Here is a 56,818-nt window from a genome sequence, read left to right as displayed (position 1 = left end):
TGGCCGCGCTCCGCGAGGAGCCCGACGGGCACGACCAGGCCGTGCGGCTGCACGAGCGAGTGGCCGCCGAGAGCGGACTGCCGCTCGTCGGGTTCTACCTGCACGCGGAGGCGGGCGGCTACCCGTACCCGCCCGAGTTGATCCGCGACCTGCTGGCGCTCCCCGCGATGCTGGGCGTGAAGACGGCGACGCTCGACAGCGCCATCGGATGCCAGGAGGCGATCTGGGCGGGCCGCGGCACCGGCAAGCTGTCCATCACCGGAGAGGACCGCATGTACGGGCCCTCGTTCATGTGGGGTGCCGACACCGCGCTCGTCGGCATCGCCGCGGCACAGACCGAGCTGAGCGCACGCGTGCTGCGGGCCTGGACGGGACATGACCACGCGGCGTTCGTCGAAGCCTCCAATCGGCTCGACCGGTTCGCGGCGGCGACGTTCTACGCGCCGATCGAGGGATACGTGCAGCGCATGCTGTGGGCGGCCGTCTGGGAGGGGCTCATCCCCGAGGCCGCGGCGCACGACCCGTACGGCCCCGCGCTGCCGCCCTCGGAACGCGACCGGGTGATCGCCTGCCTGGAGGACCTGCGCGCCACCGCGGCGCACTGACCAGCCGGATCCGGCGCGGGAACGGGCGGCGGGAGGCGCAGTGGGCGCCCTGCCGCCCGTCTCCGGCCGGACGCTATGCCGCCGGAACCGTGTCGATCGTGCCCGCGGAGCCCGGCGAACGGGCCCGCCTCTTACGCGAGCCGGGCGTGCACGCGGCGCACCGCGCGGGCGATCGCCTCCACGTGGTCGGCCGTGTAGCCCTCGTTCCAGTGCAGGATGACCAGCGTCCGGTCGATGAGCCGCTCCGCGCTCGGGCAGAGCCCGGCCGGATACGACCGGCCCTCCAGCGGGAAGCGCGAGGAGCCGTAGACGGGCTCGGCCGCGAGCGCCGGATTGGCGTACAGAGGGCGCTCCAGATATCCGGCGACCGCCGGGACACCCTCCGCGGCGAGCTCCTCCGCCCAGACGCGGTTGCCCGGGTCGTCCGGCACCGTGAACGGGAACAGCCACCACGCGTGCCCCTCCGGATCGGGAAGGCCGATTCCGGTCAGGTCCCGGAGCGAGGACAGGAGCTGCCCGGCCCGTTCGGCGCGGCGGGCGACGACCCCGGCGGCCTTGGCGAGCTGGGCGCGCGCCACCGCGGCCACGAGCTCGGTCATGCGGTAGTTGAGGCCGAGCGACAGGTGCAGCCGGCCGATCGTCCGGTCCCAGCCCTTGTCCATGAACAGCCGCATGCGCCGGGCCAGCTCGTCGTCATCGGTGCAGCACAGACCGCCGTCGCCTGCGGTGATGTGCTTGTACTGCTGGAAGCTGAAGCAGGCGATGTCGCCGACCGTGCCGAGCAGGCCGCCCCCGGGGGTGGTGCCGAGCCAGGCCTGCGCACAGTCCTCGATGAGGAGCAGGCCGTGCCGGTCGGCGACCGCGCGGAGCCCGGCGAGGTCGGCGGGCGCGCCGAAGAGGTGCACCGCGATGATCGCCCGGGTGCGCGGCGTGACCGCCGCCTCGGCCGCGGCGGGGTCCAGGTTGCCGGTGGCCGGATCGACGTCGGCGAAGACGGGCACGCCGTTCTGCGCGAGGATCGGCGCGACGGTTCCGAAGTCGGAGATGGGGGTGGTGATGACCTCGTCCCCGGGGTCGAGGCGGACCGCCGCGACGGCCAGGTGCAGCGCCGCCGTGCCCGAACTCGACGCGATCGCCGCGCGGCGGCCGTACAGCGCGGCCATCTCGGCTTCGAGGGCGCGCGCCTCGGTGCCGAAGGTGCTGCACAGCACGGCGCTGTCGAGGACGCGCAGCACCGCCCGCCGCTCCTCGGCTCCGATCGTCCGGCCGCTCGGACCCAGCGCATCGGGGAACCGCTCGCCGTCCGTGCCCATGCCTCTCCCCGTCCTCGCGTCCCACCTATTTTCGGTCTGGGCCGAAAGTTATTTCACCCTAGGATGTCCGTCAAGAGGCCGAGCCAGGAAGTAACGAAGCCCGACGGGGGTGCACTAACCTGAACGGTTGAGGGCTGGACCTAAATAGAGGAGCCGAGAGTGCCCATCACCATCGGGGTCGTGGGTCCCGAAGACCTGGTCCACCGCGCCGTCGCGGTGGGCTCCGAGATGGGCGGCGCCGTCATGACCGGCCTCCCCTACCGGCACGAGGGCGAGGCCGTGGAGGTCGTCGCGACCGCCCCCGAGGAGGTCGACGCGTTCCTGTTCACCGGCGTGGTCCCTTACACCCTGGCCACCGCCGCGGGCGTGGTGACGCGGCCCTCGATGTACGTCTCCTATGACGGCGCGACACTGCTTCGGGCACTGGTGGAGCTCCTGCGCCTGGGCCACGACGTGACGCGCGTGTCGGTCGACACCCTCCGCCGCGCCGAAGTGCTGGAGACCCTCACCGAGGCCAAGCTGCCGACCGACCAGGTCCAGGTGCTGCCCTACAAGGCAGGCCTCACGTCCGAGGACATCGTCGCGTTCCACCGCAACGCGCGCGACCGGCACGGCACCCGGGTGGCCATCACCTGCCTGGGCTCCGCCTACAACGTGCTGGAGCCCCTGATGCACACGGTGCGGCTGGCCCCGTCGCGCTTCTCGATCCGCTCCACCATCCAGGCCCTCATCCTGACCGCGGTCGGGCAGCAGGTCGGCGACGCCCAGGTCGCGCTGGGCCTGATCGAGCTTCCCGGCCCGGACGACACCCTGGCGGCCGACGTGGTGACGCTGGGCGGCAGCCTCGCGCCGCTGCCCGGCGGGCGCCACCTGATGGTGACCACGCGCGGCCTCCTGGAGCAGGCCACCGAGCAGTTCACCCGGCTGCCGCTGCTCGACCGGCTCGCCGCCCGGCACCCGAGCGTGCACATCGGCTTCGGCATCGGCCGCACGGCGGCGGAGGCGGAGTCCCTGGCCAAGCGGGCCCTCGGCAGGGCCGCGGCGATCGGCGCCTCGGTGGGCGTGGTCGCGATGGCCGACGACGTCGACATCGTGATCGAGCCCGCCGACGGCGACGAGCCCCCGGCCGAACGCGGCGTCGAGAGCCTGCCGCTGCTGGCCCGCCGCGTCGGCCTCAACGCCCAGACGCTGGCCCGGCTTCGCGAGCTGGTCGCAGACCGGCCGGACGGCCTGACCGCGCACGACGTCGCCGAGCACCTGGACGTGCAGCAGCGCACGGCGCGGCGCGTGCTCAAGCGCCTGGAACGAGCCGGGATCGCCACGCCGATCGGCAGCCAGCAGCAGGGCCGCACGGGCCGCCCGCCGACCGTTTACCGCGTGAACCTCTAACACCGGCTCACCGGTTTCCTTTTACTCCGGCGCCCGGCCCTTAGTGCCCGCCCCCGCGCAGGCCGTCGCCCGGTGCGTCGCGAACAGCCGCTGCTGACGCGGGCGCGGACCGGGAGCCATGCCGGTCAACCGGCCCCGGTCGGTGGAGCAGGCATGCAACCGCCAGGTCGCCACAACGGCCGAGTCCAGGATGACCTCGAAGGCCGGCCCGGACAGTGAAGGAGCTCAACGCGGAGTGGTACGAGGGTTGCGATCGCTAGTTGTTTCAGTCATAGTTGAAATAACTAGCCGCCTCAATCCGGAGCAAGCTGTGGAACACGTGACTTTCAACAGCCTCGGCACCCGCTGTGCGGGCGATCTCTACCTGCCCGAGACGAGCGGCCCGGTCCCCGGGCTGGTGCTGGGGCACAGCGGGGTGATGGTCAAAGAGGCGCTGGCGTTCTTCGCGCCGTACTTCACCAAGGCCGGCTTCGCGGTGCTGGCCATCGACTACCGCACGGTCGGCTCCAGCGAAGGCGAGCCGCGCGGCCTGGACCACCCGGAGCGGCAGGTGGAGGACTTCCGCAGCGCGGTTTCCTACCTGCAGACCCGTCCCGAAGTGCAGCCGGAGCGAATCGGCGTGTGGGGGGTGAGCGTCGGCGGCTCGGTGGCCACCCAGGCAGCGGTGCTCGATCGGCGCATCAAGTGCGTCGTCGTGCAGAGCCCCAGCGTGTGGAACGGATGGCGGTACCTGGAACGCCTCCGGGGCCGTGCTGGTGTCCACGCGCTTCGCGACCAACTGCAGCGGGACTGGCAGCGGCGTTACGAAGGCGGGCAGAGCGCTCGCGTGCCGCACCTGACGCTGGAGGGCGACAGTGTGAAGGACACGCCGGACATGTCGACCCGCCTGTTCCCCGCCTACCGCAATGAGAAGACCCTCGACTCTGCCGAGCACCTGCTCACCTTCGCGCCGGAGAACCTCATCCACCGGCTCGCGCCGACACCCCTGCTGATGATCGCCAACGGCGGCTGGGACCCGTACCACATGCTCGAAGAGGCGCAAAGCGCCTTCGCCAGAGCGGGCGAGCCCAAGCGGCTCGCGGTGCTGCCCTACGACGTGCTCGGCCTCTACACCGGCCCGGGCCTGGAGGAGGCGATGGCGCTCGCGATCGACTGGTTCGACCTCTACCTGCGCAAGACCAGGCTCCCGGGCATCACCCCGACACCCACCTATGAGTCGGTGGCCGCCATGACAGAGTGACCGCCACACGATCAACAACGGAGGTTCGACGATGAGCGCTGAGGAACAGCAGGACCGGTTGCTCCGCTGGGTGGAGCGGGTGGCCGCCTTCTGCGTCGAGGAGTGGGGGCTGCCGCCCATCACCGGACGCATCCTCGGCTGGCTCATGATCTGCGATCCGGCGGAGCAGTCCGCCGGGCAGATCGCGGAGGTCATCCAGGCGAGCCGCGCCTCCCTCACCTCGAACATGCGGTTTCTCACGGCCATCGGCCTGGTCAAGAAGGTGAGAAGGCCGGGCGATCGCGTCTCCTACTACCGCATCGAAGACGACGCCTGGCAGAAGGTCATCCAGCGCAAGCTCGAAAGCCTGAGCGCGTTCGGTGAGATCGCCGACGAAGGGATCGACATCGCGGGCGGCGAGAGGCACCGCACCGAGCGCATCAAGGCCGCCCACGAATCCCTGACGTGGCTGCAGAACCTCGCGGCTCGTCATCCGCTACGCCGTTAAGGAAGCCCCATGCAACGCTGGCAACCCAAGCTCGGGCTGATCCAGGAAACACTGCTGCTTACCCTCCACGCCAGAGCCCTGGACGCCGGACTGCCCAGCCCGATCCTCGGCGACACGCTCTCCGCCGACCTGGCCGGCAAGATCGACTACGACTTCGACAAGCTGAAGGTCAAGCCCAGCCTCGTCCTCACCACCGCACTACGCGCCAAGAAGCTCGACGACGTCGTCCGCTCCTTCATCGAAGCCCACCCCGGATGCGTGGTGCTCGACCTGGGCTGCGGCCTGGACACCAGGATGCTGCGCTGTGATCCCCCGCCCGGCGTCGACTGGTACGACATCGACTTCCCCGAAGTGGTCCACCTCAGGGCCGACTGCCTGCCCGGCCGCTCCCACCTGGTCGGAGCCGACCTCACCACCTCCGACTGGCTCACCGCCATCCCCCGCGACCGGCCAGCGATGATCGTCGCCGAGGGGCTGCTCCCCTTCATGCCCGGCGACTCCTTCCAGGCGATGACCCGCGCGCTGGCCGGCCATTTCCCTTCGGGCGAGCTCGCGCTCAATGGCTACACCCGCTTCGCCGCCTGGGCCATGAAGTACCACCCGACCATCAAGGCCCTCGGCATCAAAGCCGCCCAGGGCTTCGACGACCCACACGAACCAGAGTCCTGGGACGCCGGCCTCGAACTGATCGAAGAGCAGATCCTCACCCGCGCACCCGAAGTAGCCCGATTCCCGCAACCCCTACGCGCGCTCACCCGTCTCACCGCCCGCAGCACGGCCCTGTCTCGGCAAGGAGCCCGCATTCTCCGCTACCGATTCTGAGCGGCGACGGTGGTGACAAGCGACGCGTTGAGACCGGCTGCGATGGCGTCCTCGCGGCGTAGGCCGCGAGGACGAGTACTGCCGCCCCGCGCACCACAAGGCCGACACTGCCGAGCTTGCACCCACCCAGACGCTGGGCGGTGAGGCGCCGTCGCCGCCACTGCCGAGGAGGCCGGCGCGGAACGGCTTCTGGAGGTCGCCGAAGCCGTCATCGCCTTGGTCACCCCCTCGGTGCCCTACCGGCCAAGCTCTTCGCCAGCGAGTTCTACGCAGCCTCGCCAGCGGTCAAGCCGTGGCCATCGCTGTCCAGCAAGGCGAGGTCGCACTCGAATTCGCCGGTCTGGCCGGCTCGTCTAGAGCCAGCCAGCGTCGCGGGAGATGCGGATGGCGTCGATGCGGTTGCGGGCTCCGACCTTGCCGATCGCGTTCGAGAGGTAGTTGCGCACGGTGGCCTGCGACAGCGACAGCTCGCTGGCGATCTGGGTCACCGGCACGCCGGTCGCGGCGACGCGCAGAACCTCGGTCTCGCGGACGGTGAGGGGGCTGCTGCCGGTTTCGAGGGCGGCGGCGACGAGGTCGGGGTCAATGACCCGTTCGCCCCGGGCGATGCGGCGGATGCCGTCGGTGAGGGTCTGGGCGGGGGCGTCTTTGACGATGAAGCCCTGGACGTGGACCTTCAGCGCCCTCAGGAGGTTGCCGGGCTGGCTGAGCCCGGTGAGCACGAGGGTGCGGCAGCCGGGCAGCTTGTCATGGAGATGCTCAGCCGCCGTCAGCCCGTCCAGTCCGGGCATGTCGATGTCCAGCACCGCGACGTCGGGCCGCACGCGCAGTGCGGTGGCGACGACCGTGTCCCCGCGCTCCAGTTCGGCGACGACCTCCATGTCGTCCTCCAGCGTCAGCAGCGCGACGAGCGCACTGCGGATCATGTGCATGTCCTCGGCGATCAGGACGCGGATCACGTGGCCTCCTCGGGGACCTCGACGCGGAACCGGAACCGTCCGTCGCGGACCGTGGCCGACACTGTTCCCGAGACCGCCCGGGCCCGTTCGGCGACACCGCACAGGCCCGAGCCGTGCTCGGCGGTCCCGCGGACACCGTCGTTGATGATCTCCAGCCGTACCGTGCCCTGATGGCGCGACAAGCTGATGGCGCAGGAATGGGCCTGGCTGTGCCTCAGCAGGTTGGTGGTTCCTTCGCGGATCGCCCAGGCCAGTGCGCTCTGGACGGGAACCGGAAGAGCCGGCAGTTCGGCCACGTCCAGGCGGGTGTGGACTCCCGCGGCTCCGAGCAGGGCGGCCGCCCCGTCGAGCTCAGTGCTCAACGACACGGCGTGCTCGTCACGGGCGATGGCGCGCGTGTCGCGCAGCGCCTCCCGGGCCACCTCGGTCAGGCTTTCGATCTCGGCGCCGGCCGCGGCGGGGTCCTTGGCGAGCAGCCGCAGCGCCAGGTCGCCCTTCAGGGAGATCGCCGACAGGCTCTGGCCGAGCAGGTCGTGCAGGTCGCGCGAGAGCCGCACGCGTTCCTCCCCGACGGCGCTGGCGGCCAGCTCAGTCCTGGTGGCGTACAGCTCGTTCACCAGCTGCACCAGCCGCGTCCCGCCGATCAGCGCACCCGCGTACAGGGCGGGCATGACGACGCTGTAGACGCCGATGACGACGGCCAGCGTGGTCGTGGACCCGGGCAGGGACATCGCGCCCAGCACGCCGACCAGCTCGGTGATGAGCAGCTGCACGCCTGCCACTGCCTATTTGGCCCAGCCGCGCAGCAACATCGCCGAGGCGATGACGAACATGCCCAGCGCCTCCCAGTCCTGCCCGAACCACAGCAGCGGGACGTTGGCCAGAAGGGCAAGCGCGGTGAGGGTCCAGGGCCATCCCCTCGGCAGCTCTCCGCGAGCGGCGTGCAGGCTGTGCCGCAGCTGCAGGGCTCCGATGGTGGACGCCAGCGGGACGGCGAGGAGCGGGCTGTGCCGTGTGCCCTCGCTCAGGCCGACCGTCGTGTAGAACGGCGCCTGGGCGGTCCACAGCACGATGAGCGCGACCAGGGGCCAGTGGGGGCGCCGCATCACCCAAGCCGGCGGGATCATTCCGCTCACGCGGCCACCTCGATCGTCTCGGCCGAGTCGTCGGTGCGCAGTTCCAACTGGACCCGGCCACCGTGGGAGGAGACCGTGATCACGCACGCGCGGGCCGTGCGGTCGCGCAGCAGGCGGGTGACCGTGGAGCGCAGGGCCGCTCGCGGCCGATCGCCGATCGTCGCCTGGATCGGGCCCTGCGGCAGGTCCAGGCGAGTCGTGATGCCCGCGACCGACAGCAGCGCGGCGGCGGTCTCCAGTTCGGCGCGTAGCGAGGGCCGCCGATAGCCCCGCACGCGCTGTCTGGCCTCGGCGAGGGTGGCCCTGGCGTCCTCGGAGAGCCGGGTCATCTCTGCCTCGAGACGGTCTTGATCACTCTGCGCGAGCAGTTCGCGGCTCCGTTCTCCCCGGGCGGCGATCGCCGCCAGCGCGGAACCGAGCGTGGAGCGCAGGTCGTCGTCGATCCGGCGGCGTTCCTGCGCGACCGCCTGCTGGGCCAGCGCCTCACGGGCCGACTGCAGGCGGATGAGCGCCGCGGCCAGCCAGACCAGCAGGAGCAATGCCGTACTGCCGCACATCAGGGTGAACCACACCCATGGCGCCTCCGTCAACGCCAGCCCCATCGCGTAGCCCACAGGGGCTGACGCCAGGACCAGCGCGACACTCACCGCGTAAGACCAGCGGCTGGGCAGTACCAGTACCGCCGATACGATCAACGCCACATAGGCCCGCACCCACGTGGCCCCGGCCAGCGGTGTCGCACCGAGAATCACGACCGCCATGGCCGCCAGCGTCCAGAGCCCGGCCGGCGGTCGGGCGCCATGGGCCGCGTGCCAAAGATGACGCAGGTGAAGCGGTAGATAGACCGCGCTCGCGGCCAGGCTCCAGAGCGCTGCGCGGGTGCCGCCCGGATAGCCGAAGGCGAGAGCCACCTGCAACGTGGGGAACAAAGCGCTGCAGGCGACCGCGCCGCCCGGCGCCAGTCGGACGACGCGGTCGAGATGCCAGCGCTGCTCGTACCCGTCCACCACCTGGCCTCCCGTCGCGGACGACCAGGGTAGGGGCTGCGGCAGGACGGCGACGTCCGCTGATGACCAGAGCCGGGCGGATATGAGCGGAAAGCTCATCAGGCGACGGACGCCTCGTATCGCAGCACGACACTGTCGGAGCCGTCGAGCCTGCGGACTTCCGCGAGGCCCAACCGGCCCGACGCGCCGGTGAAGAGGGGCGTGCCCGCACCCAGCGCCGCGGGGGCCGACGACCAGGTGCAGTTCGTCTACCAAGCCAGCCTGAAGGAGCGCGTTCCAGGTGATCCGGCTGCCGAAGGTCACCAGGTCGCCTTCGGTCTGCTGCTTGAGCTCCTTGACCCGGGACTCCGCCTCTCCACGCCCGATCACCGTGGTCTGCTCCGACCAGGGTGCGATGTCGTCACCCGTCAGAGAATCGGAGATCACGTTCACCTTGATGCGCCCGTAGATTCCGCCGAACTCCTGGTTCACCGTCGAGGCCTCGGGGTTGTCCACCTGGGCGGGCCAGAACCCCATGAACATCCGGTACGAGTCGGCGCCGAGCAGTAGGGCCTCGGCCACCCGCAGACGTTCCAGGTTTTAGGCGTCGAACGCGGCGTCCATCTCCAGTACGAGCGGGTTGCCGTCGTTGTCGGCGTAAAAGCCGTCGAGAGACATGATGTTGCAGACCACCAGCCTGGCCATGGGGGTACTCCTTGCAATGAGGTTTCCTGGTCCCCGTACCTTCGCCGCAATCACGGCCGGTCAGTAGATGCAAATGTCACCAGGAGCACCGTGAATCTCGCTGACCAAGCTCGCCGGGGGCTGCGGTCTCCCAGGCCCGCGCCGTCTCTGACGTCTCCAGCCGAGGTGAGCGGTCAGTCTCCAACTCGCCGTGGCACGTGCGCCAACTCGTCCCAGCCTGGCTCGTTACCCGCAGCAAGGGCGCGGTGGCTGGTGTCCGGGTCGGGGTGCCGCGACCATCTGGCCGGAATGGAACGCTTAGCCGCCTGCCGCAGGTCAGGGATGTGCTGCAGCCGATCAGGTTCTCCGCGAGATGACCATGATGTATTCGCAGGGGGCGTTCGTTCGGTTGGCGAAGCCGTGCTCTGCGTCGGCTTGGACGAACAGGGAGTCGCCTGTGTTCAGGGTCTCGCTGATCCCCCCGATCGCGACGGTCAGGGTGCCTTCGAGCACCACGATCTGTTTCTCCGTACCAGGCGGATACGCGGGCAGCAGCCCGGTCGAGACCTGCGCCGGAAGATAGTGGACGATCACCTCGGCTCCTCCCGCGCCCGGGGCCGCCGACACTATGTGCCGCTCGAAGCCGGTCTCCGGGTCACGGAAAACAGGACGGTCCTTCTTACGCAAGGCGATGGCCACACCTGACACCGCAGCGGTCGGTGCACCGATCAGGTCCGACAGCGACACGTCGAGCGCGTGGGCGATCCTGGACGCCACGCCGATCGTCGGGCTCTTCTCACCGCGCTCGACCTTGGACAGCATCGCCCGGCTGACCGACGACTGTGCGGACAACTGCTCCAGCGTCAGGCCCGCCTCCTCGCGACGGCGCCGCACGTTACCGCCGAACGCGCCGGCCAGGTCATCACCGTGCTGTGATTCGGCCGCGTCTCTGTCCTGCTCGACCACTGTGCTCCTCAATCGACGAGTACCTCGCCGCCGCAGTGTATGGTTTCTTCTAAAGAAGACATGAGTCTTCTATCGGAGACGCACGTCGTGCGCCCTACATGACAGAGGTTCCATGCGTTTGATCTCGAGTGGCCGGCACCACGCCACCTTCGCATTCGGCGACCTGCAGGTGGTCTCGTTGCGAGACGGGTACATCGACATGCCACCGACACGGCTCCGCGACGAGGAGGGGCGCCCGCTCGATGAGCTGCCGGCCGCCGTCCCCCTGGCCGACGACAACCTGCGGCTGTCGGTCAACGCCTTCTTCGTCACCGACGGCACGCGATCGATTCTCATCGACACCGGTGCGTCCGACGTCTGGCACGACCCCACCATGGGATTGATCTACGACGCGCTCGACGAAGCGGGAATCGATCGTGCGCAGATCACCGACGTGGCCATCACCCACAAGCACGAAGACCATGTGAGCGGCCTGATCACACCGAACGGTTCGGGGGCGTTCACCGCACTCGAGCGTGTATGGATCGGCGCGGGCGACGCCTCGGTATTCACGGGGCGGCTCGAGCCGATCCGTGACAGGGTCGTGCCAGTGGCGGAGAAGGTCGCGATCAACGAATGGGCCACTGCGGTCCCGACACCGGGCCACACACCCGGTCACACCGTCTACGACATCAGGAGCGGCACCGGTCACCTTCTCGTCTGGGGCGACACCGTTCACGTTCCCACGCTTCAATTCGAGCAGCCGAACGTCTCCTGGGAGCTCGACGGCGACCAGTCCCAGGCCCGCGCCGCGCGAGGGGCGCTCCTCGATCAACTGACCCGACCACACCACTTCGTGGCCGGCGCCCACCTCGACTCCCCCGGCATCGCCCGCGTAACCCCCTCCGGCGACGGTTATGCGCTGGAATACCTCGCACCACCGATCGGCTGATCGAGCCTGCCGGCTCCCGGCCGCACTCGCGATGGCGGGGTCCGATTCATGTCCGAGCAGACCGGGCCGGGAGCCGACGCCGTGGTCGCCGACCTCAAACGCCGACCGCCCCGCAAGGTCAGGCTGGGCGGGCCGAAGTTGCTGCTCGGCGTGCCATTGATGGTCTTCCAGGAAATCGCGGCAGCTGATCCGGTGATGTGGGGCGCGGTCGCAGGTGGTGACGGTGCCGCCGGGCTGGACGGTGGAGGTTGCCGCCTCGCGGGTCATGGCCAGGTAACGCACGGCTCGTTGGTCATGGGACAGGCGGGGCGGCACGCAGCAGCACGTCCCGCCATGCGCGGATGAGCGCGAAGCCGAAGTCGGTGAACGCCGTGCCGTATCAGCGGGCCTTCCCGGGCGATCAGACGGTGCGACATAGCAGCGCTGAACGCCTCCAGACGATCCAGGTGACCTGCCAATCGCGCCGGGCCAAAGCAGGACGTGGGGCCACCCCGGGCGCCCGACCTGTTGGGCATGCCGCCAAACAGACGACAATTCAACCCGGCTGGTGGACCTGAGGGAACATGCAGCGACCACGCAACCCACCTTCAACCACACAGAGTGTCCCGGGGGGTCAGAAGCCGCCCCAGCGAACATACCCAGAAAGTGAGTCGTCCGCCCGAAGCACCGAGGCCGCTGAGCCTTGCGAGGTCAGCACAAGCTTCCAGTCGCCATCCCACCTCACGGTCGTAGTCATGGCTGTATGTCCGCCGCGCGCCGGGTCGCGCGACACCGTTCCGATCACTGCATTCTGCGTGGTGTACGAGACGATCCGGAAGCCCGCAATCTGCGCCGCCTCCGCAGCCGGCACGACCTGGTGAGACCCCCGCGTCTGCGCATAGGTCGCCTTGCCCGCGTCCGAAGCAACCTGCTGTCCCAGGACCTTCTGCCAACCAGCCGCCCGCTCGAGCCGCACCCTGATTTGGACCGCGGCCATCAGTGCCCCACTGGGCGTGTGCGTGTAGCAACGCGCGACTTCTCCTTGGACGGTCATTGGCCCGGCTGACGGGGAGAACGGCACTGCAACGCCCTTGAAACGCTTCCAGAAAACCCCCGCGGGCGCCTTTCGGGGGACGCTCCGTTCGATGTCATTTTCATTGAGAGAACATGCGCGGATATTTGCACCACTCTTGGGCGGACGTATGGGGCTCGTCGTCACAGCCGCCGTCTCCTCATTCCCCTTCTCACCACAACCGGCAGCGACCAAGACGCCAAGGCCGACGACGGTCGCCAGACAAGTCTTCCTGAACATGTGAGCGTCCATTTCGCAACGTGGACCGGAATTGTCGAATCGACATGCTAGAGCACTGGACCCGGCGCCGAGGGCGGCGGTGGCGAGGCGGGAGGGCCTCGTTGCAGTGTCTGGTTAGGCCAGGCCGCCGACCGGGATCCGATATCGACACGTAAGGCGCTGGTCTTTGCCGGGCGAGGCGACGCCCACGTGCGCGTTCCTACCACTCCTGCCTGTACTGGCGGGTAGGTACTCGTTAGGCATGACGAAACGCCTGGGAGATGTTGAGGCCGGCAGAACCCCCACCGGGCCGCGCCCTCGCTGATCAGGCAGGCGCGAGTAGGGTTCGGGCAGCTCGCGGCGGCGCTGTTCCAGGCGGCGCTCGCGAATCCACGCGGCGACCGTGCGGCCTCGCTCCCGGAACAGTTCCCCTGGCGTCCTCGCAGAGAGGCCACACCCTCAGCCATTTGCTTCTTGGGGGCGGCGTCGCGTGGGCGGCCGGTGGCCGCAGGTGGCATTGACCTGAGTCCCGGGAGCGCGGAGCAGGGCGGGTGATATCAGGGCAAAGGTACGGTTGCGCCGTGACATCGGTGACTCTCGTGCCCCAGACGCGGACCATGAGCGGCGAGGAGCTCTCGGCTGGCGATGCCTGGACCACCCTGCGCGAGTACGGCGTGTGGCGCCTGGCCCGAGACTCCTGGATCCGGTTCAGGTACGGGGATGGCATGAGCCATTCCAGGGCGCTGGCCTTCCAGATGTGCCTGTCGATCGTTCCCGGTGCCATCGCCCTGGTCGGGCTGAGCTCGGTCGCCCACCAGGAGCAGTTGGGCCAAGTGATCGAGCTGACGCTGAGCCGACTGGCCCCCGGCGGGGACACCGATGCCGTCCGGGAGGTGCTCGGCGAGCAGTGGCGGAGCCGCGACGCGCTGGCCCTGTGGCTGGGGCTCGCCACCGCGCTAGCGTCCCTGACCAGCACGATGGCTCAGATCGAGCGCGGCGCGAACCGGATCTACGGCATGAAACGCGACCGTCCGTTCCACCGCAAGTACGGCAGAGCGGCGATGCTGGCCGTCACGGCGGGCGCGTTCATGGTCTCCGGCTTCACGGTCATGGCCGGCGGCGACGCCATCGGAGGCGCTCTCGCCGAGGTCTATGGCTGGGGTGACGGTCTGCGCACCTCATTCGACCTGGGGCGCTGGCCGCTGGGCTTCCTGCTCGCGCTGGCCTCCACCTCGGTGCTGTTCCGCGCCTCTCCCCGCCGCAGGCAACCCGGCCACACGTGGTTGGCCTTCGGCGCGCTTGTCACCTTGGCGCTCTGGACCCTGTTCACGTTCTGCTTGGCGTTCTACACCGGCCAGCACACCACGTTCGGCAGCACCTATGGTCCGCTCACCGCGGTGATGGCGCTGCTGCTGTGGTCGTTCCTCAGTTCGATCGCGCTGTTCTTCGGCCTGGCGTCCGCCGCCCAACTGGAGGCCTACCGCGGGCGCTGCCCCGTCCCCGCCACACCGGACCCTGGCCCGACCGCCGAAGAGGAACGCGAGCCACTGGTGGGCGCCGTCGGCTCGGCACTCATCACCTCGATCCGCGGCCTCAGCGACCTGCTCAGGCGACTCCGGCTCCGCAAAGACCAGAACCCCTGAGGGTCCTCTGGGCCGGTTTGCTCCCCGCACCGCATCAGTTGCGACGTCATGGTGCGGCGCGCAACTGCGAGCCGTGCTCGTTGCGGGGTGGAGTGCCGAGCTGTGGAGAAAGTGGTGATGCCGTTCGTCGATACGCCGCTGACCGTTCCGAGGGGGCGCGCGGAGCCAGGGCCTTTGGGGGGCGGCGGGTCGCCGGTGTGGGCGGCCAGCGTGCGGCGGTCAATGTGCCCTTTCGACCATGGGAGCGCAGCACGCCATCACCACGCCAGGTCGTGGTGCGTGGGATCCTGCGGCACGTAGAGAGCGGTCGCGCTGTGTACGTCGCCGCCGCCGAACATGGTGTTCTCGAACGTCATCGTGCGCCTTCCGCGGAAAGTGGAAGAGGGATCCAGTCTCAGAGTCGGGCGCTCCTGCGGCGGGCCACGCCGGAGGAGGCCAGGCGGGTCATCGGGGACGCGCCGAGGTGAGGTTCTGTCTCCGGGCTCTCCCCAGGCGATCGGGTGGTTCGGGCGCAGGCCTTTCAGCTCCGGCGGCGCGCTCGGGGCGGTGGCCGTCGCCGGCCTGACGACGGCCAACGCGCTGGCCCGGCGTCCACCGCGCACCGGCGCGGAGCTGAGCAGCCGGGTTCGGCTGCCGCCGCCGTTCCAGGTGCCGCTGCCGCTGCCGCCAGTGCTGAAGCCGGTCGCCACGACTGGCGGCATCGATCGGTACGAGATCACCCAGCGCGAGGTGACCGCGGAAGTCCTGCCCGGCGTGCGGACGCCGCTGTGGACCTACGAGGGCACTTTCCCCGGACCGACGATCGAGTCGCGACGCGGACGGCCGGTCAGCGTGCGGCACCGCAACGAGCTGCCAGTGCCGACCGTCGTGCACCTGCACGGCGGCAGGACCCCGGCCGCCTCCGACGGATATCCGACCGACCTCGTCCTGCCGGACGGATGGCCGGACGCGGTCCAGGGCGGGCATGGGATGCACGGCATGCCGGGCGGCGTGGGCGGCGCGCGGAGCATGCACGACCCGCGCGCGGTGCCGTCCCGGCTCACGCGGGACTACGCCTTTCCGCTGGACCAGCGGCCGACGCTTCTCTGGTACCACGACCACCGGATGGACTTCACCGCCCCCGCGATCTGGCGGGGCCTCGCCGGGCTGCACATCGTGCGCGACGACGCCGAGGAGGCGCTCGGCCTTCCGTCCGGCCCGCGCGAGCTGCCGCTCATGATCGGGGACCGGGCGTTCCACGCCGACGGCACGCTCGCCTACCCGTCCCTCGACCCGGCGCTGCGCACGGAGCCGGGGGGTGGAGGAGCCCTACCTCGCGGGCGTCCTCGGGGACGTGATCCTGGTGAACGGCGCGCCGTGGCCCGTGCACGAAGTCGATGCCGCCCGGTACCGGCTGCGCGTCCTGAACGCTTCGAACGCCCGGCACTACGAGCTGGAAGCGGTCGCCGAGGACGGCCGCCGATTGGACCTGATCCAGGTCGGCGCCGACCAGGGGCTGCTCGCCGGACCGGCCCGCCACCGGTCGCTGCCGATCGCACCGGCCGAACGCTACGACGTGGTCGTCGACCTCTCCGGCATCCCAGTCGGCGGGCTGGTCAAGGTCGTCAACCGGCTGGGTTCCGGGCGGACCCGGGACGTGATGGCCTTCCGCGTCGCGCGCAAGGCCCCGGACGACAGTCGCGTCCCCCGCGTCCTGTCGACCGACCTGCCCACCTGGAGCCGGTCGGACGCCGTGCGGGTGCGTGACTTCTCCTTCCGCGCGGGTCGCATGAACGGCGGCCACGGATGGGTGGTCGGCGGGAGGCCGTTCGACCCCGCCCGCACCGACGTCACCGTCCGGCTCGGCGACGTGGAGGTCTGGCGGTGGTCGCCGACATCCACCACCCCGTCCACCTGCACCTGGTCGGATTCAAGGTGCTTTCGCGCAGCGGGAGGGCGCCGCTGCCCCATGACGCCGGGCTCAAGGACACCGTCTCCCTGCGGCCAGGCGAGTCAGTGGAAATCCTCACCCGCTTCGACGGCTATCGCGGTCGCTACCTCCTCCACTGCCACAACGCCGAACACGAGGACATGGGGATGATGGCCAACTTCGAAGTGCTCTGACCCCGCCCTCCACCTACAAGGAGCGTCATGCCCGAACACGCCGGAATCGTCATTACCGGCGCGAGCCTCGCCGGAGCCAAGGCCACGCAAGCCCTGCGGCGGGATCACGGCTACGACGGTCCGATCACTCTCGTCGGCGACGAAGTTCATCGGCCCTACGAGCGCCCTGGCCTGTCCAACCACAGCAGATCCGGCTGATCGCTCCGTCTGCTCACTATCGGGAAGCGTTCCGGTGCTCAAGAATCCAGGCGGCGATCTGTACGCGAGAATTGAAACCCAGTTTGACGAGTATGTTCTCGACATGGCCCTCCGCGGTGCGTTGAGCGACGACGAGCCTTGCGGCGATCTCTTTATTGCTCATGCCCTCCGCGACGAGTTGGGCGACTTCCAGCTCACGTCTTGTCAGTACGGAAGGAGTGCTGGGATCCGGCGGCTCGGCTTGCGTCTGCACGGGGCTGTCCGTGTCCAGCGCATAGGCAATCGCCTCGTCGAAGTCAAGACCTGCCCCAAATCGAAAGGCCATGGCGTACTTCTCATGCTGCAGAGAAGAACGCAATTGCTTTTCGCAAGTTTCGTGGGCATCGGCATACGGCCGGAATTTTTCCAGAGACAGACCCAGGGATCGCCGGAGGGCGTCGGCAACGCCGAGCAGGCAAGCGGAGCGTTCGTACTGCCTCTGGGCGGAGGCAGCCCAAGCCAGCGCCTCAAAACTCCAGACGGGACTGTACCGATAGCCTATTACATAGTCTATGTGGAGACTGTCCTTGAACAATGCGCTGGCCTGTTCGATGGCCCCGGCTCGCCAACAGTCGATACCGACGACCCATCGCCCCATGGATATCTCGCCTGGGGCGTCCGCGGATTCGGCCATCTTCAGGCACTCGGCGGCGAGATCAGCCGAGCCGTCACACCCGAGAAATGCTGCGCAAGTAGCCAGGTAAAAAGACGCGAAGAAGGCTTCGTTCACACTTCCGTTATCGGCAAGCTTTTTCTGGTTCTCGCGATACCAGTCACGCGCTTCAGTCAACTCGCCTATTGCACGTGGGAGATCCCCGGTCAAGAAGGACGCCCGACCCAAGAGCAGCTTGAGAAGGGCCTGCGACCGGCCATCGTCAGAATGTGCGATTTGCTCTCGACATTCATCCATCATGGGGAGGGCGACATCGATCTCCCCTTGCATCAGCGCGAAGGTCGCATCCACGGCCAGCGCTTCGAATCTCGCCGGACTCGACCGTTTATTCTTCCGGAGCGCCTGGTCGAGCCAGTGACGGGCCTCGCTGTGAGCTCCATTGAAGACCCAGTACCCGTAGAGCTTGGTGGCGATGTCCAGGCTCGCCTCAGTCCGGTCGGCATCAGCCAAGGAAAAGGCCAGTGCGGCACGCAGGTTCGGCAGTTCCTGGCGCATCCTGGCAAACCAATCACTCTGCCGCTGACTGAACCAATTAAGATTTGCCCGTTCGGCGAGTTGCCGGTAGTAGTCGCGGTGGCGGCGGCGATAAGACGTTTGCGCACCGCTTTCATCCAGGCGCTCTTGGCCATAATGATTAAGAGTTTCAAGCAGTCGATACCGCGCTATTTTGTCATCGTCCTCGCGAATAAGAATCGATTTCTCAAGGAGGCTCGTCACAAGACCGAGGACATCTTCATGCGCGATACCGTCCCCTGAGCAGACCTGTTCGGCGGCATCAAGGTCGAATCCGGCGGGAAACACGGACAACCGCGCCCACAGCGTCTGCTCCGCCGAGGAGCACAGGTCGTAGCTCCAGTCGACCGTGGCTTTCAGCGTCTGGTGGCGAGGCAGGGCGGACCGGTATCCCTGGGTCAGGAATCGGAAACGATTGTCAAGCCGGTCGACAATCTGTTCGAGTGACAGGGCCCGGAGTCGAACTGCCGCCAATTCCAGCGCGAGCGGGATGCCCTCGAGCTGGCGACACAGCCTCGCCAGCATGGAGCTGTTCTCGGAGCTGATCACAAACTCCGGCCGAACCGCCCTCGCGCGTTCCATGAACAGCATCACTGACTCGTACTGGGCCACCGTACGCGGAGTCACCTGTTCGACCCGGTCCGGTACCGACAACGGAGCCAGCGCCATCACCACCTCCTCCCTGGCCCTTAGGGGCTCCCGGCTGGTCGCCAGGATCCGCAATCCCCCGGCCCCACCGAGGAGCTTCTCGACCAGGGGCGCACACGCTTCGAGCAGATGTTCGCAGTTGTCCAGCACCAGAAGCAGGCGCTTACCCTGCAGGAAATCCACCAGGGTCTCGGCCGAAGACCGGACTGACCGATCTCGCAGCCCCAGAGCGGCTGCAACGTTGCGCGCCAGCAAGTCACCGTCTTGTAGCGCCGCCAGTTCTACTAGCCAGACACCGTCCGGGAACGCCCGCCGGACCTCGGCTGCCACCCGTATCGCCAGCCGTGTCTTACCGACCCCGCCGACACCGGTCAACATCAACAACCGCGTGTCGGAGAGCAGCCTCTTCGCCTCGACCACCTCCCGCCTGCGGCCGACGATGCCCATCGCGTCGGGCGGGAGGCTACCGACCACCTGCGGCGATGCGTCTTGAGCCATAGTTCATGCTAATCGGGAACCCCGAGACGAAAAGCCTCTCACCAGGAGCTTTACGAATTTTCATGGTTACTCAAGTGTGTATCGGGGCCCTGGCGGCTGGTGTGACGCATGAGACCCGTGTGTCAGCGACGCGACGTACCGCTGCCGCCTCCCTATCGATGACGCCCGGCCCACCCCTCCTCCCTAGATATCGACGCCGGATGAGGCTTTGATGACGGTTGCCGACCGAGTTCGGGGTCGGGGCCGCGACCACGCATCGCCACGCGACCTAGGCGAGACTTGCTGAACCAGTGCTCAGGTTGTCGGACGAGTGAGCGGCCCAACGATGTCGTAGGCGAGGAGCTCAGGTGTCGAGCCTGGCAGCGCCATCAGGTCCCAGGTCAAGAGCTTTCCCACGACCGCCTGGGCAACCATCTTCCTGGGAAGGCACTTGCACGCCGCATCCCCGGCTGCTCGAGGACAGAAAGTCGGTCACGTTCCGCTCCAAGGCCAGCACGTAACGCATCGCCGCCCGCAAAGTGACAGAAGGATCAAGATCCTCGGGATACATCAGCGCCTCTTCCAGGTGTAGTCGAAGCGCGGTCAGCGGTGTGCGCAGGTCGTGGCTCAGGTCGCGGGGCGTTCGCCGGGCGAGGTCGTCTGCACCCAGGCAATCGAGAGGGGCCTTGGTCGTCGCAACGTCACGGATCTCGACCACCTGGCCTCCGGATGCATGGGGCGCGCTTTGCGTCTGCTGCTGGCTCATGGTTCGGCCTTCCGTCAAGCTCATCTGCTTACCGGTCCAGCGTGCCTTGAGGGCAGAGGTCGCGGCGGGGGGTGAAGTACGGGTATCACTACCTAGATCTAGCGCGAGATCGGGTGTCCGACCGGGACGGGGATCGCCTCCCGGCCCGCGGGCGCGGGCAAGCGAGCCCATCCAGCCTGATCCCGCCTTCGCATGACCGGCCGCCGCCCTCTGTTACCAGATCTTTGCGCTCACGGCCGGCCGACCGGTTCCTCGACTTGGTTCCCGCTGGCCTGTATGGGCGGCCGGATCGGTCGTATAGTCCAGTATTCGCTCCTTCAGCCAGACCAGTTGTGAGGAGAGTGCGGGCATGGCGATCCGCCGGTCCAAGTTCACGGCCGATCTTGCCCTGGTCGACATCGACCAGAGGCCTGAGCGGACGCTGACCTCGCGGCTCGAGGGGTCGCTACGCGACGCGATTCGAAGCCGACGCCTGCGTGAAGGCGTCGCGCTGCCGTCATCCCGACACCTGGCGTCGGAGCTCGGATGCTCGCGGTGGGTGGTGGTACAGGCCTATGAACAGCTGATCGCCGAGGGATATCTGCAGGCGACGCAGGGCGGTGCGACGCGGGTGTGCGGACTGTCGTGGCGGGCTGCGCCGCAGGACCCAGTGATCGAGCAGCCGGTCACGCGCTACCGGATCGACCTCACCGCCGGGCAGCCGGACATCTCCGCCTTCCCCGCGAGTGCGTGGGCACGAGCGACGCAGACCGTCCTCGCCAGCACGGAGTGGGACAACCTCCACTACATCGACCCGTCAGGCATCGAGGCCTTCAAGATCAGCGTCTGCGAGCTTCTCGGCCGCACTCGGGGGGTGGTGGCCGAACCCGACCACGTCCATGCGACCGCAGGGGCCACCCACGCGATCGGGTTGGTCTGCCGGGCGGCCGCACGCGCCGGCCATACCAAGCTCGCTGTCGAGGATCCCGGCTGGCCGCCCCTGCGCGACTTCGCATCGGCCGCCGGGCTCGAGTTGGTGCCGATCCCGGTCGACGAGGACGGGATCAAGGTCGAGGTGCTCGAACGACACCCCGACGTGCGCATGGTCTTGGTCACCCCCGCGCACCAGTTCCCGACCGGGGTGGTGCTGTCAGCAGAGCGACGGCAGGCGTTGGTGCACTGGGCCGAAGCCGTCGGCGGGCTGGTGCTCGAAGATGCCTACGACGCCGAGTTCCGCTATGACAAGCGGCCGGTAGGCTGCCTGCAGGGCATGGCGCCCGCCCGCGTCGCCTTCGTGGGCTCGTCGACGAAACTCCTCGCGCCGGGGGTTCGGCTGGGCTGGCTCGTCCTGCCGGGGCGCTGGAACCGGCTCGTCGTCGAGGCACGGGAGGGGATCGACCTCGGTGTCTCCGCGCTGGTCCAACTCATCTTCGCCGAGCTCGTCGACAACGGCCAATTGGAGCGGCACCTCAACCGGTCACGACGCCTCTACCGCGCCAGGCGGGCACGGATGCTCGAGGCACTCGACAGGTACCTGCCGGCACTGGAGACTGCTGGAATCGCCGCCGGGCTGCACCTCCTGGTGCGATTGCCTGAAGGAATCGACGAGAACCGCCTGGTGAGTGAAGCGGGTCGACGGGGCGTGAAGGTTTACGGACTGGGGCGCTACGACCACGGCACGAGCGAGCGGCGCGGCCTGGTTCTCGGTTACGCCCGCGCGACCGCGACGTCGATCGAGGACGGTGTGCGAATTCTTGCCGAGTGCTGCGCCGGCCTCGAATGACTGATCCGACCCGATCCGCGGGCTGTCACTCGGCCCGGAAGACGACGTACACCTTGCGCAACCTCTCGTGCACCTCCCAGATGCCGGTCCAGCCGACCGGGAACAACGCCGTGTGCCCGGCCGTGATCTCCACGGGTTCGCCGTCGTCCTGCCGCACCGTCATCCGTCCGGAGAGGACGTGGATGAACTCCCCCCGCTCGTGGAAATCCCATCGCGACGTGCCGCGTTCGCACTCCCAGACACCCGCCAGGATCCCCTGCCGCTCGGCGGAGAACATGATCTGGCTGCGGGTCGTGATGGGCCCCGCGAGCGGCTGGGCGATCGGTGGTGCAAGCGGGGACTCCCGCAGATCCTCTGCGTTGAGGCTCGACGCCTCGAAGCTGATGGTCACGTGCGTCCTTCCGGTCGGGTCGGTGTCATGCGCCCTGGAGCAGATCCCAGATCTGCTGGTCTCGCTCCACAGTCCAAACGGTGGGGCGCTCGACCCCGTCGAGCTCCTCCCATAGGCGCGCGACGTTGAACGGCATGCAGTGCTCGAAGATGGGCCAGCGCCCGTAGTCCTCGACCAAGGCGCCGTGGGCGGCAGCGAAGGCGTCTCGCAGCGAACCCGCTGCCCGGTGCACGCCGCCCACCTCACGCAGCATCACCTGGAGGAAGTGGCGGGTCTGCTCGACCGCTTCGTCGACGGCGTCCCGTCCGCGGCTGACGGCGCCCCGGCCGCCGACGAGCACCGCGGCCTCCAGCGAGGCCACCTCGTCCAACGTGCTCACCCAGTTGCGGTGGAAGGCGTCGCCGGTGTACAGGGCGGCGCGTGACTCGACGAGGTCGCCCGAGAAGAGCACCCGCTGCCCGGGCAGCCATGCCACGATGTCGCCCTCGGTGTGACCCCGGCCCAGGTGGCAGAGGACCAGGTCGCCGCGCTCTCCGCCCAGCGGGATGGTGAGTCGCTCGGAGAAGGTCAGGTCGGGCCAGGTGAGTCCGGGTACGGTCTCGGGGTCCTTGGCCAGCCGCGGCATCCGGGTGAACTCGCTGGCCCAGTCCTCGCGACCGCGTTCCGCGACGAGATGGCGGGTCCGGTCGTGCGCGACGATGACGTCGGCCTCGAACGCGGCGGCACCGAGGGTGCGGACGGCGTGGTAGTGCGAGAGGACCAGGTAGCGCACCGGCTTGTCGGTGTGGTGCCGCAGCCGCTCGAGCCAGTCGGCGGCGGCGCTGGGCGTGGCTCGGGCGTCGAAGCACACCAGGAAGTCCTCTCCCTCGATGGCGCCGACGTTCGGGTCGCCCTCGGCAGTGAGGGCGTAGACGCCGTCGGCCACGACTTCGAGCGTCTCGGTCTTCGCGGTCGTGTCCGCGCTGGAGGCGAAAGGCTTCTGGGGCATGTCAGGCTTCCTTTCCGTAGAGGCTGCAGGCCGTGTCGGCGAGTTCGGCGACGACGTCGCCGTCGGCTCCAGAGGGCCCACGGTCCAGACGTCGCGAAACGAAGCCGTCGGGACGGACCAGGAGGGCGGCTCCGCCCTGGCAGGCACCGAGGACGCGTTCGCGGGCCACTCGCCCGCGCACGGGCAACCTGGTCGGCCCCAGCCCGCCGCCGAGGTGGTGCACAGTCACCTCCACGTCGTCGTGGTCGCCGGCCGGCTGCGGGACGTCGACGACCATCGGGTGCAGCCCGTACGCCGCCCGCAGCCGTAGCGGGTGGCCTTCGCGCGCGAGGCTGGCGGGCAGGTCCGGCATCAGCTCTCCGGACTTGACGGCCGCACGGGACTCGATCGGGTCCGGGACAGTGAGCGAAGACATCGCGACCGGTTCGGGCCGGTAGAAGTGACCCGCGTCGACCCAGCGTCGGGCCGCCGGCACCCGCGTGGCGAGTGCGAGCGTGAGGTCGCGCCGCCAGCGCCCGCGCCTGGTCGTGGGTGCCATGAACGCGGCCGTGTCGGAGGTGACGGAGAAGTGGTGCCGGGCGACGGCGTGCCGCTCTTCGCCATAGGTCGCCAGCAGGGCCGGCGCGGCCTGCCCGGTGACGACCATGCCGAGTTTCCAGGCGAGGTTGTCGGCGTCGGCCAGACCGGAGTTGAGGCCACGTGCGCCATACGGGGCGTAGAGGTGCGCCGCATCACCTACGAGGAAGCAGCGCCCGACCGAGAACCGTGACGCCATGAGCTGTTTGAAGACGTAGGACGTGGACCAGGTCACCTCGTAGTCGTGGTCCCCGATGACGGCTCGGATTCGGCGGTCGAGCGTCCCGTCTCTGGCCTCGGACTCCAGGTCGGGCGGGTGCCCGACCTGGAAGTCGAGGTGCCACAGCGAGAACGGCTGGGGGTGGATCAGTGCCGTGCGGCCGGCCCCGGCCGGGGGATGGAAGACGAATCGGCGCTCGTCGGGGAACGGCAGGTCCGCCCGCACGTCGACGATCAGGTAGTGGTCGTCGTGGGCGTGGCCCTCGAACCGGACGTCCAGCTGCTTGCGCACGGTGGACCTGGCCCCGTCGCAGCCCGCGACGTAGCCCGCGTCGACGTGCACCGGGTCGCCACGTTCGTCCACGAGCTCCGCCGCCACGTAGGTCTCGTGCTGCACGAGGCCCCGGAAGGTGAGTCCGAGACGCAGGTCGACCAGCGGTTCCTCGTCCACCGCGTCGAGCAGCAGACGCTCGGTCTCGCTCTGCGGGAAGTTGACCGCCATCGCGTAGCCGGCCGGGTCGGGGACGGGGAACCGGTCGTGGCGGAGCTCCTTCGTGCCGACGAAGACCCGGGATCCACTCAGCCTGACACCGGTCCGCCCGATCGCGTCACCGACGCCCACCTTGGCCAGGATCTCGAGCGACTCCCCGTGCATGAGCACGGCCTTGGAGCTGAGCCTGATCTCACGGTCGGCAGGATCGACCACCGTGCTGGCCACGCCGTACCGGGCAAGGAGCAGCGCGAGCGTCATCCCGACCGGCCCCCTGCCGACGACGAGGACGTCGGTCCTCAGCGACGCCGTCACGACCGGAGCACCGCCCGTGCGGAGATCTCCACGAGGAACTCCGGACGGGCCAGGCCGGCGACGACCAGGAGCGTGCTCGTCGGCTTCACCGCCCCGGTGAAGCAACGCACCCGGGCCTCGTTGATGGCGAGCAGGTGGTTCCGGTCGATGCAGTACGTGGTCGTCTCGACCACGTCGTCCACGCTGCCCTGGGCCGCCGCCATGATCGCGGCCAGGTTCGCGAAGACCTGCTCGGCCTGGGCCTCCGGGTCGTCCATCCCGACGATCCGGCCCTCCGGGTCGAACGGGACGAGACCGGAGACGAACAGGTCACGCCCATGCCGGACGGCGTAGGAGTAGGCGAACCGCTCGGTCGGACCCGCCGGCAGCGCGGGCGTCGCTACGGCGATCGGCTCCGGCCCGCTCACTGCTCGCCCCCGGCCAGCTCGGCCCAGATGTTGCGCACGCCCCACCAGCGCGAGATCCCCACCTCGTCGGCGATCTGCGAGGCGGCGAGGTAGCCCGGGAAGCCGGTGATGTTCCCGCCGGGGTGCGCGCTGGAGCCGGCCAGGTAGAGCCTCTCGACGCCGGGCACGGCGTGCCCCCTCATACCGGGGAACGGACGGTCGACGCCGCGCTGACCGGGACCGAACCAGCCGTGGAACAGGTCGCCGCGCTGCATGCTGGGGAACCGGCGCTCGGTGTCCAGCGGCGTGCCGGCGAACGCGCCGAGCAGGTTCGCCCCGCCCAGGTTGGGCGCGTACCCGCGCCAGAAGTCCAGGACCGTCTCCAAGTGTCTTTCCTTGTGGGTGTCCCAGTTGGCGGGGTCACCCCCTAGCGCGTACGGCGTTTTCTGCCACATGTACGCCGCGTGGTGTCCCGGTGGCGCCTGCGACGGGTCGTGCACGGTGGGACAGCCACCGATCAGCATCACCTGGTCGGACACGATGCCCCGGTCGGCGTTGTCGTACAGCCGCAGCACGTCGGCCGGGTCGTCCAGGCCGAGGAACGTCAGCCGTGCCTTGTTGATGTCCGGGTTGGCGGCGGCGGCGGTGTAGTCGGGGGCGTCCTTGAGGGCGACGTTGACCCCGAAGATCTGCCCCACCTTCTGATACTTGAAGTCCTGGGTCTTCTGGGTGAGCTCGGCAGGCGAGTCGTCACCGAGCAACTGGAGGAAGGTCTGGTGCGGGTTGAGGCTGCTGGCCACGAACTGGCGGGCGCGGATGAGCGACCCGTCCTCCAGCTCGACACCGACCGCGCGCCCGCCCTCGACGACGATGCGGCGCGGGGTGGTCTGCTCCATGATGTGGCCACCGTGCGCGTAGACGTCGTGCTTGAGCGCCCGCGCCAGCGAGTACGAGCCGCCGACCGCGATCTCGCCCGGGACCTGGGAGGCCAGGAAGGTCGGGACCACGTTGCCCTGGTCGGGGACGTTGACGTCGACCTCGCGGATGACGCAGTAGTACAGGAGCATCGCCTTGACCGCGTCGCTCTCGAAGGTGTCCTCGATGAACTGGCGCGGCGACAGCGGCGCGTACTTCAGGTAGCGCCGGCCCAGCTCGGAGCCCCGGAGGATTCGGTCCCGCTTCTCGGAGCCGACCGCGGGAGAAGACATCTCGGGGCCGACGAGCTCGCGCACCACGTCCTGGTGCTCCGCGGCGATGGTGCGCCAGGTGCGGGCGTCGCGCTCGGAGAACTGGGCGATCGACTCCGCGGTCCGCTCCGGGGAGGCGTACCAGACGATGGCGCGCCCGTCGCGCTGGATGCTCGTGATCGAGGGGTCCGGGGCGACGAACCGCACCCCCCAGCCGGCGAGCTGAAGGTCCTTGAACCAGGGCGATGACGTCACGCCCTTGAGCGACACCGCATGGGTGCCATGGAAGAAGCCCGGCAGGGCGTTGTCCTCGGGGGTCTGCAGGCCGCCACCGGCATGTTGGCCCTTGTCGATCGACAGTGTGCTCAGGCCGGTCCGGGCCAGGTAGGCCTGGGTGATGAGTCCGTTGTGCCCGGCACCGATGATGATGCCGTCGTACTCCTTCTCGTAGCCCACGGGGAGGTTCCTCTCTTCGGGCGTCAGCGGTTGTCGTAGACGGTGCGGTCGCCGACGCGGGTCTGGAGGACCCGGATCGAGCGAAGGTCCTCGGGACGGGTGGCCAGTGGATCCCTGTCGAGCGCGACCCAGTCGGCCAGCCGCCCCGGCACGAGGGCGCCGCGCTCGTGGTCCGCGAAGGCGAGCCACGCGGCCGAGGTGGTGTACATGGCGAGGGCGGTGGCCACGTCGACGCGCTGCTCCGCTCCGGCCACGCCCCTTCCGGCGACCAGCCGGGTGACGGCGTCGTGGATGCCCGCGATCGGGTCTGTCGGGGTCAGCGGCGAGTCGGAGCCACCGGCCACCACCACTCCGGCGTCGAGCCAGGAGCGCAGCGGGGATGCGGCGTCCGCCACCTCACGCCCCCACATCTCGGCGAGACGCGGGGCGATCCAGGTGTGCATCTGCGGCTGGGCGGCCAGCCCCATCCCGAGAGCGGCGGCGGTACGCATGTTGCCGGCGGTGGGTCCGAGGTAGGCATGGATCAGGGAGCAGCGCAGCCCGGCCACCCGGGTGCGCGGGCCAGCGGCCAGTGCGGCCAGTGCCGCGTCGACGGCCAGTCCACCGATCGCGTGGATGCCCAGCGACCAGCCGGCCCGGACACACTCCTGCACGATCAGCGCTAGCCGGTCGGCCGCCACGATGCGGGTGCCGTGGTCACAGGTGCCGGGATAAGGGTCGCGCACCCAGGCGGTGCCCATCGAGACGACGCCGTCGAGGAAGACCTTGATCGCACCGTACCTCAGCCAGGAGTCACCACTGCCAGTGGGGCCCGCGAGCCCGGCCAGCCAACCGGCCACATCGTCGTCCGACAGGTCCGGCTCCAGGACCGGCATCATCGTCGTACGTACGGTGAGCGCACCACGGTCGCGCGCCGCGGCGTACGCCGCCCGCTCCGGGGCGGTCAGGGCCGGGTCGATCACAGCGGTGACACCGCGACGGTGGTACTCCTGTTGCACGTCCGTGAGCGCCCGCAGCACCTCGCGTCGCGAGGGTTCGGGCACCAGTCGCGAGACGAGGCGCATCGCAGGCGCCTCCTGGAGTTCACCTGACGGCTCGCCGTCGGGACGACGGACGATGTGGCCGCCGGCCACGTCCGGACTGCCCGCGTGGAGGCCGGCGGCCTGCAACGCCCGCGAGTTGACCGAGGCGGCGTGCCCCAGGCGGGGCAGGTAGACCGGCACGTCGGGGCAGTACGCGTCGAGTTCCTCACGGTCGGGCATCCGGCGCTCGGCCAGGTCCTCGACGAACCATCCCTCGCTCGAGGTGATCCAGGGCAGGTCCGGATGTTGCGCGGCGTACTTTCTCAGGCGGTCGCCGATCTCGGCGATGCTCCGGCTCCCGGACAGGTCCAGGGCTCCGTGCCGCATCCCGGTCCAGAGCATGTGGTTGTGGCTGTCGGTGAATCCCGGGAGCACCGTGGCCCCGCGCAGATCCAGGAGCTCGGCCCGAGCCGAGGCGAGCCCGCGCACCTGGTCCCACTCCCCCACGGCGGCCACGCGACCGTTCCGGCACAGCAGCGCGGAGCCCTCCGGGTGCGCGGTGCTCATCGTCCGTACGGTTGCGCGAACCAGGGTCTCGGAAGGGGTCTCGCTGGGCATACGAGGAAGCTAGGGCTGCGACTGGTTCGGAGCACAGACCACTGTCGCACTGTCCGACCAGACCAGTTTCGCCCTCACAGGCTCATCCCACCGTCCACCGGCAGAACGACCCCGGTCAGGTAGTCCGACGGGCCGGTCACCAGGAACTCCAGCACGTCCGCGCACTCCTCGGGGCTGCACAGCCGCCCAAGGGGGATGGTCGACAGCGCCTCCTCCATCCCGACGGCACGGATCTTGGCGAGCACGCGTTCGGTGCCGACCGCCCCAGGGACCATCACGTTGGCGTTGACGCCGTACGGCGCGACCTCACGTGCGAGCGACCTGGTGTACGCGATCACCGCCGCCTTCGCGGCCGCGTAGTGGGCGTAGCCGCCATCCGCCCGTGGCCGCAGCGCCGCGACCGACGAGACCGTCACGATCTTGCCGCGACCGCGCGCCGCCATCCCCGCGGCGAGCGGCCCGCAGATGTTCACGACGGTGGCCATGTTGGTCTGGTAGGCACCGGAGAACGCCGGCCATCCGGTCCGCGTCGGCGAGTTCTCCCACATCTCGCCGGTGCCGCCCCCGGCGTTGCAGACGCAAACGTCGACGGGCCCCCATGCCTCCGCGACGCGTTCGAGGACGGCCTCGACCTCGTCGGCGACCGTCAGGTCGCAGTCGACCCTCCACACGTCGGCTTCTCCGACGCCGCCGGCAGGTGGGACGGGGTCGTGCGTCCGGTCGATCGAGACCACGCGGGCACCGCGCGCCGCGAGTCGCTTGACGAAGGCCAGCCCCATCCCCCGTGCACCACCGGTCACGACCGCGATCCGTTCGTCCAGGCTTCTCGTGTCGGCGGCCGGCGCGCTGCTCCCGCCCATCAGTAGGACGCCCGTCCGCCCGACACGTCGAGCACGGCTCCCGACGTGAACGTGCAGGCAGGGGAGCACAACCAGGCGATCGCCTCGGCCACCTCCGCCGGCTGCCCCAGTCGCCCGAGCGGTGTCCGTTGCAGCACGTAGTCCATGAGCCCCTCGGCTCGCTTCGTCATCTCGGTCTCGATCACGCCAGGGGTCACACAGTTGACGAGCACACCCATCGGGCCCAACTCCCGCGCCAATGCCTTCGCCAGCCCGATCACACCGGCCTTCGACGCGCTGTAGGCGACGCTGCGCGGGTTGCCTTCCTTACCCGCCACCGAGGCCACGAGGACGATCCGTCCCCACCGCTGGCTCGCCATCTGCCGCGCGGCCGCGCGGGACAGGTTGAGGCTGCCGGCGAGGTTGACCGCGAGGACCTCGGCCGCCTCGTCCGGCGACGTCTGATCGAGGGTGGCGTCCGGGCCCGGGACACCGTGGCTGGCGACCACAACGCCGAGGCCGGCCGGAGACTCCGCTGCGAGCGCGACGAGGTCCTCGACCGCCTCGTGATCCCGGACGTCGACCCGATGCCCGCTCGCGCTGCAGCCGGCCTCGCGGAGTTCCTCGACGACCGCGGTGCAGTCCGCCCGGTCCGCGAGCAGGAGCCGGTGCCCCCGGGCACCGAGCAGCCGCGCGGTCGCAGCCCCGATGCCCCCGGCAGCGCCACTCACGAGGGCCACTCCCCGAGCATCGGCCGCGTCCGCCGTTTCACCCGCCATGGTTCCCACTCCCACCTGCCCGCCAACGACTCCAGAGCGATCTTGGATACATATTACATAGAGCAAGGTGAATCGTCCCTGAATCATTGACACTCAGCCCACGCGACTCCTATCTTCTGGATACATTTCATGGGAAGGACCGTCCATGCTCACCTGGCCCCTCCGCGCTCGGCGCCTCATCCCTCTCGCCTCTATCGCCGCCGCCTCCGTCGCCCTCTCCAGCTGCGGGAGCACGGGCCCCCAGTCGGCCGGTGGGTCCGCCGTCACCTTCGTCTCCAACGGCGGCAACCTCCAGGACGCGCAGGAGGCCGCCTGGCTCAAGCCCTATGCCAAGGAGACGGGCGTCTCGGTCGTCCAGGACGTCGGATCCACCGACTACGCGAAGATCAAGGCGATGGTCGACTCCGGCCGCGTCACCTGGGACCTCCTCGACGTGGCGGGCGATTTCGGAGCCGACGCCAAGACCCAGGCCCTGCTGCAGCCGCTCGACTGCGCGGTCATCACATGCGCCGACGGCGACAAGTACCGTGTGCCGCTGCACACCTGGGCCGCGGTGCTGGCCTTCAACGACAAGTCCCTCAAGGGCACTCCCACGTCCTGGAAGGACTTCTTCGACATCAGGACTTTTCCGGGCAAGCGGGTGGTCTGGAAGGAGCCGGTGGGCACCGGGTTGCTCGAGGGCGCGCTCCTCGCCGACGGGGTGGCGCCCAAGGACCTGTATCCGCTCGACGTCAACCGGGCGCTTGCCAAGCTCAGAACCATCAAGGACAGCATCATCTGGTCGGCGAGCCCCACCGAGACCATCGAGGCACTCAGCAGTGGTGAGGCCAGCATGGGCCTCACCTTCGCGAGCCAGGTGTACGCCGCCGTGAAGAACGGCTCGCCACTCCACGTCGTCTGGGACGGCTACGGCCTCGGCGGTGACTACCTCGTCGTCCTCAAGGGCGCTCCCAACACGGAGCAGGCGATGAAGCTGGCCGCCTACATCACCTCGGTCGAGCACAACGCGGACCTCTCGAAGATCTACCCGGTCGCGCCGGCCACCACCGGTGCGACCCCGGACCCGAAAGCGCCGACCTACGGCTACCTGCCCGCCGGCAAGGGCGGCACGTCCTACCGCTTCGACGACGCGTTCAACGCGAAGCAGTACGAGACCGTGTCCCACCAGTTCGTCGAGTGGCTCCAGAAGTGACCAGACGGTCAGCACGCAGGGTCGGCTGGAACTGGCTGGCCGTCCCTGCGGTCGCCTTCCTCGGGGTCGCCTTCTTCTGGCCGCTGCTCGACATGCTCCACATCAGCCTCACCGACCCGGGGCCGGAGAACTACAAGTTCTTCGGCAAGTCCCCCGTCTTCCTTCGCTCGTACCTGACGACGTTCCGGATCGCGGTCGTCGTCACGGTCCTGTGCCTGGTGATCGGCTATCCATACGCGTACGTCATGAACCGCGCGAAGGGCCACACCGCCATGGTCCTGACGTTCTTCGTCCTGCTGCCCTTCTGGTCGAGCATCCTGGTCCGCACCTATGCCTGGACCGTGTGGCTGCAGGACACCGGTGTCGTCAACTCGACACTGCGGTCCGCAGGCCTCACCACCGAGCCCGTCCAAATGATGCGCAACGACATCGGCACCGTCATCGGCATGGTGCACGTGCTGCTCCCGATCATGGTGCTGACCCTGTACGCCGGGATGCGGCGCGTCGACGCGACGCTCGTGCCGGCCGCCCACATCCTCGGGGCCCGGCCGTTCGCCGCCTTCCGGAAGGTGTTCCTGCCGCTGACGGTGCCGGCCGTCTTCTCGGGCTGTGTGCTGGTCTTCGTCATCTCGCTCGGGTTCTACCTGACCCCCGCCATCCTGGGCGACCCCGCCGACGTGATGGTCAGCCAGCTCATCGTCGAGCAGACCACGAGGCTGCTGAACTTCGGCGTCGGCAGCGCTCTGGGCATGGTCCTGCTCGGCGCCACGCTCGGCGTGCTGGCCCTCGCCAGCCGGGCGGTGTCGCTCGACCCGACCGGACGGAGCAAGTCATGAGGATCTCTGCCGGCACCGTCGCCCTGCGCACGTGGACCTTCCTGGTCGCCGCGTTCATGGTGATCCCGACCCTGGTCATCGTTCCGATGGCGTTCACCGAGAGCTCCCGGCTCAGCTGGCCGCCCAGGGGCTTCCAGATGGGTTGGTTCCAGATGCTGCTGACCGACCCCGAGTGGCGTGCCGCCACTGCCACCAGCGTCTCGGTCGCCCTGTGGACCGCGCTGACCGCCACCCTGCTGGGCGCGCTGCTCTCGCTCACGCTCGTGCGGGGCTCGTTCGCCGGACAGCGCACCCTGAACGTGCTGATGATGAGCCCGATGATCGTGCCCGTCGTCATCGTGGGCGTGGGCTGCTACTTCGCCTACGTCCGGCTCGGCATCGCCGGCACGACCCTGGGCCTGGTCGCGGCTCACACAGCGCTCGCGCTGCCGCTTTCGGTCGTCTCGATCTCGACGAGCCTCCGCACGATCGACCCCGACCTGGAGCGCGCGGCGGCGGGACTCGGCGCGCGCCCCGTCACGGTCTTCCGGCGGATCACGCTCCCCCAGCTGGCCTCGGGCCTGGCGGCGAGCGCGATCTTCGCCTTCATCACCTCATGGGACGACGTGGTGGTGGCCGGCTTCATCACCAGCCCGACCGTGCGCACGCTGCCCGTCGTCATCTTCAACCAGTTGCGGACCGGCCTCGACCCCACGGTGGCCGCCGCTGCGACCCTCCTGATGCTCGTCACCACGGTGGCGCTTCTCGCGCTGGGCATCGGCTCATTCCTGCGTACGAGGAGACGAACGTGACGTCCATGCAGAGACGCACCAGTCCGGCCGTGGTCTCGACCAGCGGCGGCCACCTGCGGCTGACGGGAGTCGGGACGACCTTCGGGAACGTCACGGCCCTGCGGAACATCGACCTCGACGTCGCACCGGGGACCTTCCTCACCCTGTTGGGCGCGTCGGGCTCCGGGAAGAGCACCACGCTCAACGCGATCACGGGTTTCGTACCGCCCGATCGCGGCAGCGTGACCCTCGACGGACGCGACATCACCTCGGTCCCGCCGCACCGGCGAGAGATCGGTATGGTGTTCCAGAACTACGCGTTGTTCCCGCACATGAACGTCACCGACAACGTGGCGTTCCCGCTGGAGGTGCGCGGCGTCCCCAAGGCCGAGCGACGACGGCGCGCCGCCGAGGTACTCGAGCGGGTGCACCTCGACGGTTACGGATCGCGCCGACCGCACGAGCTGTCCGGCGGCCAGCAGCAGCGCGTCGCGCTCGCGCGGGCCATCGCCTTCGAACCTCGCCTGCTGCTGATGGACGAGCCCATGGGCGCCCTGGACAAGAACCTGCGTGAGGCACTCCAGATCGAGATCGTGCGGCTCCATCGCGAGCTGGGCGTCACCATCGTGTACGTGACCCATGACCAGGAGGAGGCCCTGGCGATGAGCGACAGCATCGCCGTCTACCGGAACGGGGAGATCAGCCAGCTCGGCACCGCGGAGGAGCTCTACGAGGCCCCGAGTTCGCTCTACGTCGCCGAGTTCATGGGCGAGTCCAATGTGTTCCGCGGCTCGGTCTCCGAGCACCAGGACGGACGCGTGATCGTCTCCCCGTACGGCATCACCGGCCTTACTGCGACGTCGCCGGACGGCACCGGTCATCCCCTTCGGCCCGGTGGCCAGGTCGCGCTCATGGTCCGTCCTGAGCGGATGCGGGTCGAGCCCGACCACGGACAGGAATCCGCCCCCGGGCACAACACGATCTCCGGGCTGCTGACCAACGTGATGTACCTGGGCGCGAGCGTCAAGTACTACGTCCAGCTGAGCTCCGGCGAGCACCGCCACGTGCGCTCGGCCGCGGACACGCGCCGGGATCTCGCGGTCGGCGACCGCGTACGGCTGACCTGGCGGGTCGGTGACGACGTCTTGTTCACCGACCTGGAAGAGGGCCGGGTCCATGGCTGAACCCGCCCAGGAGATCCTCGGCTACCCGTCGGTGTGGTCGGTCACGCCGGGAGGGACCGTCGCGTTCCACGTCAGCTGCGCTTCCAGCTACCACGCGGAGATCGTCCGAATCACGCGCGGCGGCCCCCGCACGGACGGCACGCCCGACGTTCTCGACTGCCTTCCGGTCGGGGCCGACATCGACGGCGAGTACGCCGGCCGGGTGCAGCCGACCCGCCCTGGCTCGGCGATGACGGCGCCCATCGCCGTAACGACCGCGGCCGCCCTGACGCTCCAGTGTTGGGTTTACCCCACGCTGTCGACCGGTCAAGACCAGGGCGTCGTCGCGCTCCCGGGAGGCCCGGCGCTGCTGCTCGACGCCACCGGGGCGGCCACCGTCCGCTGCGGCGACCTGGTCGTGAGCACCGGCGCTCCCCTGCTGCTGCACCACTGGCACCTGCTGACCGCAAGCGTCGACCGCAGCAGTGGCACCGTGGCCGTCGTCTGCCGTCGGCTCAGAACCTACGCGGGCGTCGACGACGTCGCGCGCGCGACCGCCGAGGGGGCCACTGGGCCGGCCTGGCAGATCAAAGGCGATCTGCTGGTCGGCCGCTTGGGCGTCGACACGTCGGGCCGTGCCGTCGGCAGCTTCAACGGGAAGCTGGAGGCTCCCCGGCTGTGGGCCGGCGCCGCAGCGGTCGACGAATTCGATTCCCTGTCGGGCGATCCGGCCTCCGCCGCGGGCCTGACCTTGATCGGTTCGTGGGATCTGGGGCGCGACCCGGACAGTGCGCGCGTCGTCGACGCCTCCGGCCACGAGGCGCACGGACGCCTGGTCAACACGCCTCTGCGGGCCGTCACCGGTCACCTCTGGGACGGCACTGCGATGTCCCCGGCCGAAGAGCCGAGCCACTACGCCGCGGCGCACTTCCACGACGACGACCTGGCCGACTGCGGCTGGGAGGTGGACTTCTCCTGGCAGGTACCGGCGGACACACCGAGTGGCGTCTACGCCGCCCGGTTGCGGTCGGAGACGGCCGAACGACACGTGCTGTTCTTCGTCCGACCCGCGCCGGGCAGGCCCACGAGCGATACCGTTCTGCTGGTGCCCACCTACACCTATCTCGCCTACTCCAACTACCGCCTCGACCTCACCCGGGCGGTGGAGCTGACCGGCAGACCCGTCGGGGAGCTCCACGAGGTCGACGCGATCCTCACCGAGCGTGGCGATCTCGGTCTGTCGCTCTACAACCGCCACCGCGACGGCAGTGGGACCGCCCACGTATCGCGACTGCGTCCGGTGCTGTCGATGGAACCGAGCTATCCGTGGTCCCTGAGCGGTGGAGGAGGCTGGTGCCTCAGTGCCGACCTCTACCTGGTGGACTGGCTGACCGTGGCCGGCATCGACGTGGACGTCGTGACCGACGAGGACCTGCACCGCGAAGGCGCCGACCTGCTGAACGGCTACTCCACAGTGCTCACCGGCTCCCACCCCGAGTACGTGACCGAGCAGATGCTCGACGCACTGTCGGGTTATCTCGACGGCGGCGGGTCGCTGATGTACCTCGGCGGCAACGGCTTCTACTGGGTGACGACCGTGCTGTCCGACCGGCCCGATGTGATCGAGCTGCGGCGCGGCCTGGCCGGTACGCGTGCCTGGAGCAGCGAGCCCGGCGAGGAGCACCACACCAACGGTGAGCGTGGTGGCCTGTGGCGTCACCGCGGGCGCGCGCCCCAGCGGCTGGTCGGCGTCGGCTTCACCGCTCAGGGCGGCGACTCGGCGTCCTACCGGTTCGAACCCGACGCCCAGGACCCGCGCGTCGGGTTCATCGTCGCCGGAGTGGACATCGAGGCTCCGCTGGGCGACTACGGCCAGAACATGTCCGGCGCGGCCGGGGCGGAGATCGACCGGACCGACGTGTCGCTCGGGACCCCGCCCGGCACGTTCGTGCTGGCCACCTCGCGGGGCCGACATAGTGACATGATGCAGCGTGCGATCGAAGAGGTCCCGGCCATGAAGCCCGGTCAAGGCGGGTCCGAGTCCGCCGAGGTCCGCTCCGATGTCGTCTACTTCGAAACGGCGGCAGGGGGCGGAGTCTTCAGCACCGGCTCCGTCAACTGGATCGCCAGTCTCTCCCACCAGGACTACGACAACGGGGTCGCCCGGATCACCCGGAACGTCCTCGACGACTTTCGTCAGCGCGCCGCCGGTGAGGCCCTGTGAGTGAGTCGGCCGAGTTCCCTCCCCGCGAGCCGGGCGAGACGATGGCCACCTACGCCACGCGGGCTCTCCGCACAGCCATCCTCGAGGGCCGTCTCGCCGCCGGCGCACGGATCGGCCAGGAATGGGTCGCCGAGGCGCTCGGCGTCAGCCGCATCCCGGTACGGGACGCGCTGAGGAATCTGGAGAGCGAGGGACTGGTCCGGCTCTCCCCCAACGTCTCGGCCCGCGTAGCCGACATGGACCTCCAGGAGTTCGTCGAGGTCTACCTCATGCGCGAACGCCTCGAGCCGCTCGCGATCGAGCACAGCGCGGTCAACCTGACCGATGCCGACATCGCCGAACTCGAGGAGCACTGCCGCGAGTTCGAGCAGGCCGTGATGCCGGAGCACGGCAGCCGCGATCTGGAGCGCGCCCTGTCGAGCGACCGGGCGTTCCACCTCGCCAGCATCAAGGCTGCCGGCATGCCGCGCCTGCAGCGCCTGGTCCAGGACTTCTGGAACTCCTCACAGCACTTCCGGCGCGCCTACATGGGGGTGGCGACGCCCATCGACCGTGAGGTCGTGATCGCCGAACACAACTTGTTGATCGACGCCCTGCGCCACCGCGACGGTGAGCGGGCCGGCACCCTGCTGCGCCAGCACATCCGCTACACCCGGGTCGCGCTGATCCGTCACCTCTCCGCCACCGGGCAACCGCAGGAGCCCTCTTCGGACGACTGACCCTCGGCGGCGTGCCGCCCGCGTCCCGACGGGACGTCCAAGGTGGGGTTTCTGTCGAAGAACCCGGCGGGCCTGAGCGTGAACCCGGTGTGGTCCACCGGCATCACCGGCCAGTCCTCGGTGCGCGGGAAGTGCGTCAGTCCGAAGGTGTGCCACACCACGATGTCCTGGCCGTCGATGTCGCGGTCGGCCGCGGCGTACGCCGGGAGCCCGGCACCGCCCGGGTGCCTGTTGACGAAGTCTCCGGCCGCGTACTTCTCGCCGGGCGCCGCGCGGGTCACCCACAGGTGCCGCGTCGCGAAGGCCGCTCGCCGGGCGATGGACGACGACGGGTCGGCGAGGAGCGTCGGTTGGCCTTCGGGGTGCAGGGCGTAGGCCACCGGCTCGCCCACCCGGTTGAGGGAGTTCGGGTTCACCACGTGCCAGGTCCTGCCGGTGGAGGTGTCGGCGAACCGCTGCGCCTCGGACTCCCGCGTCAGCGGAGTGCGGGACCGGGTGAAGGCGTTGCCACGAGGGTTAGCGGGGCCGACCGGCATCCGCACGGCCTCGACCTCCTCGACCCGGTTGGTCGGCCCGTCGACCGCCATGTGGAGACGCGCGCAGAACAGGTGCTGGTGGAACGGCGCGCCCAGGCCCGGTGCGATCTGTGCCGTGTGGCGGCAGTCCGGGTCCCGCACGGCCGACGTGAACACGATGCCGGTCGCCTTGGCCTCGAACGCGATCGTCCCGTCCAGGTAAAGGTAGAAGTAGAAGCCGTAGTCGTAGTTCCCGACGGTGGTGAAGAAGGAGACGACCATCCGCCGGTTCCTGCGCGTCTCGCTCGACAGGGCCCACGGGTCGCTGTGCTTCCACAGCACCCCGTAATCCTCCTCGTGGAGACAGATCGCGTTCTTGATGACGTGCGGCTCGCCCTGCGCGTCCGCCACGACCGCGTCGAGGTAAGTGATCTCCCCGAGGCAGTCGCAGCCCAGCTCGAGTGAGTTCGCGTAGCGGCCCACCAGGTACTCGCCGGTGTCGAAGTAGTTCTGCCAGGACCGGACCGGCGAGGGGTCGCCGTAGGGGACGACCATCTCGCTGATGGACGCGCGGTGCAGCACGGGTCGCAACCGGCCCTCGTCGCGGAACCCGACCTGGTGCAGGATCAGTCCCTCGCGGGCGTCGAACCCGAGCCGCAGGTCCCAGTTCTCCCACTGCAGGTGCCGGCCGGCCAGGGTGAAGCTCGGGCCTTCGGGCTGAGTGATCAGCAAAGGACGTTGTGAACTGCGCGGCGGCTCCTCGCGGAGATGGTAATTCCCGTCGTCGCCGTCGGGGACGTCGACGGCGCCCTCGTCCAGTACCTCGGTGACCCGGCGCGCGACGATGTCGACGAAGGCGACCAGGCCGTCCACCGGATGCGCCCAGGCGTGGTCGTCGGGATGCCGCTGCTGGAACGCCAGCGCACGCAGGATCCGTCGCCCCTCCTCCTCCTCAAGATCGTCGAAGACGCCGGCGGACAGGGCCGCCGCGCGCACCTGGTCGGGTCGCAGGCCCCGGCGGGCCAGTGCCGTCACCCACCGGTCGTCCTCGGCCAGGACGCGCTCCGCGAGCTCGTACTCCTCGTCGAGCACCGGCGACTGTCCCTCCGTTGCCGCGTCGAGGATGCGATCGCTGAGCACTTCCGCGTCGGTGACCGACACCAGCACATCGCGGTCCTCCACCCGCGTGGTCTCGTGCAGCACAACCCGTGCCCGGCGCTCGGGGCGAACCTCGGCCTCGAACTCGCCGCGCGTCGGCTCGTCGAGTCCGACGTAGGCCACGCGCACCGAGGCGGTCAGCAGGCCCGTCTCGAGCAGCGTCCGGGTGACCTCACGCAGTTCGTCCTCCGTCAGCGGGTCGAGCGGATGGGGCTCCGCCGCGTCGTGAACGGTCACGATGACCTCCTCCGGTGCGTTGGATACATTTTCGGCATCCGTTCTCGCATTCACGCAGTTCGAACGCTGAATCTCGCATCAATGTATCCAAGTTGCCAAGGCTTGGGCTAGTGTCTCTGGCCATGAGTTCCGAGACGCGACCAGCCGAACCCGCAGCCCCGCCCCCGGCGCCCACGCGTCACGGCGGGCACCTCGTGGCCGAGATCCTCGAGCGCAACGGCGTGACCCACGTGTTCGGCCAGGACTCCCCGGAGTGGCTGTTCGAGGCCCTCGGGGACAGCCCGGTCACGGCGACGGTCATGCGCGACGAACGCAGCGCCGGCTTCGCGGCGGACGCCGTCGCCCGCGCCACCGGGCGACCGACCGTCGCCACCGGCATCCACGGGCCCGGCGCGATGAACCTTCCGATCGCCCTGCTCGAGGCGAAGGCCGCACAGAGCCCGGTCATCGCGCTCGTCAGCGGCGTGGAGACGCACCTCCACGGGACGGGCGCCTTCCAGGAGACCGACCAGGTCGGCATCGTCACACCGTTGGTGAAGTTCGCGGCACGAGCCGCCCGGCCGGAGGACGTCGAGCCGACGCTCCAGCAGGCCATCGACGTCGCCATGACCGCCCCTCGAGGCCCGGTCCTGGTCGAGCTTCCCAACGACGTGATGAAGGCCGATGCACACCGGGCACAACCGGTCGATGAGCCGGCCGTGGCAGCCTCCCCCGTGGCCGCGGCGTCCACTCTCGACCAGGCGGTCACCCTCATCGAAGCGGCTGCTCGGCCCGTCCTCCTCGTCGGCAACGGTGCGCGCCAGGCCGGCGTCGGTGCCGGTGTCACCGAGCTCGCCGAGCGGCTCGGAGCCCCCGTCTGCACGACCGCGATGGGTCGTGGCTGCTTCCCCGAGCGGCACCCGCTGTACGCCGGGGTCGCCGGCTTCATGTCGTACCGCGAGGACGGGTCCGGCTGGGTGGCCAACGAGGCCCTGCGTTCCGCCGACGTGGTCGTGGTTCTCGGCTCGGCCATGGACGGGGCCACCACCGACCTCGGCCGGCTGCCCGGCCCCGCATGCAGGGTGGTCCGGGTCGACGTCGAGGACGTCGGCTCACGATTCGCCGCGCAGGACGTGACTCTGGTGCGTGACCTCGTCGAGAAGACGCTGCCCCGGTTCCTCGAGCGGCTCGCGACGACCCCGCGCGACCCCTGGATGGACCTGCCGGCACGCTGGGACCAGGTGCGGGCCCGCCAGCAGGCCGTGGCCGCGGATCCCGTGGACGTCGGCCTCCACCCGGCCCGGCTGTTCCGTGAGCTCGGCGCCCTGCTCCGGCCCGAGGACCTGGTCGTGTGCGACGCCGCGTACAGCAGCGTCTGGGCGTTGAGCTATCTCGCCCAGGGCGAGCACTTCGACCAGATCGTCTACGGGCGCGCCGCCGGGACGCTGGGCTTCGGCTTCCCCGGCGCGATCGGCCTTGCCAGGGCCCACCCGGGCCGTCGGGTGGTCGCCCTGGTCGGCGATGGCGGGTTCGGTTTCGGCTGGGGCGAGCTCGAGACGGCCCGGCGCCACGACTGCGACGTCACCTGCATCGTGCTGAACAACGGGGCCTTCGCCTACCAGCGGCTCTGGCACGACCTCAACGAGGGCACCTCTCGCGACCTGGACTTCGTGGACGTCCGTCACGACCTGCTGGCCGAGGCCGTGGGGGTGTCCGGGCACCGCGTCGAGGCCGCGGAGGATCTGCGACCTGCCCTCGTCGCCGCACTCTCAACCGATGGACCGACGCTCGTTGACGTCGTCGTCCCGGTCGACACCCTGCCTCCCTTCGACATGATGCGCCACGTGGGGGTCTGATGACGCGCCTGACCTACGACTCCGCCTTGAGCCTTCTTCCGGCCACCGTTCCCCCGTCGGGCAGCGGCGTCACGCACATAGAGGAGACCCCGCTGGCCGACATCGCCGCGGAGTTCGGCACACCGACCTGGGTCGTCTCCGAGCGCCAGCTCGAGCACAACCACGGCGCCCTGCGCGCGGCGTACGACGCCATCGACCAGCGGGTCGAGATCGCGTTCTCGATGAAGGCGAACAACAACCGGGCCGTCATCACCACCCTCTGCCGCAGCGGTGCCCTCATCGACGCGAGCTCGGAGTTCGAAGTGATGGCGGCACTCGACGCAGGTATCCCGGCCGCGAACATCATCGTCAACGGCAATGGCAAGTCGGCGACGTACCTCGACCTCGTCGCCCGGATCGGCGTGCACCAGGTCAACGTCGACTCCCTCGCCGAGGCCGAGCGACTCTCCGAGGCCGGACGACGCCACGGTCGCGTCGTGCCATGCGTGGTGCGCGCCAAGTTGCGGTACAGCCGCCTGCTGGCCCAGGACCCCGCGTACGAGCGCACGCTGCGGGTGGCGGAGGCCAAGTTCGGGTCGAGCATCCCGACCGGAGCCGCCGAGACCCTCGTCACCCGGATCGCGGAAGACCAATGGCTCGACTATGTCGGGCTCTCCCACCACGCCGGGTTCGCCGGCTACCGCGCCGACTTCGATGCGCAGCGCCAAGTCATGCACGTCCGGGAATGCGCCCGCGAACTCGCCGCGTTCGCGGCGCACCTCAAGGCAGCGCGGGATATCACGACCCGGCGCATCAACCTGGGGGGCGGCCTGCGCCAGGGTAGACGTGTCCTGCTCAGCACCCCGGGCAACGCAACCGATGCCGAGCTGCGCGACCTGCCGGACGTGCGTGAGCACGCGCAGGCCCTGGCCGCAGGGCTCCACGAGGGCGGCTGGCCCGACGTCGTCGTACAACTGGAGTCCGGCGGCTTTCACGTAGGTGACGCGGTCACCCTGCTGACGCGAGTCCAGGACGTCAAGGACGTCGACTGGTTCAGCAGCCGCCGCTTCGTCACCGTCGACTCCGCGGCCACCATGTTCATGACCCGGTCGCTGACCCGGGCCGGTCACGGCATCGTCGTTGTCGGAGCCACGTCGTCGGCCCCGCATCCGACGCCGGTCGAAGTCGTCGGCCCCACGTGCTCGTACGACTCCATCGCCGAGGACATCGAACTTCCCGACGTAATGCCGGGGGATCTCCTGCTGGTCCTCAACCAGGGCGCCTACTGCGAGACGGCCTCGACCCAGTTCAACGCGATCCCCCGACCCGCCACCGTCCTCGTCCGCGGAGCGAACCCGGTGCTCGCCCGTCGTCGCGAGGAGGCCGCGGACGTCTTCTCCCGCGAGCTGCTCCCCCCACTCGAACCCGACACCCACTCCATCACCCCGGGAGACCACCCATGACAGTGCTGCAGGATGAGGTCAGTGCTCGCGCCTTCGCCGTCCGCATCTCCGAGGAGACCCCGCGTGACCGGCGCGGGGTCAACCTGCTGAGCGACGCGCTCGCGGAGCGCGGGATCGTCGCCGAACGTGTGGAGGGCCGCGACGGCCCGTACCGCAAGACCGACTGGGAGGACGACCTGCGCGACTCCGCGGCCGTCTTCCAACAGGCGGCCGACCACGTCCGGACCGCGCTGACCAGTGGCCGGCGCTCGGTTGTTCTGTCGACCGACTGCTCCATCGCGATCGGCACCTTTCCCGCCGTCCACGCAGCCCGCCCCGAGGCCAAGGTCGTGTGGTTCGACTCCCACTCCGACTTCGACACCCCGGTCACCACCAGCGGCGGCTTCCTGGGCTGCATGAGCCTCTCCGGTGCCTGCGGCGTGTGGGACACCGGGCACGGGGAGTTCCCGCTCGAGCAGGCCATCCTCGTCGGTGCCCGCTCGCTCGACGACGACTTCGACATCGCGGGCCAGCGCCAAGCGGAGGCGAGCGCGCTCACCATGGTCCCGGTCGCCGAGGACACGGCCGAGAGGGTCGTGGCTGCGATCGGCGGTGCTCCCGTCTACGTGCACATCGACCCGGACGTGCTCGACGTGAGCGTCAACCCCGTCTGGTACGGCCGCGACCGGGGCTTCGACTACGAACAGGTCCTCACGGTGCTCCGGGGGATCGCCGCCGCCTCGGACGTCATCGGGGTCGAGATGACCGCGCTGCACAGCCCGGACGACCTGGGGTGGCGGCGTCGGGTGACCGAGTTCGAAGCCGACTGCGTCTGTACCCTCCTCGGCGTCGACGCCCCGGGCGGTGTGGCATGAACTCCACGTTCGCGACCTTCAACCCCGCCACCGGCGAGCACCTTGCAGACGTGGCCCTCACCTCTGAGAACGACCTGGACAACGCGGTGGACGCCGCGACCGAGGCGCTGAGGCACGGTAGCGCCTGGCGCATCATGACACCCGCCGCGCGAGCCCGGGTGCTCTGGCGGATCGCCGAGCTCGTCGAGGCCCACGCCGCTGAGCTCGCCGAGCTCGAGACCCGTGACCAGGGACAGCCCCTCGGCATCGCTCGACACGTCTCGGTCGCCGCGACCGCCGAGCACTTCCGCTACTTCGCGGGCTGGGTCACCAAGATCACCGGCGAGACCAACCCGGTCTCCATTCCCGGCGTGCTCAACTACACGACGCGCGAACCGGTCGGAGTCTGCGGCCTCATCACCCCGTGGAACTTTCCGCTGATGATCGCGGCGTGGAAACTGGCTCCGGCGCTGGCCTGTGGCAACACCTGCGTCATCAAGGCGGCGGAGCAGACCCCGCTCACCACGATGCGGCTGGTGGACCTGATGGCCGAGGCCGGCGTGCCGACGGGCGTCGTCACCGCCGTGTCCGGAGGCCCGGAGGTGGGCAGGGCGATGGTGAGCCACCCCGGCATCGCCAAGATCTCGTTCACCGGATCGACCGACGTCGGCCGCGAGATCGTCCGCGCGAGCGCCGACCACTTCAAGCGCGTCTCGCTCGAACTGGGCGGCAAGACGCCGGTAGTCGTCTTCGACGACACGCCGGTGACCAAGGCCGTGACCGGAATCGCGCAGGGCGCCTTCTTGAACTCCGGCCAGGTGTGCGCGGCATACTCCCGTATCTACGTCCAGCGCAGGATCGTCGACGAATTCGCCGATGGCCTGGCAGCGGCTGTCTCTGCCATGCGGCTGGGCGACGGCATGTCGCCCGAGACCGACCTCGGGCCCCTGGTGTCCGCGGACCACCTCACCCGGGTAGAGAAGTATGTCCGCAACGGCCTTGAGGACGGGGCGACCCTGGTTGCCGGTGGGGAGCGCCCTGACCATCTCTCCGACGGCCATTTCCTGACCCCTGCGGTCTTCACCGACGTCACCGACACCATGCGGATCGCGCGTGAGGAAATATTCGGCCCCGTCGTGGCCGTCCTCCCGTTCGACGACGCCGACGAGGTCACCGCTCGCGCGAACGACTCCCGCTACGGCCTGTCCGCCTCGGTGTGGACCCGCGACGTCGGCCGGGCCCACCGGACGGCTGCGGCGCTGGAGGCCGGCACGGTGTGGATCAACATGCCCAACCCGCCCGACGCCGCGGCCCCCTGGGGCGGCTTCAAGTCCTCCGGCTGGGGACGCGAGATGGGGGCCGCGGCCATCGACCTCTACACCGAAACCAGGAGCGTCATGCTGAACACCCAGTGACCACTCCCCCACCCCTGGCCTCGTGCGGCGCCAACCAGCTTTGTCCTCCTCGCGTGCTCGAACCCGCCCACCTCCGCCCCCACCTGAACGGCGCCGTCGGCAGGATCGCCGCCCGAGATGGCGAGTGCTTTGCGTCCGGGCGTCGCGGCGGGACGGGCTTCGTTCTCCAGGTCGTGGTAGCCCGTGTGGTTGAACGCCTTGATCACACGGATTCGGGCAGGAATGCCCGCACGGTCTCGCTGGAGGAGGTGCGCGGGTCGGTGAGGTCGTCGCGGATGCCGTCGGTCTCCATCAGTAGTTCATCGCGTCGACGACGAGCTTGCCGCGCAGAGCGGCGGGGATGTGTAGAGCGTCAGCCGGAAAGCGCGGCAGGGCGACTGGGAACGACGCGGCTCAGGTCTCGTGGGATCAGTGCCGGGGGTCAGCGGCGGGTTGATCGAGGTTGCCGTGGGCTTCGGCCGAAAGGTCCTGGCCGTCGGCCCAGGTGTTGAGCCGGTCGGCGTAGGCCTGCTGGATCATCGGATAGAAGCCCTGGCCGAACAGCACCCGCAGGGGCGGGGCGTCGGAATCGACGATCTTGAGGAGGGTACGGGCAGCGGCGGCCGGGTCGCCGGCGGGCTGCTTGCCCGCGACCTGGGCGAGGTGCCGGCGGAGGCTCTCGTAGGCCGGGTCGGGCTCGGCCATGTGACCGTTGGCGAGAGGGTCGGGGTTCTTACCGGCCCTGGTGGCGAACCCGCCGGGCTCGACCACGGTCACCTTGACGCCGAAGCCGGCGACCTCACTCGCGAGAGCTTCGTTCAGGCCCTCCACCGCCCACTTGGAGGCGTGGTAGGCGCCGCCGAGCGGCATCGCGATGAGGCCGGCGGCCGAAGACAACTGAATGATGTGCCCCGAGCCTTGCTCGCGCAGGTAGGGCAACGCGGCCTGGACGACCCACACTGCGCCGAAAAGGTTGGTCTCCATCTGGTCGCGCAGATCCTGCTCGGTCAGCTCCTCGACCGCGCCGACCTGGGCGTACCCGGCGTTGTTGACGATGACGTCCAGGCGACCGAAGTGCTCCGCGGCCCGCTTCACCCCCGCGAAGACCGCGGCCCTGTCGGTCACGTCCAGCGCGACCGGCAGCACCGCGTCGCCATAAGTGGCGACCAGCCCTTCAAGGCTCCCGGTGTTCCGAGCGGTCGCAGCGACCCTGTCACCGCGGGACAGTGCGGCCTCGACGAAGTTGCGGCCCAGACCACGGGACGAACCGGTGACGAACCATACCTTGCTCATGATGACGTTCCGTTCCTTCGATGTGTCTGTCGGCCACCAGACACCGACAACCCGATCCCCGTTACGCGGCGACAGTGTGACCTGCGCCACCACGCTTTACCTGCGGGCAGTATTCGCGTTCATGTGCGCGAGCGCACCGAGGGATGCTCAGAGTGGGCGGGTGGCCGTCAGGACGGCCGCCGACCGGTTAAGGAGAGACCGCGGCGTCAGCCGGCGGGCACTTTAGATCGGCGACAGGCCATGCGAGTCCGTTGTTCCTGTTGCGTCGCATTCATGTGGAGCCTCACATTGCGCACCGCACGACGGCGGCTCGCAACGTCTCCGTTCCCTCTCGAACGTGATCACGCTCCGACCGGACCGGGAACTTGCTTTTCTCGCGACGTCAGTGCGGTGCGTGGAAGCTGAATGCGGCCGGCCCGGCGACGCGGTCGCGTGATCGGGAAGCGGGACGGGGCCCGGTCTGGGGCGGCCCGTCCCTTGTTCCTTCACGCTCAGGGTTTGTGGCACTCCGCGCTGATCGGAGCCGTCGTCATCTCGACCTCAAGCATGTTGACCTGGTCCGACTCGCCCATCTTCTTCAGGCGCGGCCCCGCCGCCTTCACCGCGTCGCTGCTGGTATAGCGGGAGGCGACGTCGCCCAGATCCTTCAAGGAGTCGAACACGCCCTTGTTCGAGAACGGATGCGGCCGCGTGTATTCCAACAGGAAGTGCTTGTAGGCCGAGCAGAGGTCGTCCACGTCGGTCGGTCCCGTGTCGGCGCACCCTGCCACCAGCGCCGTCGGCAGGAGAACGGCGGCCGCTGTGAGCATGCGCACGCTCCTCACCGGTCATCCCTTCCCGCGATAGTGACGTCGGCCAGGTCCATGTCCTGTCCCGACTTGATATGCGGCGGGACGTGCCGCGCGTCGTCGTCCATGTGTGCCCCCATTTCCCCACCGGAGAAGCACGACTTTGGACAACGCGGACGGAAGCCGCAACGGCCCCTTCGGCGCCCCGACCCGCCTCTCCGGACCTTCGCAGGTCGCAGACGGGATCGCAGTGCATCAGTCGAACGGAATCGACCGCCCTGTGCCTCATCTGAGCCACAGCCGGAACCTGAGGAGGAATCGCGCGGGCACGGTCGAGGCCGACAACGCGCAGGTCCGCAGCCGGGCACCTGCTCGGACACGGTGTGCGCGCTCCTCGCCCGGGTGGGAACGCGGGTGTCGCCCGGTGATGATGGCGCTTCGCACACGCGCGCAGAACGGGGGAGCCAATGAAGGACGCGAACACCGGACGGATCGAGGATGGCTGGAACCTCGTATACGGCGACTCCCCGGCGCCCGATTCCCAGGTATCCGATTCTCCGGCGCCCGCTTCACCGCCCCCGGCCCTCCCGAAGCCTGTTCGGACGCCGGACCGCCGTGTCCGCACCGTGCTGGTCGTCGCCGACGAATGGTTCCCGGCACGCGGTGGCCTCAGCGCCCTGAACCGCTACCTCTGCCGGGCTCTGGCCAGCGCGGGTGTCGACGTGTTCTGCCTGGTCTCTGGCCTGACCGAGGACGAACGACGCGATATGGAGGACGCCGGGGTGCGTCCGATCATCGCGCTGCGGGCGCCTGGCATGACCGAGCGCGAGGCGCTGGTCCGCAGGCCGGTGCTGCCGGACGGCGTCGAGCCCGACCTGGTCGTGGGCCACGGCCGGGTGACCGGGCCAGTTGCGAAGGCGCTCGCCGAGGACCTCTTCGGAGGCGCCCCGCGCCTCCATCTCATCCATATGTCTCCTGAGGAGATCGAGTGGCACAAACTCGACGGTGACAGCGAGGCGGGCACCAGGGCCACGGAGCGGACGGCCATCGAACTCGGACTCGCCGCCGGGGCGGCCGCGGCGGTTCCGGTCGGACCGCGCCTGTACGAATGGATCGTGCGCGACCTGGACGACGGCATCACCCCGGTCGTCCCGCTCGACCCGGGCTTCGACCAGGTCGGCCCGGACGAGCGTGCGGTGCCGAAAGGCGAACGGCGACCGCTGATCATGATCATGGGGCGGATGGGCGACGCCCGCCTCAAGGGCGTCGAGCTCGCCGCCAGGGCGGTCGGGCACGCCCGCCGATACGCTCCGGACGCCGACGACTGGGAGCTTCTCGTGCGCGGGACCCCTGCCGAGACCGAGGCCGAGACGCGCAAGAAGGTCGTCGGCTGGATCGGCCACCGTACGGCGCGCGTGATGGTCCGGGCTTTCGATCCAGACATCGACGCGGTCCGGCGGGACCTGCGCCGGGCGAGCCTGCTGCTCATGCCGTCGCTCGTGGAAGGGTACGGGCTGGTCGGTCATGAGGCGATCACCATGGGGACCCCTGCCCTCGTCAGCGAGCACAGCGGCTTGGGCATGCTTCTGACGGAGCTGGCACCCCGCGAGAGCAGGAGCATCGTGGTGCCGGTCCGCGACACGCCGAGGGACGCCGCCGTGTGGGGTCACCGCATCGCCGCGGAGCTGCGCGACCGTCCGGCGGCGTTCGCGAGGGCCGCCGCTCTCCGGCGGCACCTCGCCGCCCGCTGGACCTGGGCGGACGCCGTCGAGCGGATCCTCTCGGCGCTGTGACCGGTCAGCCGTCGGCCATGAGCCGCGCCGGTGCTCGGCCGCCGCGGGATCCCGCATCTCCTCGAAGGGATTCCCCGCCTCGCCCCGGCGGGGGAACGCCCGATCCGGACAAGCGAAGGTGCGGCGGCCGTAGACCGGTTCGACCGGAGCCCGTACGACCTGGGATGGCCGTGCAGGCTCCGGGACACCTTCCGATCAGCGGCGGCTCTCTTCCCGCGTCTCCTTCGTCCACCACTCGTACGCCTTGACGCCCGCGTAGCCGAGCCCGATGAACGGGATGACGAAGATTATCCACGGGAACTCCCAGGTGCCGCTCGTCTGGGCGGCGACGAAGAAGCCGTATCCGGCGAACAGCACGCCGCCGGCGCCTACTCGCATGCGGTCCTTCACGGACATCCCCGGCATCAACGCGGCGCCGATCAGGACGAATCCGGAGAGGATCGAGAAGATCTCGTACTTGGACCAGGTCATAGAAGCCTGCCCTTCTTCGGTGGATGCGGCGGGGGGCGTGCGTCACATGGGGGTCATCGGCACAGAGGTGAGGCGCTCCGCGGGAGAGCCGGTCAGTTCCCGCCGAATCCCGGGAGAAGGTGATCGAACGGGCCGTTGTCGTGCGCGGCGTCCACGATGGACAGGTAGAGCCCGCCCGCCCAGAGAAGGACTGCGTACTCGCCGGGGTTCAGCTGCCACCGGTTCCGTGACCGCTCCAGGTGCGCGGTGCCCTGCTGCTCGCCACGGAAGCGCATCATCGCGGTGGCGGTGCTGCCGCTGACCGAGACACTGCCGGCGTCCACCTTGTCGATCTCCTTGCGATACGACTCCGGAGCCCGCTCGAACGCCGCAGAAATCTTCTGCGTGCAGTTCTCCTGGCCCGGCTGAGCCAGTTCACACCAAGCCTTCGCGTTCCCGGACCTTTCGGCCTTCTTCAGCGACTCAAGGGTCTTGCGCGCGCCCGACGCGCCCTCGATGAACACCACGCGCGTGTCGATCCCTGAGCCGGCGGCGACGGTGCCGTACAGGCCGAAGGCGAGAACGAGCAGGAGCACAGCCCCGATGCCCGCGACGGCGACCATCGGCAAGGCGAACGAACGCGATCCGTTACGGATGACGAGGGAACTGTTGATCAGGCTCGTCCCGTTGATACCGACGCTGTTCCCCGCCACCGAGAACAGGTCGCGGCCCGCGATACGGCTGTTCCGCACGTGAGCGTTCCGGCCCGCGTTGAGCGATACTCCCGGGCGGGACTCCTCGAAGTCTGGCGGTCTGGTGTGTTCCATGACGATTCCCCCTCGTACGGACGGCCCAACCCTGCGGAGCGGAGCGGGACGGGGCAACCCGGCTGCCGCGCGGTGGTGGGGCCGGTGGCACAGCGCTCCCAGCGGCACCTGGCCGTGCCTGCCATGGCCTTGCAGGTCAGAGTGGTGAGAGCCGGTATCCGGCGGGCCTCGTCCACCGCCCCGGGGCGGCGATGGCAGGCGCGGAATCTACCGCCCGGTATGGCGCAGGCGAGCCATCCGCCGTTCGCCGCGGTCATCGCCGGTCGCCCTTCGATGCCAGCAGGCCCAGCGCGGCCGGATCGAGGACGGTGATGCGGCCCCGGCCCGTCTTGATGATCCCGTCCCGACGCAGCGAGTGCAGCGCGCGTACCAGCGAGGCGCGCGACATCCCGAGGAGGTCGGCGATCTCGCGCTGGAGGCGCGGCAGGGAGGGTTCGGCCGCGTCGCTCCGCCGGTCCTGGTCGAGCAGCCGGGCGAGTCGCGTGAGCGGCGCCTCCTCACCGATGCCGCGCTGCAGGTCGGCGTCCCGGAGCCGTTGGACGGCCACGCGCAGCAGCACCCGGCTCAGCCCGTCGTACCGCCGCACGACCCGGTCGAATGCCTCGTGGGAGATCGCGAGGACGTTGCCCGCGTCCACGGTGACGACCGTCGCCGAGTGGGGCCCGCCGTCCACCAGTGACATCTCGCCGACGATGTCGCCGGGCCCGCGATGCGCGAGCCAGACCTCGCCCTCACCGGTCCGGTGCACGACACGCGCGTGCACCGACCTGAGGATGAGGACGGCATCGCTACGGCGATCCTGGACGCAGAGTTCGGCACCCGCCCGGCAGGCCCGTATCCGTCCCGTCCCAGCCAGGGCATTGCGCCACTCGGCACGTAGCTGGCTCCAGAAATCGTCCCCCTGCCCCCTCTCCGGCAGAGGCGCGCGCCGCATCGGGCCGCCCGGAGCAGTCCTCGCAGGCCGCCGCGCAGGAAGGACGAGCGACGATTCGTCATTGCGTGCTTTCAATCTCTCTTCGATACGCACTTCGTGTTCCGTGAATCGAATCCGGACATGGCATTGGTGGCCTGTCTCGACCAGGTCGATGGCGGGCTTCCGCTGCATTACGACATCACGGGACGGGTGGGCACAGATCCGATGCTGGAAAGAGCTGGAATGCGCTGAAAATCCTCCGGCACCGGGCGAGAGATGGTCCGGGTGTGCCTTCGGCCGGCGCCCGCGGTCAGAAGATGATGAAGATCATTCGGAAGCGGCCGCCCCGGAAGAGGTAACGGACGTACAGGGCGGAGAGCCCCGTGCAGAGGAGTCCGATGAACCCTGCGCCGACGGCTCCGCCGGCGAAGACCCCGAAGCTCCCCAGCAGGAAGAGCGCGGTCACGCCCAGCCACCACCAGAAGTAGAACCCCATGTAGGTCGTCTTCGGGTGAGCCATGGACCCCGACTGCCGGTAGGCGCTCGGCTGCGGGCGAGGAGGACCCGGGCGCGGGGGAACTTCCGAGGCCGGCCTTCTGTCGGAGGGGTTGCCCAGCTGGCCGTCGCCGCGCAAGTACGGGGCATTCTCGTCGGACATGGTCGGCTCCCTGTCTGGTCGATGCGGGGAAGTCACACCAGGGTCACCGAGGCTTTCTCCGAGCACGTACCAAGCTGGACAACTCTGGAATGCACTCAACTGCACGCCGCCACCTCTTGTGGACTCGGCAGGTTTGTCTGATCTGCCACACGAGTGGCCGACGGGGAGGGGGGTGGCCCGTAATTGCACAGACAAGAAGCCCATGAACTTACTGTGCGTGAACTTGGGCCTATGATCGGTGTCACTTTCCGTGAACCGCCGTCTGTGACGGCGCACTTCTCACGCAAATAGCTTCAACTGCCGACCGGCCCCAGCCAGCGGCCGCCCGACAACGCGTAGAAGGACTCTGCGACGCGCTCCAGGATCATTGGTCAGGACGTTCCTCGGGGCGGTCCTGACGGCGGCCGATCGTTCATGATCCGGCGCCCTCAGCGCTGTAGCGCAAGCACGGCAAAGACGATCCCGATAGCGAGGATCACCGCGAGGAGGGCGAAACCACTGCCGCCGATGTCGATGGCGACCTTTCGGTGGGAGTCGCGTCCGGCCACCTGGAACGTCCCGCCGCGCGCCCCGTCTGCGTACAGGTGCACGCTGTTGCTCTGGGGCGGCGTGGCGGCGCGGGCCTGGTCGACCGCGGCGGACAGGGAGCGCGCGAAGGCCGCATCGCGTTCGACGGCCTGCCGGAGCAGGTCGCGCATCCACGCGCCGTCTCCCGGATTCGCGGCGAACGCCTCGAACGCCTCGAGCTGGCCGTTCAGCCGGAACCACCGCCGCACCAGGTCGTGGAGCTCGGTGGACCTCGCCACGCCCGCCGGGTCCACGATGGCCGTGACGAGGACCTCGACCGCGTCGGACGCAAGTTTCTCCGCCACCATGCTCATCTCCTTCTGGCTAGTTCCCGGCGGAGGTCGGGCAGACGCTGGGCTGCCCGTTCGCGGGAAGGAGCTGCGCGTCCCCCCAGACCGCTCGGTAGTCGCCGCCGTACTCGGTGCCGTTCTTCGATGTGAGCAGGGTGGCCCGAAGATAGAGGGTCGCGTAGGCCGAGATGTCCTGGTCGAACTCGGCCGGCTTGCCGGGGCTCACGGTCCGGCGGCCGATCACCCGCTGATCGTCCCCGAGCAGGACGAACTCGACGCTCGCCTTCAGGTCCTCATCGTCAGGCATCCCGGCCAGCGCCATGAACCGCTGGTACCTCGTGGTGGGGGTGAGGGTGATGATCCGGGCCAGGCCGATCGCGGACACCGGCTGATAGATGCTGCGGGAGCACTGCCTCCCCGTGATTCGGGCGCCGGCCTCGACGGACACCCCCGACGTGCCGCGGATCTGCTCCCTGGGCAGGTCGCGCAGAAAGACCGGAGTGACAGAGGTGGGGGGTGTGCTCCTCTGATCGGCTCCGGGTTCCGGACTTGTCGGCCGGTAATACCGTCCGCCGGGCACATCCGTCGACACGTGCGCGACCAGCAGGCCGTTGACCGCCATGATGAGCGCCGCGCCCACGACGGCGCTCAACCCGCCCGCGTTCAGGGTGAAGCTGCGGTTGTGAGTCATGTACGCGTCCCGCGTGGCCGCCTGTGCGCTGACGGTCCCGCGGCCGGACGGTTGCCATGCGCCGCGCAGGACGATCACCGTGGTCAGCATCAGGACGGCGGCGAACCCGCCCCAGACCCGGTCGCCGCCGAAGATCCGCCCCGCCGCACCGGCGGCCGCGCAGGCCACCAGGATCAGCAGCATCCTCAGCAGGGCACGCCGCGTCCGGCCGCCTCCGGGCTGGCCCATGGACGCCTCCACTTCCGCGCCCTCGCCCGCACGGGCCCTTGTCGTCACAGGTACAGGTCTCTTCCCGAAATGGATGTACCGGAGATCTGCGCGTTCCCGCCGATGTTGAGATGGACCCCATTGGTCTGCCCCGGCTCACCGGTGGGGTTGTCGGCGGTCGCGGTGCCCTTCGCGGCCAGCCTTGCCGCGAGTTCGTCCTCGGCCGGCAGGTGAAGCCAGGCCTCCAGCGTCGATTCCTTCACCTTCACGATGGTGGGGTGGAAGCTGGAGGGGGCGAAGTCCTCATAGCCGTACCGGACTACGGCCTTGTGGACGTCTTCGGAGAGCAGATAGGCGACCGGGCCGCGTGCCTCAGCGAGCGACGCCTTCAGGGTGCCGGCCTCGTTCAGCCGGAACGTCTCGTCGATGCTGGCGCCGGCAAAGCCGTGGTCGTCCCTGAACGTCTGCCCGATGTGGATCGCGACGCGCAGGCGCGGACGCTCCGGACCGGCGGGGGCCGTCTCGGGCAGCCGCATGAGCCGGGACACGATGACCTTCGGAGGCACCGGGTCCGGCACCGACAGCGGCCAGAGCATGAGGACGCCGTCGCCGCGGTCCTCGCGAGCGCATCGAGACCACTCAGGGCCGAGCGTCCGCTCCAGCCAGGCGTACATCTCCTTCCGCGCGTGGCGCTTTCCCATGTCGTTGCGAGACGCGCTGCCCGCCATATCGGCGACCACGATGACCGCTGTCTGCGAGTACTCGGTCATGACCGGGCGACCTCCTGTTCGTGTTGCGCTCTGTCCCCGTGCCGGCCCCGCCGTCGCGGGGCTCTCTCTGAAAGACGTCCGAAACGCCTTCATCTTGGTCGTCTCCGGCCGGGGGCGGCCGAGGCGCGGCGGGAATGATGTGCCCTGACCCGGGCCATGCCTCGTCAATTTCCACCGGTCTTCGAGAAGGCGCAGGCCAGTCAATTGATCACTGATCTTGGAACGGTCGGCCCGGAGAGGGGGCGACCAGTCCGGAAGGTCGGATTACCCGCGGGTATGGCGCACCTGCGCCATTGAGCACCCGCCTACGTGGACCTGGTCGCCGAGGCGTTCGGCCAGGCGCGCAAACTGCACGCCCTCCCGGGTCGGGTCGAGCTCGGAGGCCGGTGGACGGCCCTGACGTCAATGAGCCTCCGCCCCCTTCAGGTCCGTGACCGGATAGTTCATCGCCTCGAACATCGCGAGGGACTCCGCGCGGCATGTGCGGGCGCGTCCCGGGTTCCCGGCCTTCCGTTGGGCTGCGGCGAGATCCCGGAGGACGTGCGCGGTCCAGAAGCGGTCGCCGAGCAGCCGGTCGAGCTCCAGCGACTGTTCGAACCGCACGATCGCCTGCTCCAGACGGCCGAGCCGCTGCTCGATCCGCCCCAGCGAACGCAGCGCCTCGGCCTCGCCCTCCGTGTAGCCGATCCGCCGGTAGAGGCCGAGCGCCCGGCGGCCCAGCGGCAGCGCCTCGTCGTAGGAACCGAGCCGTTCCCGCTGCTTGGTGACGTGGATCATCCCGTCCGCACGGGCGAGTGGATCGCCGACCGCGGTGGAGGCGCTGAGTGCCCGTTCCGCGTGCGCGAGCGCCTCGGCGTTGCTCCCGAGGGAGTCGTACAGGCGGGTGAGCGACAGGTGAGTCTGGAACACGCCCCTCGCGTCGCCGATGCTCTCGCACTCTGCCAGCGACATCCGCAGCAGCGGCAGCGCGTCCCCCTGCCGCCCCAGCCTGTTCAGCCCGTCGCCGAGCAGCCGCATCGACGTCGCCTGGACGGCGCGGTCCCCGGCGCACCGCGCGGCATCCAGCCCGATCCGGTGCAGCGCCACCCGCTCGGTGCGCCGCCCGCTGCGGCGCAGGAAGACGGTCGCGGCCCAGGCGAGCCGCCAGACGTACTGGTCGAAGCCCGCGGCGGCGGCCTGCTTCATCGCCGCCTGCAGCACGGGCATCTCGGCGGCGAACCACGCCATCGCCTCTGGCCGGTCCCGGAGCAGGGGACCCGGCCGCCCGGGTCCCGCGGGCGGCAGGTCGGCCTCGCGGCATGGCTCGATCGCCCGGGCCGCCCGAATCGCCGTCCCCAGGTAGTAGTCGAGGACGCGCCCGATCGCGCTCCTGCCCTCCTCCGGGGCGCCGCGCCGCGCCAGGTCGCGGGCGAACTCCCGCAGCAGGTCGTGCGCGGAGAACCGGCCGATGACCTGCTCGGTGAGCAGGTTGGCGCGGGTCAGGGCGTCGAGCTCGGCGGTGGGCGGCGCGTCGGCGTCCAGCAGCGCGCGGCAGGCATACGCGTCGATGTCGGGGTAGGCGCCACCGATCAGCCGGAACAGCCGTGCGGCCCGCTCAGGGAGGAGCGTGTAGGAGGCGCGGAACACCGAGCGCGGGTCGAGGTCGGCGGAGCCCTCTCCCAACGCGCCGAGCCGGTCGGGCGCCTCGCGCAACCGGGAGGCGAGTGCGGAGAGCCGCCAGTCCGGGCGGTCCGCCGCCCGTGCCGCGACCATGCTGAGCGCGAGCGGCAGCCCGGCGCACAGGCCGATGAGCTCGTCCGCGGCGCTCTCCTCGGCGGCGACCCGCTCCGCACCGAGCCAGCTCCGCAGCAGGTCACGCGCCTCCCGGCGCGGCAGCACCGGCAGGGTGACGCGATGCGCGCCCTCCCGGACGACCAGGCCGTCGAGCCGGTCCCGGCTGGTGACGATCACCAGGCAGTGGCCGGCGCCGGGCAGCAGCGGCCGGACCTGGTCGGACGACCTCGCGTCGTCCAGCACGACCAGCATCTTCCGGTCGGCCAGCAGGGTGCGGTAGAGCGCGCTCTTGCCGTCCAGGTCGTCCGGAATCGCCTCCGGGGCGGCGCCCAGAGCATGCAAGAACCGATGCAGCGCCTCGCCCGGGTCGAGCGGTCCATCCTGCTCGAAACCGTGCAGGTCGACGTGGAGTTGGCCGTCCGGGTAGCGCTCCTTCAGTTGGTGCGCCCACCACAAGGCCAACGTGGTCTTCCCGACCCCGGGCGCTCCATCGATGGCGACGATGACCGTCGCCACCCCGCCGGGCTTGTCCAGGAGGTGCGCAAGTCGGTCGAGTTCGGCACCGCGCCCGGCGAACCGTTCCGTCACGCACGGGAGCTGGCGCGGTGCGGGAGGCACGGCACCGCGCGCTCCGCGCTGCGGCGCCGCCTCGATGTCGTCGCGCAGCGTGCTCAGCCGGCGCTGCCGCTCGGCATCCGCGCCCAGCGCGGTGAGCAGCTGGTCGAAGACGGCGGTGGACGGCAGCGTCGTGCCGTTCAGGTAGGCGTAGAGGCTGCTCCGGGAGACGTTGATCCGCCGGGCCAGGTCCGCGCGGTCCACCGCCCGCCCCTGCCGGTGCTCCCAGTCGATGAGGAGGAGGGCCAACTGCTTGACCAGATCGCGTCGCATCGCCACAGGATCATCGGCGTGTCCGTGGGAGAACATGTCCCTCCGTACGCTGGTCACCTCACAACGGGACTCAGCGTATTTACGGCCGACATCGGGGACCACCGTGCCATCACGGAGTCCGCTGGCCGGATCAGGCCCACTCTTGGCACGCCGAAGAGCAGGTCAGGGACGGCGGCGGCCTGCCGCACCTTGGTCGTGGTCCACTCGATGGGCGGAACCGGGTGCGCGAGCGGTCCTCGCGGTGAAGGCGATTCTGAGCGCCTGGCAGGACGGCACCCGCTCGATTTCAGCGGCGAGTTCACCAGACACACCATGATGGGTGGCGATGAGGTCCGAGGGACGGCACTCGGAATCGACGTGCCAGGTCTGCCACGAACTAAGTCGATCGGCTGCCCTGAGTAACAGGGCGATCCGAGCAAACGCCGCGCCTGGCGAAATTGCAATCTTATTCTCCTGATCTCCATGGCCCTTCCCTGCTACTGGTCTTCGTCCGGATCGAGGTGCGGACGAAGGCGGCGGGGTGCGGGGCCGCGGAGAACCACGGTGTCTCTAGCGTCAACCTGGCATGCGGTCACGATAACCGGTGTGCTCCGGATGCCCATGGCTGCCGGGTGTCAGGGCGTGGGCCAGTCCCAGCGGGGGACCTCGCGCAGCGGGTGCAGTTCGTCGTCGGTACGGGCGTGGGAGTTGCGCATGGCGACCTCGGTGCCGAACTC

General features: G+C 69.5%; 51 protein-coding genes (1 of these 51 cut by a window edge). 23 read left to right on the top strand and 28 right to left on the bottom strand.

What is annotated here, in order from left to right; translation table 11 throughout:
• Positions 1-605: the 3' portion of a dihydrodipicolinate synthase family protein gene (locus ABWI04_RS14820; RefSeq protein ID WP_353832749.1), read on the top strand. 358 nt of this gene lie to the left of the window's left edge; only the last 605 of its 963 coding nucleotides appear in the window; the start codon falls outside the window, past its left edge; the stop codon is at positions 603-605.
• A gap of 131 nt (positions 606-736) precedes the next feature.
• On the opposite strand, the gene ABWI04_RS14815 is transcribed toward ABWI04_RS14820, so the two are convergent.
• Complete coding sequence (locus ABWI04_RS14815; protein ID WP_353832748.1) at positions 737-1,918, bottom strand: DegT/DnrJ/EryC1/StrS family aminotransferase; 1,182 nt, start codon at positions 1,916-1,918, stop codon at positions 737-739.
• Positions 1,919-2,077: 159 nt separating this feature from the next.
• Here ABWI04_RS14815 and ABWI04_RS14810 point away from each other — a divergent pair, with 159 nt between their 5' ends.
• The 4 genes from ABWI04_RS14810 to ABWI04_RS14795 all read left to right on the top strand — a co-directional run bounded on the left by ABWI04_RS14810 (position 2,078) and on the right by ABWI04_RS14795 (position 5,856).
• Entirely contained in the window at positions 2,078-3,307 is a 1,230-nt protein-coding gene (locus ABWI04_RS14810; RefSeq protein ID WP_345174101.1) for an HTH domain-containing protein, read from the top strand.
• A 310-nt stretch (positions 3,308-3,617) separates the two neighbouring features.
• The gene (locus tag ABWI04_RS14805) at positions 3,618-4,547 is read left to right on the top strand and encodes an alpha/beta hydrolase (protein WP_353832747.1); all 930 of its coding nucleotides are present in this window, start codon (positions 3,618-3,620) and stop codon (positions 4,545-4,547) included.
• Positions 4,548-4,578: 31 nt separating this feature from the next.
• On the top strand, positions 4,579-5,034 hold the full coding sequence (locus ABWI04_RS14800; RefSeq protein ID WP_345174103.1) for a GbsR/MarR family transcriptional regulator: 456 nt from the start codon (positions 4,579-4,581) through the stop codon (positions 5,032-5,034).
• 9 nt (positions 5,035-5,043) lie between these two features.
• Positions 5,044-5,856, top strand: a complete 813-nt coding sequence (locus tag ABWI04_RS14795) for a class I SAM-dependent methyltransferase (protein ID WP_353832746.1) — start codon at positions 5,044-5,046, stop codon at positions 5,854-5,856.
• Positions 5,857-6,209: 353 nt separating this feature from the next.
• Here ABWI04_RS14795 and ABWI04_RS14790 read toward each other — a convergent pair whose 3' ends face one another.
• The 5 genes from ABWI04_RS14790 to ABWI04_RS14770 form a co-directional block, all read right to left on the bottom strand.
• Positions 6,210-6,815 (bottom strand): response regulator transcription factor, encoded by a 606-nt coding sequence (locus tag ABWI04_RS14790; RefSeq protein ID WP_353832744.1) that lies wholly within the window; start codon positions 6,813-6,815, stop codon positions 6,210-6,212.
• Complete coding sequence (locus ABWI04_RS14785) at positions 6,812-7,588, bottom strand: sensor histidine kinase (RefSeq protein ID WP_353832743.1); 777 nt, start codon at positions 7,586-7,588, stop codon at positions 6,812-6,814. The genes ABWI04_RS14790 and ABWI04_RS14785 overlap by 4 nt, the downstream gene beginning before the upstream one ends.
• A 12-nt stretch (positions 7,589-7,600) precedes the next feature.
• On the bottom strand, positions 7,601-7,951 hold the full coding sequence (locus tag ABWI04_RS14780; protein ID WP_353832742.1) for a hypothetical protein: 351 nt from the start codon (positions 7,949-7,951) through the stop codon (positions 7,601-7,603).
• Positions 7,948-9,519: a dihydrofolate reductase family protein gene (locus tag ABWI04_RS14775; RefSeq protein ID WP_353832741.1), complete on the bottom strand. Its 1,572-nt coding sequence runs from the start codon at positions 9,517-9,519 to the stop codon at positions 7,948-7,950. The genes ABWI04_RS14780 and ABWI04_RS14775 overlap by 4 nt, the downstream gene beginning before the upstream one ends.
• Positions 9,520-9,978: 459 nt before the next feature.
• Positions 9,979-10,587, bottom strand: coding sequence for a helix-turn-helix domain-containing protein (locus ABWI04_RS14770; protein WP_353832740.1), 609 nt, complete (start codon positions 10,585-10,587; stop codon positions 9,979-9,981).
• Positions 10,588-10,699: 112 nt separating this feature from the next.
• On the opposite strand from ABWI04_RS14770, the gene ABWI04_RS14765 reads away from it, so the two are divergent.
• Together ABWI04_RS14765 and ABWI04_RS14760 are read left to right on the top strand one after the other, a co-directional pair.
• Positions 10,700-11,518 (top strand): MBL fold metallo-hydrolase, encoded by an 819-nt coding sequence (locus tag ABWI04_RS14765; RefSeq protein WP_353832739.1) that lies wholly within the window; start codon positions 10,700-10,702, stop codon positions 11,516-11,518.
• A gap of 48 nt (positions 11,519-11,566) precedes the next feature.
• Positions 11,567-11,863 carry a hypothetical protein gene (locus ABWI04_RS14760; RefSeq protein ID WP_353832738.1) on the top strand — a complete coding sequence of 99 codons (297 nt, stop codon included), beginning with the start codon at positions 11,567-11,569 and terminating at the stop codon, positions 11,861-11,863.
• Positions 11,864-12,131: 268 nt separating this feature from the next.
• On the opposite strand, the gene ABWI04_RS14755 is transcribed toward ABWI04_RS14760, so the two are convergent.
• A complete protein-coding gene (locus tag ABWI04_RS14755; protein WP_353832737.1) occupies positions 12,132-12,809 on the bottom strand; it encodes a DUF8175 domain-containg protein in 678 nt (225 codons plus the stop codon).
• A 596-nt stretch (positions 12,810-13,405) separates the two neighbouring features.
• On the opposite strand from ABWI04_RS14755, the gene ABWI04_RS14750 reads away from it, so the two are divergent.
• From ABWI04_RS14750 to ABWI04_RS14735, 4 genes are all read left to right on the top strand, one after another.
• Positions 13,406-14,431: a YihY/virulence factor BrkB family protein gene (locus tag ABWI04_RS14750; protein WP_353832736.1), complete on the top strand. Its 1,026-nt coding sequence runs from the start codon at positions 13,406-13,408 to the stop codon at positions 14,429-14,431.
• Positions 14,432-14,767: 336 nt separating this feature from the next.
• Entirely contained in the window at positions 14,768-16,177 is a 1,410-nt protein-coding gene (locus ABWI04_RS14745; RefSeq protein ID WP_353832735.1) for a multicopper oxidase family protein, read from the top strand.
• Positions 16,178-16,216: 39 nt separating this feature from the next.
• Positions 16,217-16,534, top strand: a complete 318-nt coding sequence (locus tag ABWI04_RS14740; protein WP_353832734.1) for a multicopper oxidase domain-containing protein — start codon at positions 16,217-16,219, stop codon at positions 16,532-16,534.
• A 27-nt stretch (positions 16,535-16,561) separates the two neighbouring features.
• Positions 16,562-16,732: a hypothetical protein gene (locus tag ABWI04_RS14735; RefSeq protein WP_353832733.1), complete on the top strand. Its 171-nt coding sequence runs from the start codon at positions 16,562-16,564 to the stop codon at positions 16,730-16,732.
• Positions 16,733-16,748: 16 nt separating this feature from the next.
• Here the strand turns inward: ABWI04_RS14735 and ABWI04_RS14730 are convergent, their stop codons facing one another.
• Together ABWI04_RS14730 and ABWI04_RS14725 are read right to left on the bottom strand one after the other, a co-directional pair.
• Positions 16,749-19,052 (bottom strand): ATP-binding protein, encoded by a 2,304-nt coding sequence (locus ABWI04_RS14730; RefSeq protein ID WP_353832732.1) that lies wholly within the window; start codon positions 19,050-19,052, stop codon positions 16,749-16,751.
• A gap of 394 nt (positions 19,053-19,446) precedes the next feature.
• Positions 19,447-19,848: a histidine kinase dimerization/phospho-acceptor domain-containing protein gene (locus ABWI04_RS14725; protein ID WP_353832731.1), complete on the bottom strand. Its 402-nt coding sequence runs from the start codon at positions 19,846-19,848 to the stop codon at positions 19,447-19,449.
• A gap of 349 nt (positions 19,849-20,197) precedes the next feature.
• Between ABWI04_RS14725 and pdxR the strand changes: the two genes are divergently transcribed.
• Positions 20,198-21,610: a MocR-like pyridoxine biosynthesis transcription factor PdxR gene (gene pdxR, locus ABWI04_RS14720; protein WP_353832730.1), complete on the top strand. Its 1,413-nt coding sequence runs from the start codon at positions 20,198-20,200 to the stop codon at positions 21,608-21,610.
• A gap of 25 nt (positions 21,611-21,635) precedes the next feature.
• Here the strand turns inward: pdxR and ABWI04_RS14715 are convergent, their stop codons facing one another.
• The 8 genes from ABWI04_RS14715 to ABWI04_RS14680 all read right to left on the bottom strand — a co-directional run bounded on the left by ABWI04_RS14715 (position 21,636) and on the right by ABWI04_RS14680 (position 29,876).
• Entirely contained in the window at positions 21,636-22,001 is a 366-nt protein-coding gene (locus tag ABWI04_RS14715) for a cupin domain-containing protein (RefSeq protein ID WP_345174124.1), read from the bottom strand.
• A gap of 25 nt (positions 22,002-22,026) precedes the next feature.
• On the bottom strand, positions 22,027-22,989 hold the full coding sequence (locus tag ABWI04_RS14710; RefSeq protein ID WP_345174126.1) for an MBL fold metallo-hydrolase: 963 nt from the start codon (positions 22,987-22,989) through the stop codon (positions 22,027-22,029).
• Position 22,990: 1 nt separating this feature from the next.
• Entirely contained in the window at positions 22,991-24,589 is a 1,599-nt protein-coding gene (locus tag ABWI04_RS14705; protein ID WP_353832729.1) for an FAD-dependent monooxygenase, read from the bottom strand.
• Positions 24,586-24,996 carry a Rid family hydrolase gene (locus ABWI04_RS14700; RefSeq protein WP_345174129.1) on the bottom strand — a complete coding sequence of 137 codons (411 nt, stop codon included), beginning with the start codon at positions 24,994-24,996 and terminating at the stop codon, positions 24,586-24,588. Before ABWI04_RS14700 ends, ABWI04_RS14705 begins: the two co-directional genes overlap by 4 nt.
• A complete protein-coding gene (locus tag ABWI04_RS14695) occupies positions 24,993-26,618 on the bottom strand; it encodes a phytoene desaturase family protein (protein ID WP_353832728.1) in 1,626 nt (541 codons plus the stop codon). Before ABWI04_RS14695 ends, ABWI04_RS14700 begins: the two co-directional genes overlap by 4 nt.
• Positions 26,619-26,641: 23 nt before the next feature.
• A complete protein-coding gene (locus ABWI04_RS14690) occupies positions 26,642-28,207 on the bottom strand; it encodes an amidohydrolase (protein ID WP_353832727.1) in 1,566 nt (521 codons plus the stop codon).
• A gap of 125 nt (positions 28,208-28,332) precedes the next feature.
• Positions 28,333-29,118 (bottom strand): SDR family NAD(P)-dependent oxidoreductase, encoded by a 786-nt coding sequence (locus ABWI04_RS14685; protein WP_353832726.1) that lies wholly within the window; start codon positions 29,116-29,118, stop codon positions 28,333-28,335.
• Entirely contained in the window at positions 29,118-29,876 is a 759-nt protein-coding gene (locus tag ABWI04_RS14680; RefSeq protein ID WP_353832725.1) for an SDR family NAD(P)-dependent oxidoreductase, read from the bottom strand. The genes ABWI04_RS14685 and ABWI04_RS14680 overlap by 1 nt, the downstream gene beginning before the upstream one ends.
• 145 nt (positions 29,877-30,021) lie before the next feature.
• Here ABWI04_RS14680 and ABWI04_RS14675 point away from each other — a divergent pair, with 145 nt between their 5' ends.
• Genes ABWI04_RS14675 through ABWI04_RS14650 form a run of 6 tightly spaced genes read left to right on the top strand, consistent with a single transcriptional unit; the run spans position 30,022 to position 36,780 of the window.
• Complete coding sequence (locus ABWI04_RS14675) at positions 30,022-31,068, top strand: ABC transporter substrate-binding protein (RefSeq protein WP_345174137.1); 1,047 nt, start codon at positions 30,022-30,024, stop codon at positions 31,066-31,068.
• Positions 31,065-31,904 carry an ABC transporter permease gene (locus ABWI04_RS14670; protein WP_345174138.1) on the top strand — a complete coding sequence of 280 codons (840 nt, stop codon included), beginning with the start codon at positions 31,065-31,067 and terminating at the stop codon, positions 31,902-31,904. Before ABWI04_RS14675 ends, ABWI04_RS14670 begins: the two co-directional genes overlap by 4 nt.
• On the top strand, positions 31,901-32,695 hold the full coding sequence (locus tag ABWI04_RS14665; protein WP_353832724.1) for an ABC transporter permease: 795 nt from the start codon (positions 31,901-31,903) through the stop codon (positions 32,693-32,695). Before ABWI04_RS14670 ends, ABWI04_RS14665 begins: the two co-directional genes overlap by 4 nt.
• A gap of 5 nt (positions 32,696-32,700) precedes the next feature.
• A complete protein-coding gene (locus ABWI04_RS14660) occupies positions 32,701-33,858 on the top strand; it encodes an ABC transporter ATP-binding protein (protein WP_353832754.1) in 1,158 nt (385 codons plus the stop codon).
• Complete coding sequence (locus ABWI04_RS14655; protein ID WP_353832723.1) at positions 33,851-36,061, top strand: N,N-dimethylformamidase beta subunit family domain-containing protein; 2,211 nt, start codon at positions 33,851-33,853, stop codon at positions 36,059-36,061. The genes ABWI04_RS14660 and ABWI04_RS14655 overlap by 8 nt, the downstream gene beginning before the upstream one ends.
• Complete coding sequence (locus ABWI04_RS14650) at positions 36,058-36,780, top strand: GntR family transcriptional regulator (RefSeq protein WP_353832722.1); 723 nt, start codon at positions 36,058-36,060, stop codon at positions 36,778-36,780. The genes ABWI04_RS14655 and ABWI04_RS14650 overlap by 4 nt, the downstream gene beginning before the upstream one ends.
• Here the strand turns inward: ABWI04_RS14650 and ABWI04_RS14645 are convergent.
• Positions 36,732-38,690, bottom strand: coding sequence for a primary-amine oxidase (locus ABWI04_RS14645; RefSeq protein WP_353832721.1), 1,959 nt, complete (start codon positions 38,688-38,690; stop codon positions 36,732-36,734). The genes ABWI04_RS14650 and ABWI04_RS14645 overlap by 49 nt on opposite strands.
• Before the next feature lie 122 nt (positions 38,691-38,812).
• Here ABWI04_RS14645 and ABWI04_RS14640 point away from each other — a divergent pair, with 122 nt between their 5' ends.
• From ABWI04_RS14640 to ABWI04_RS14625, 4 genes are read left to right on the top strand one after another with little or no spacing between them, the layout of a single operon-like run.
• On the top strand, positions 38,813-40,525 hold the full coding sequence (locus ABWI04_RS14640; RefSeq protein WP_353832720.1) for a thiamine pyrophosphate-binding protein: 1,713 nt from the start codon (positions 38,813-38,815) through the stop codon (positions 40,523-40,525).
• Positions 40,525-41,967, top strand: a complete 1,443-nt coding sequence (locus tag ABWI04_RS14635; protein ID WP_353832719.1) for a diaminopimelate decarboxylase family protein — start codon at positions 40,525-40,527, stop codon at positions 41,965-41,967. The genes ABWI04_RS14640 and ABWI04_RS14635 overlap by 1 nt, the downstream gene beginning before the upstream one ends.
• Complete coding sequence (locus ABWI04_RS14630) at positions 41,964-42,821, top strand: arginase family protein (protein ID WP_353832718.1); 858 nt, start codon at positions 41,964-41,966, stop codon at positions 42,819-42,821. Before ABWI04_RS14635 ends, ABWI04_RS14630 begins: the two co-directional genes overlap by 4 nt.
• Entirely contained in the window at positions 42,818-44,215 is a 1,398-nt protein-coding gene (locus ABWI04_RS14625; protein ID WP_353832753.1) for an aldehyde dehydrogenase family protein, read from the top strand. Before ABWI04_RS14630 ends, ABWI04_RS14625 begins: the two co-directional genes overlap by 4 nt.
• Positions 44,216-44,623: 408 nt before the next feature.
• Here ABWI04_RS14625 and ABWI04_RS14620 read toward each other — a convergent pair whose 3' ends face one another.
• Together ABWI04_RS14620 and ABWI04_RS14615 are read right to left on the bottom strand one after the other, a co-directional pair.
• Positions 44,624-45,487 (bottom strand): SDR family NAD(P)-dependent oxidoreductase, encoded by an 864-nt coding sequence (locus ABWI04_RS14620; protein WP_353832717.1) that lies wholly within the window; start codon positions 45,485-45,487, stop codon positions 44,624-44,626.
• Between the two features lie 491 nt (positions 45,488-45,978).
• On the bottom strand, positions 45,979-46,296 hold the full coding sequence (locus tag ABWI04_RS14615) for a hypothetical protein (RefSeq protein ID WP_353832716.1): 318 nt from the start codon (positions 46,294-46,296) through the stop codon (positions 45,979-45,981).
• A 605-nt stretch (positions 46,297-46,901) separates the two neighbouring features.
• On the opposite strand from ABWI04_RS14615, the gene ABWI04_RS14610 reads away from it, so the two are divergent.
• Positions 46,902-48,068, top strand: coding sequence for a glycosyltransferase family 4 protein (locus ABWI04_RS14610; RefSeq protein WP_353832715.1), 1,167 nt, complete (start codon positions 46,902-46,904; stop codon positions 48,066-48,068).
• 195 nt (positions 48,069-48,263) lie between these two features.
• Here ABWI04_RS14610 and ABWI04_RS14605 read toward each other — a convergent pair whose 3' ends face one another.
• From ABWI04_RS14605 to ABWI04_RS14570, 8 genes are all read right to left on the bottom strand, one after another.
• Positions 48,264-48,539, bottom strand: coding sequence for a hypothetical protein (locus ABWI04_RS14605; RefSeq protein WP_353832714.1), 276 nt, complete (start codon positions 48,537-48,539; stop codon positions 48,264-48,266).
• Positions 48,540-48,631: 92 nt separating this feature from the next.
• The gene (locus ABWI04_RS14600) at positions 48,632-49,231 is read right to left on the bottom strand and encodes a hypothetical protein (protein ID WP_353832713.1); all 600 of its coding nucleotides are present in this window, start codon (positions 49,229-49,231) and stop codon (positions 48,632-48,634) included.
• Positions 49,232-49,598: 367 nt separating this feature from the next.
• The gene (locus ABWI04_RS14595) at positions 49,599-50,279 is read right to left on the bottom strand and encodes a Crp/Fnr family transcriptional regulator (protein ID WP_353832712.1); all 681 of its coding nucleotides are present in this window, start codon (positions 50,277-50,279) and stop codon (positions 49,599-49,601) included.
• A gap of 289 nt (positions 50,280-50,568) precedes the next feature.
• Positions 50,569-50,778 carry a hypothetical protein gene (locus tag ABWI04_RS14590; RefSeq protein ID WP_353832711.1) on the bottom strand — a complete coding sequence of 70 codons (210 nt, stop codon included), beginning with the start codon at positions 50,776-50,778 and terminating at the stop codon, positions 50,569-50,571.
• A gap of 566 nt (positions 50,779-51,344) precedes the next feature.
• Positions 51,345-51,797 (bottom strand): hypothetical protein, encoded by a 453-nt coding sequence (locus tag ABWI04_RS14585; RefSeq protein ID WP_353832710.1) that lies wholly within the window; start codon positions 51,795-51,797, stop codon positions 51,345-51,347.
• Positions 51,798-51,807: 10 nt separating this feature from the next.
• Entirely contained in the window at positions 51,808-52,692 is an 885-nt protein-coding gene (locus ABWI04_RS14580; protein WP_353832709.1) for an NPCBM/NEW2 domain-containing protein, read from the bottom strand.
• Positions 52,693-52,736: 44 nt separating this feature from the next.
• On the bottom strand, positions 52,737-53,441 hold the full coding sequence (locus ABWI04_RS14575) for a hypothetical protein (protein WP_353832708.1): 705 nt from the start codon (positions 53,439-53,441) through the stop codon (positions 52,737-52,739).
• A 402-nt stretch (positions 53,442-53,843) separates the two neighbouring features.
• Positions 53,844-56,102, bottom strand: coding sequence for an ATP-binding protein (locus tag ABWI04_RS14570; RefSeq protein WP_353832707.1), 2,259 nt, complete (start codon positions 56,100-56,102; stop codon positions 53,844-53,846).
• Positions 56,103-56,818: the final 716 nt, after the last annotated feature.

This window comes from Actinomadura sp. NPDC000929, from assembly GCF_040492065.1.
GTDB lineage: Bacteria > Actinomycetota > Actinomycetes > Streptosporangiales > Streptosporangiaceae > Spirillospora > Spirillospora verrucosospora.
This window is presented reverse-complemented; position numbering and strand designations above follow the sequence as displayed.

Bases quoted from the DNA above. Each gene is read 5' to 3' on its own strand.
- ABWI04_RS14815 (WP_353832748.1), bottom strand. From the start codon at position 1,918: ATGGGCACGGACGGCGAGCGGTTCCCCGATGCGCTGGGTCCGAGCGGC.
- ABWI04_RS14800 (WP_345174103.1), top strand. From the start codon at position 4,579: ATGAGCGCTGAGGAACAGCAGGACCGGTTGCTCCGCTGGGTGGAGCGG.
- ABWI04_RS14795 (WP_353832746.1), top strand. From the start codon at position 5,044: ATGCAACGCTGGCAACCCAAGCTCGGGCTGATCCAGGAAACACTGCTG.
- ABWI04_RS14765 (WP_353832739.1), top strand. From the start codon at position 10,700: ATGCGTTTGATCTCGAGTGGCCGGCACCACGCCACCTTCGCATTCGGC.
- ABWI04_RS14760 (WP_353832738.1), top strand. From the start codon at position 11,567: ATGTCCGAGCAGACCGGGCCGGGAGCCGACGCCGTGGTCGCCGACCTC.
- ABWI04_RS14755 (WP_353832737.1), bottom strand. From the start codon at position 12,809: ATGTTCAGGAAGACTTGTCTGGCGACCGTCGTCGGCCTTGGCGTCTTG.
- ABWI04_RS14750 (WP_353832736.1), top strand. From the start codon at position 13,406: ATGAGCGGCGAGGAGCTCTCGGCTGGCGATGCCTGGACCACCCTGCGC.
- ABWI04_RS14745 (WP_353832735.1), top strand. From the start codon at position 14,768: ATGGTGTTCTCGAACGTCATCGTGCGCCTTCCGCGGAAAGTGGAAGAG.
- ABWI04_RS14740 (WP_353832734.1), top strand. From the start codon at position 16,217: ATGGGTGGTCGGCGGGAGGCCGTTCGACCCCGCCCGCACCGACGTCAC.
- ABWI04_RS14735 (WP_353832733.1), top strand. From the start codon at position 16,562: ATGCCCGAACACGCCGGAATCGTCATTACCGGCGCGAGCCTCGCCGGA.
- ABWI04_RS14730 (WP_353832732.1), bottom strand. From the start codon at position 19,052: ATGGGCATCGTCGGCCGCAGGCGGGAGGTGGTCGAGGCGAAGAGGCTG.
- ABWI04_RS14725 (WP_353832731.1), bottom strand. From the start codon at position 19,848: ATGAGCCAGCAGCAGACGCAAAGCGCGCCCCATGCATCCGGAGGCCAG.
- pdxR (WP_353832730.1), top strand. From the start codon at position 20,198: ATGGCGATCCGCCGGTCCAAGTTCACGGCCGATCTTGCCCTGGTCGAC.
- ABWI04_RS14710 (WP_345174126.1), bottom strand. From the start codon at position 22,989: ATGCCCCAGAAGCCTTTCGCCTCCAGCGCGGACACGACCGCGAAGACC.
- ABWI04_RS14690 (WP_353832727.1), bottom strand. From the start codon at position 28,207: ATGAGCACCGCGCACCCGGAGGGCTCCGCGCTGCTGTGCCGGAACGGT.
- ABWI04_RS14685 (WP_353832726.1), bottom strand. From the start codon at position 29,118: ATGGGCGGGAGCAGCGCGCCGGCCGCCGACACGAGAAGCCTGGACGAA.
- ABWI04_RS14680 (WP_353832725.1), bottom strand. From the start codon at position 29,876: ATGGCGGGTGAAACGGCGGACGCGGCCGATGCTCGGGGAGTGGCCCTC.
- ABWI04_RS14675 (WP_345174137.1), top strand. From the start codon at position 30,022: ATGCTCACCTGGCCCCTCCGCGCTCGGCGCCTCATCCCTCTCGCCTCT.
- ABWI04_RS14665 (WP_353832724.1), top strand. From the start codon at position 31,901: ATGAGGATCTCTGCCGGCACCGTCGCCCTGCGCACGTGGACCTTCCTG.
- ABWI04_RS14660 (WP_353832754.1), top strand. From the start codon at position 32,701: ATGCAGAGACGCACCAGTCCGGCCGTGGTCTCGACCAGCGGCGGCCAC.
- ABWI04_RS14655 (WP_353832723.1), top strand. From the start codon at position 33,851: ATGGCTGAACCCGCCCAGGAGATCCTCGGCTACCCGTCGGTGTGGTCG.
- ABWI04_RS14640 (WP_353832720.1), top strand. From the start codon at position 38,813: ATGAGTTCCGAGACGCGACCAGCCGAACCCGCAGCCCCGCCCCCGGCG.
- ABWI04_RS14635 (WP_353832719.1), top strand. From the start codon at position 40,525: ATGACGCGCCTGACCTACGACTCCGCCTTGAGCCTTCTTCCGGCCACC.
- ABWI04_RS14630 (WP_353832718.1), top strand. From the start codon at position 41,964: ATGACAGTGCTGCAGGATGAGGTCAGTGCTCGCGCCTTCGCCGTCCGC.
- ABWI04_RS14625 (WP_353832753.1), top strand. From the start codon at position 42,818: ATGAACTCCACGTTCGCGACCTTCAACCCCGCCACCGGCGAGCACCTT.
- ABWI04_RS14620 (WP_353832717.1), bottom strand. From the start codon at position 45,487: ATGAGCAAGGTATGGTTCGTCACCGGTTCGTCCCGTGGTCTGGGCCGC.
- ABWI04_RS14615 (WP_353832716.1), bottom strand. From the start codon at position 46,296: ATGCTCACAGCGGCCGCCGTTCTCCTGCCGACGGCGCTGGTGGCAGGG.
- ABWI04_RS14605 (WP_353832714.1), bottom strand. From the start codon at position 48,539: ATGACCTGGTCCAAGTACGAGATCTTCTCGATCCTCTCCGGATTCGTC.
- ABWI04_RS14595 (WP_353832712.1), bottom strand. From the start codon at position 50,279: ATGCGGCGCGCGCCTCTGCCGGAGAGGGGGCAGGGGGACGATTTCTGG.
- ABWI04_RS14590 (WP_353832711.1), bottom strand. From the start codon at position 50,778: ATGGCTCACCCGAAGACGACCTACATGGGGTTCTACTTCTGGTGGTGG.
- ABWI04_RS14585 (WP_353832710.1), bottom strand. From the start codon at position 51,797: ATGAGCATGGTGGCGGAGAAACTTGCGTCCGACGCGGTCGAGGTCCTC.
- ABWI04_RS14580 (WP_353832709.1), bottom strand. From the start codon at position 52,692: ATGGGCCAGCCCGGAGGCGGCCGGACGCGGCGTGCCCTGCTGAGGATG.
- ABWI04_RS14575 (WP_353832708.1), bottom strand. From the start codon at position 53,441: ATGACCGAGTACTCGCAGACAGCGGTCATCGTGGTCGCCGATATGGCG.
- ABWI04_RS14570 (WP_353832707.1), bottom strand. From the start codon at position 56,102: ATGCGACGCGATCTGGTCAAGCAGTTGGCCCTCCTCCTCATCGACTGG.